This window comes from Pararhizobium sp. DWP3-4 (assembly GCF_049898205.1).
GTDB lineage: Bacteria > Pseudomonadota > Alphaproteobacteria > Rhizobiales > Rhizobiaceae > Pararhizobium.
In genome coordinates, this window is record NZ_JAFCXF010000001.1 from 956257 (window position 1) to 1011701 (window position 55445).

Annotated in this window: 58 protein-coding genes and 1 riboswitch (1 of these 59 running past the window's edge); of the genes, 20 read left to right on the forward strand and 38 right to left on the reverse strand. The window is 59.8% G+C overall.

Annotated features, from left to right (window positions below; genetic code table 11):
* Nucleotides 1-167: 167 nt before the first annotated feature.
* The 5 genes from grxD to ACP7E6_RS04520 all read right to left on the reverse strand — a co-directional run bounded on the left by grxD (nt 168) and on the right by ACP7E6_RS04520 (nt 4959).
* Entirely contained in the window at nt 168-503 is a 336-nt protein-coding gene (gene grxD, locus ACP7E6_RS04500) for a Grx4 family monothiol glutaredoxin (protein WP_426228269.1), read from the reverse strand.
* Between the two features lie 138 nt (nt 504-641).
* A complete protein-coding gene (locus tag ACP7E6_RS04505) occupies nt 642-863 on the reverse strand; it encodes a hypothetical protein (RefSeq protein ID WP_426228271.1) in 222 nt (73 codons plus the stop codon).
* 8 nt (nt 864-871) lie between these two features.
* Entirely contained in the window at nt 872-1105 is a 234-nt protein-coding gene (locus ACP7E6_RS04510; RefSeq protein WP_037095612.1) for a BolA/IbaG family iron-sulfur metabolism protein, read from the reverse strand.
* A 17-nt stretch (nt 1106-1122) separates the two neighbouring features.
* Nucleotides 1123-3357: a phosphoribosylformylglycinamidine synthase subunit PurL gene (gene purL / locus ACP7E6_RS04515; protein ID WP_426228273.1), complete on the reverse strand. Its 2235-nt coding sequence runs from the start codon at nt 3355-3357 to the stop codon at nt 1123-1125.
* A gap of 183 nt (nt 3358-3540) precedes the next feature.
* On the reverse strand, nt 3541-4959 hold the full coding sequence (locus ACP7E6_RS04520; protein WP_426228275.1) for a PLP-dependent aminotransferase family protein: 1419 nt from the start codon (nt 4957-4959) through the stop codon (nt 3541-3543).
* A 90-nt stretch (nt 4960-5049) separates the two neighbouring features.
* Between ACP7E6_RS04520 and ACP7E6_RS04525 the strand changes: the two genes are divergently transcribed.
* On the forward strand, nt 5050-5292 hold the full coding sequence (locus ACP7E6_RS04525) for a DUF1127 domain-containing protein (protein WP_426228277.1): 243 nt from the start codon (nt 5050-5052) through the stop codon (nt 5290-5292).
* 15 nt (nt 5293-5307) lie between these two features.
* Here the strand turns inward: ACP7E6_RS04525 and arsC are convergent, their stop codons facing one another.
* The 6 genes from arsC to purC all read right to left on the reverse strand — a co-directional run bounded on the left by arsC (nt 5308) and on the right by purC (nt 8471).
* A complete protein-coding gene (gene arsC / locus ACP7E6_RS04530; protein ID WP_426228279.1) occupies nt 5308-5655 on the reverse strand; it encodes an arsenate reductase (glutaredoxin) in 348 nt (115 codons plus the stop codon).
* 388 nt (nt 5656-6043) lie between these two features.
* Nucleotides 6044-6451: a hypothetical protein gene (locus ACP7E6_RS04535; RefSeq protein ID WP_426228281.1), complete on the reverse strand. Its 408-nt coding sequence runs from the start codon at nt 6449-6451 to the stop codon at nt 6044-6046.
* A gap of 50 nt (nt 6452-6501) precedes the next feature.
* The gene (gene purQ / locus ACP7E6_RS04540) at nt 6502-7173 is read right to left on the reverse strand and encodes a phosphoribosylformylglycinamidine synthase subunit PurQ (protein ID WP_426228283.1); all 672 of its coding nucleotides are present in this window, start codon (nt 7171-7173) and stop codon (nt 6502-6504) included.
* Nucleotides 7170-7427 carry a hypothetical protein gene (locus ACP7E6_RS04545; protein WP_426228285.1) on the reverse strand — a complete coding sequence of 86 codons (258 nt, stop codon included), beginning with the start codon at nt 7425-7427 and terminating at the stop codon, nt 7170-7172. The genes purQ and ACP7E6_RS04545 overlap by 4 nt, the downstream gene beginning before the upstream one ends.
* A gap of 20 nt (nt 7428-7447) precedes the next feature.
* On the reverse strand, nt 7448-7690 hold the full coding sequence (gene purS / locus ACP7E6_RS04550; protein WP_426228286.1) for a phosphoribosylformylglycinamidine synthase subunit PurS: 243 nt from the start codon (nt 7688-7690) through the stop codon (nt 7448-7450).
* Between the two features lie 16 nt (nt 7691-7706).
* Nucleotides 7707-8471 (reverse strand): phosphoribosylaminoimidazolesuccinocarboxamide synthase, encoded by a 765-nt coding sequence (purC, locus tag ACP7E6_RS04555; RefSeq protein WP_113315563.1) that lies wholly within the window; start codon nt 8469-8471, stop codon nt 7707-7709.
* Between the two features lie 244 nt (nt 8472-8715).
* Between purC and ACP7E6_RS04560 the strand changes: the two genes are divergently transcribed.
* Nucleotides 8716-9030 carry a DUF1476 domain-containing protein gene (locus ACP7E6_RS04560; RefSeq protein ID WP_426228288.1) on the forward strand — a complete coding sequence of 105 codons (315 nt, stop codon included), beginning with the start codon at nt 8716-8718 and terminating at the stop codon, nt 9028-9030.
* Between the two features lie 52 nt (nt 9031-9082).
* Here the strand turns inward: ACP7E6_RS04560 and ACP7E6_RS04565 are convergent, their stop codons facing one another.
* Nucleotides 9083-11671 carry a sensor domain-containing protein gene (locus ACP7E6_RS04565; RefSeq protein ID WP_426228290.1) on the reverse strand — a complete coding sequence of 863 codons (2589 nt, stop codon included), beginning with the start codon at nt 11669-11671 and terminating at the stop codon, nt 9083-9085.
* Nucleotides 11672-11770: 99 nt separating this feature from the next.
* On the reverse strand, nt 11771-12325 hold the full coding sequence (locus ACP7E6_RS04570; RefSeq protein WP_426228293.1) for an RBBP9/YdeN family alpha/beta hydrolase: 555 nt from the start codon (nt 12323-12325) through the stop codon (nt 11771-11773).
* A 226-nt stretch (nt 12326-12551) separates the two neighbouring features.
* Here ACP7E6_RS04570 and ACP7E6_RS04575 point away from each other — a divergent pair, with 226 nt between their 5' ends.
* Nucleotides 12552-13358, forward strand: coding sequence for a DUF2189 domain-containing protein (locus ACP7E6_RS04575; protein WP_426228295.1), 807 nt, complete (start codon nt 12552-12554; stop codon nt 13356-13358).
* A 71-nt stretch (nt 13359-13429) separates the two neighbouring features.
* Here the strand turns inward: ACP7E6_RS04575 and ACP7E6_RS04580 are convergent, their stop codons facing one another.
* From ACP7E6_RS04580 to ACP7E6_RS04610, 7 genes are all read right to left on the reverse strand, one after another.
* A complete protein-coding gene (locus tag ACP7E6_RS04580; RefSeq protein ID WP_426228297.1) occupies nt 13430-13735 on the reverse strand; it encodes a PilZ domain-containing protein in 306 nt (101 codons plus the stop codon).
* 148 nt (nt 13736-13883) lie between these two features.
* The gene (gene purB / locus ACP7E6_RS04585; RefSeq protein ID WP_426228298.1) at nt 13884-15185 is read right to left on the reverse strand and encodes an adenylosuccinate lyase; all 1302 of its coding nucleotides are present in this window, start codon (nt 15183-15185) and stop codon (nt 13884-13886) included.
* A gap of 61 nt (nt 15186-15246) precedes the next feature.
* A complete protein-coding gene (locus ACP7E6_RS04590; protein ID WP_426228300.1) occupies nt 15247-15801 on the reverse strand; it encodes a hypothetical protein in 555 nt (184 codons plus the stop codon).
* Nucleotides 15798-16535 (reverse strand): DUF2259 domain-containing protein, encoded by a 738-nt coding sequence (locus ACP7E6_RS04595; RefSeq protein ID WP_426228302.1) that lies wholly within the window; start codon nt 16533-16535, stop codon nt 15798-15800. The genes ACP7E6_RS04590 and ACP7E6_RS04595 overlap by 4 nt, the downstream gene beginning before the upstream one ends.
* Nucleotides 16532-17209, reverse strand: coding sequence for a ribulose-phosphate 3-epimerase (gene rpe, locus ACP7E6_RS04600; protein ID WP_426228304.1), 678 nt, complete (start codon nt 17207-17209; stop codon nt 16532-16534). Before rpe ends, ACP7E6_RS04595 begins: the two co-directional genes overlap by 4 nt.
* 87 nt (nt 17210-17296) lie before the next feature.
* Entirely contained in the window at nt 17297-18304 is a 1008-nt protein-coding gene (locus tag ACP7E6_RS04605) for a P1 family peptidase (RefSeq protein WP_426228306.1), read from the reverse strand.
* Nucleotides 18301-19389, reverse strand: a complete 1089-nt coding sequence (locus ACP7E6_RS04610; RefSeq protein ID WP_426228308.1) for a branched-chain amino acid ABC transporter substrate-binding protein — start codon at nt 19387-19389, stop codon at nt 18301-18303. Before ACP7E6_RS04610 ends, ACP7E6_RS04605 begins: the two co-directional genes overlap by 4 nt.
* 226 nt (nt 19390-19615) lie before the next feature.
* Here ACP7E6_RS04610 and ACP7E6_RS04615 point away from each other — a divergent pair, with 226 nt between their 5' ends.
* A complete protein-coding gene (locus ACP7E6_RS04615; protein WP_426228556.1) occupies nt 19616-20065 on the forward strand; it encodes a flavin reductase family protein in 450 nt (149 codons plus the stop codon).
* A gap of 105 nt (nt 20066-20170) precedes the next feature.
* Nucleotides 20171-20488, forward strand: a complete 318-nt coding sequence (locus ACP7E6_RS04620; protein WP_426228310.1) for a TfoX/Sxy family protein — start codon at nt 20171-20173, stop codon at nt 20486-20488.
* Here ACP7E6_RS04620 and ACP7E6_RS04625 read toward each other — a convergent pair.
* The 5 genes from ACP7E6_RS04625 to ACP7E6_RS04645 form a co-directional block, all read right to left on the reverse strand.
* Nucleotides 20478-20900 carry an NUDIX domain-containing protein gene (locus ACP7E6_RS04625; protein ID WP_426228312.1) on the reverse strand — a complete coding sequence of 141 codons (423 nt, stop codon included), beginning with the start codon at nt 20898-20900 and terminating at the stop codon, nt 20478-20480. The two genes, ACP7E6_RS04620 and ACP7E6_RS04625, sit on opposite strands and share 11 nt — an antisense overlap.
* A 16-nt stretch (nt 20901-20916) precedes the next feature.
* Nucleotides 20917-22452 (reverse strand): DEAD/DEAH box helicase, encoded by a 1536-nt coding sequence (locus ACP7E6_RS04630; protein WP_426228313.1) that lies wholly within the window; start codon nt 22450-22452, stop codon nt 20917-20919.
* A 210-nt stretch (nt 22453-22662) separates the two neighbouring features.
* Nucleotides 22663-23979 (reverse strand): M23 family metallopeptidase, encoded by a 1317-nt coding sequence (locus ACP7E6_RS04635; protein ID WP_426228315.1) that lies wholly within the window; start codon nt 23977-23979, stop codon nt 22663-22665.
* A 98-nt stretch (nt 23980-24077) separates the two neighbouring features.
* Nucleotides 24078-24905 carry a ferritin-like domain-containing protein gene (locus ACP7E6_RS04640; RefSeq protein ID WP_426228317.1) on the reverse strand — a complete coding sequence of 276 codons (828 nt, stop codon included), beginning with the start codon at nt 24903-24905 and terminating at the stop codon, nt 24078-24080.
* 2 nt (nt 24906-24907) lie between these two features.
* Nucleotides 24908-25390: a peroxiredoxin gene (locus ACP7E6_RS04645; protein WP_426228319.1), complete on the reverse strand. Its 483-nt coding sequence runs from the start codon at nt 25388-25390 to the stop codon at nt 24908-24910.
* Between the two features lie 352 nt (nt 25391-25742).
* On the opposite strand from ACP7E6_RS04645, the gene ACP7E6_RS04650 reads away from it, so the two are divergent.
* Entirely contained in the window at nt 25743-29141 is a 3399-nt protein-coding gene (locus tag ACP7E6_RS04650; protein WP_426228321.1) for a DUF3971 domain-containing protein, read from the forward strand.
* Nucleotides 29142-29193: 52 nt separating this feature from the next.
* Here the strand turns inward: ACP7E6_RS04650 and tyrS are convergent, their stop codons facing one another.
* On the reverse strand, nt 29194-30447 hold the full coding sequence (gene tyrS / locus ACP7E6_RS04655; protein WP_426228323.1) for a tyrosine--tRNA ligase: 1254 nt from the start codon (nt 30445-30447) through the stop codon (nt 29194-29196).
* A gap of 146 nt (nt 30448-30593) precedes the next feature.
* On the opposite strand from tyrS, the gene ACP7E6_RS04660 reads away from it, so the two are divergent.
* Nucleotides 30594-31727: an anhydro-N-acetylmuramic acid kinase gene (locus ACP7E6_RS04660; protein ID WP_426228325.1), complete on the forward strand. Its 1134-nt coding sequence runs from the start codon at nt 30594-30596 to the stop codon at nt 31725-31727.
* 110 nt (nt 31728-31837) lie between these two features.
* Nucleotides 31838-33034, forward strand: coding sequence for a diguanylate cyclase (locus tag ACP7E6_RS04665; protein ID WP_426228327.1), 1197 nt, complete (start codon nt 31838-31840; stop codon nt 33032-33034).
* A 316-nt stretch (nt 33035-33350) separates the two neighbouring features.
* Here the strand turns inward: ACP7E6_RS04665 and ACP7E6_RS04670 are convergent, their stop codons facing one another.
* Nucleotides 33351-34046: an alpha/beta hydrolase gene (locus tag ACP7E6_RS04670; protein WP_426228558.1), complete on the reverse strand. Its 696-nt coding sequence runs from the start codon at nt 34044-34046 to the stop codon at nt 33351-33353.
* A 206-nt stretch (nt 34047-34252) separates the two neighbouring features.
* Between ACP7E6_RS04670 and ACP7E6_RS04675 the strand changes: the two genes are divergently transcribed.
* The 9 genes from ACP7E6_RS04675 to ACP7E6_RS04715 all read left to right on the forward strand — a co-directional run bounded on the left by ACP7E6_RS04675 (nt 34253) and on the right by ACP7E6_RS04715 (nt 43522).
* Entirely contained in the window at nt 34253-35419 is a 1167-nt protein-coding gene (locus ACP7E6_RS04675) for a cysteine desulfurase family protein (RefSeq protein ID WP_426228329.1), read from the forward strand.
* Between the two features lie 145 nt (nt 35420-35564).
* Nucleotides 35565-37034: a Fe-S cluster assembly protein SufB gene (sufB, locus tag ACP7E6_RS04680; RefSeq protein ID WP_426228331.1), complete on the forward strand. Its 1470-nt coding sequence runs from the start codon at nt 35565-35567 to the stop codon at nt 37032-37034.
* 1 nt (nt 37035) lies between these two features.
* On the forward strand, nt 37036-37263 hold the full coding sequence (locus tag ACP7E6_RS04685; RefSeq protein WP_426228333.1) for a hypothetical protein: 228 nt from the start codon (nt 37036-37038) through the stop codon (nt 37261-37263).
* 86 nt (nt 37264-37349) lie between these two features.
* On the forward strand, nt 37350-38105 hold the full coding sequence (gene sufC, locus ACP7E6_RS04690; RefSeq protein WP_426228335.1) for a Fe-S cluster assembly ATPase SufC: 756 nt from the start codon (nt 37350-37352) through the stop codon (nt 38103-38105).
* Nucleotides 38106-38116: 11 nt separating this feature from the next.
* A complete protein-coding gene (sufD, locus tag ACP7E6_RS04695) occupies nt 38117-39391 on the forward strand; it encodes a Fe-S cluster assembly protein SufD (RefSeq protein ID WP_426228337.1) in 1275 nt (424 codons plus the stop codon).
* A gap of 13 nt (nt 39392-39404) precedes the next feature.
* A complete protein-coding gene (locus tag ACP7E6_RS04700; protein ID WP_426228339.1) occupies nt 39405-40646 on the forward strand; it encodes a cysteine desulfurase in 1242 nt (413 codons plus the stop codon).
* 12 nt (nt 40647-40658) lie between these two features.
* Complete coding sequence (locus tag ACP7E6_RS04705; RefSeq protein ID WP_113244768.1) at nt 40659-41039, forward strand: SUF system Fe-S cluster assembly protein; 381 nt, start codon at nt 40659-40661, stop codon at nt 41037-41039.
* Between the two features lie 90 nt (nt 41040-41129).
* Nucleotides 41130-41522 carry a Fe-S cluster assembly scaffold SufA gene (gene sufA, locus ACP7E6_RS04710; protein WP_426228341.1) on the forward strand — a complete coding sequence of 131 codons (393 nt, stop codon included), beginning with the start codon at nt 41130-41132 and terminating at the stop codon, nt 41520-41522.
* A gap of 119 nt (nt 41523-41641) precedes the next feature.
* Nucleotides 41642-43522, forward strand: coding sequence for a PAS domain S-box protein (locus ACP7E6_RS04715; protein WP_426228343.1), 1881 nt, complete (start codon nt 41642-41644; stop codon nt 43520-43522).
* Between the two features lie 79 nt (nt 43523-43601).
* On the opposite strand, the gene gcvP is transcribed toward ACP7E6_RS04715, so the two are convergent.
* Genes gcvP through gcvT form a run of 3 tightly spaced genes read right to left on the reverse strand, consistent with a single transcriptional unit; the run spans nt 43602 to nt 47983 of the window.
* Complete coding sequence (gcvP, locus tag ACP7E6_RS04720; RefSeq protein ID WP_426228345.1) at nt 43602-46466, reverse strand: aminomethyl-transferring glycine dehydrogenase; 2865 nt, start codon at nt 46464-46466, stop codon at nt 43602-43604.
* Nucleotides 46466-46828, reverse strand: coding sequence for a glycine cleavage system protein GcvH (gcvH, locus tag ACP7E6_RS04725; RefSeq protein WP_060640913.1), 363 nt, complete (start codon nt 46826-46828; stop codon nt 46466-46468). The genes gcvP and gcvH overlap by 1 nt, the downstream gene beginning before the upstream one ends.
* A 15-nt stretch (nt 46829-46843) precedes the next feature.
* The gene (gene gcvT / locus ACP7E6_RS04730) at nt 46844-47983 is read right to left on the reverse strand and encodes a glycine cleavage system aminomethyltransferase GcvT (RefSeq protein ID WP_426228347.1); all 1140 of its coding nucleotides are present in this window, start codon (nt 47981-47983) and stop codon (nt 46844-46846) included.
* A gap of 142 nt (nt 47984-48125) precedes the next feature.
* Nucleotides 48126-48213, reverse strand: a riboswitch (glycine riboswitch).
* A gap of 160 nt (nt 48214-48373) precedes the next feature.
* Here gcvT and ACP7E6_RS04735 point away from each other — a divergent pair.
* Both ACP7E6_RS04735 and ACP7E6_RS04740 read left to right on the forward strand, forming a co-directional pair.
* On the forward strand, nt 48374-48769 hold the full coding sequence (locus tag ACP7E6_RS04735; protein WP_426228349.1) for a hypothetical protein: 396 nt from the start codon (nt 48374-48376) through the stop codon (nt 48767-48769).
* 103 nt (nt 48770-48872) lie between these two features.
* Complete coding sequence (locus tag ACP7E6_RS04740) at nt 48873-49859, forward strand: DUF1775 domain-containing protein (RefSeq protein WP_426228351.1); 987 nt, start codon at nt 48873-48875, stop codon at nt 49857-49859.
* A gap of 78 nt (nt 49860-49937) precedes the next feature.
* Here ACP7E6_RS04740 and ACP7E6_RS04745 read toward each other — a convergent pair whose 3' ends face one another.
* The 5 genes from ACP7E6_RS04745 to ACP7E6_RS04765 all read right to left on the reverse strand — a co-directional run bounded on the left by ACP7E6_RS04745 (nt 49938) and on the right by ACP7E6_RS04765 (nt 52680).
* Complete coding sequence (locus ACP7E6_RS04745; protein ID WP_426228353.1) at nt 49938-50273, reverse strand: hypothetical protein; 336 nt, start codon at nt 50271-50273, stop codon at nt 49938-49940.
* A gap of 170 nt (nt 50274-50443) precedes the next feature.
* On the reverse strand, nt 50444-50683 hold the full coding sequence (locus ACP7E6_RS04750) for a hypothetical protein (protein WP_426228355.1): 240 nt from the start codon (nt 50681-50683) through the stop codon (nt 50444-50446).
* Between the two features lie 373 nt (nt 50684-51056).
* Nucleotides 51057-51983, reverse strand: a complete 927-nt coding sequence (dapA, locus tag ACP7E6_RS04755) for a 4-hydroxy-tetrahydrodipicolinate synthase (protein ID WP_426228356.1) — start codon at nt 51981-51983, stop codon at nt 51057-51059.
* Nucleotides 51976-52485 carry a hypothetical protein gene (locus tag ACP7E6_RS04760; RefSeq protein ID WP_426228358.1) on the reverse strand — a complete coding sequence of 170 codons (510 nt, stop codon included), beginning with the start codon at nt 52483-52485 and terminating at the stop codon, nt 51976-51978. The genes dapA and ACP7E6_RS04760 overlap by 8 nt, the downstream gene beginning before the upstream one ends.
* 6 nt (nt 52486-52491) lie before the next feature.
* The gene (locus ACP7E6_RS04765) at nt 52492-52680 is read right to left on the reverse strand and encodes a hypothetical protein (RefSeq protein ID WP_426228360.1); all 189 of its coding nucleotides are present in this window, start codon (nt 52678-52680) and stop codon (nt 52492-52494) included.
* A 197-nt stretch (nt 52681-52877) separates the two neighbouring features.
* Between ACP7E6_RS04765 and ACP7E6_RS04770 the strand changes: the two genes are divergently transcribed.
* Nucleotides 52878-53288 (forward strand): nuclear transport factor 2 family protein, encoded by a 411-nt coding sequence (locus ACP7E6_RS04770; RefSeq protein ID WP_426228362.1) that lies wholly within the window; start codon nt 52878-52880, stop codon nt 53286-53288.
* A 46-nt stretch (nt 53289-53334) separates the two neighbouring features.
* Here ACP7E6_RS04770 and ACP7E6_RS04775 read toward each other — a convergent pair whose 3' ends face one another.
* The 3 genes from ACP7E6_RS04775 to ACP7E6_RS04785 all read right to left on the reverse strand — a co-directional run.
* Nucleotides 53335-53925 (reverse strand): carboxymuconolactone decarboxylase family protein, encoded by a 591-nt coding sequence (locus tag ACP7E6_RS04775; protein ID WP_426228364.1) that lies wholly within the window; start codon nt 53923-53925, stop codon nt 53335-53337.
* Nucleotides 53926-54033: 108 nt separating this feature from the next.
* Complete coding sequence (locus ACP7E6_RS04780) at nt 54034-55014, reverse strand: HAD family hydrolase (RefSeq protein WP_426228366.1); 981 nt, start codon at nt 55012-55014, stop codon at nt 54034-54036.
* A 14-nt stretch (nt 55015-55028) separates the two neighbouring features.
* Nucleotides 55029-55445: the 3' end of a formylglycine-generating enzyme family protein gene (locus ACP7E6_RS04785; protein ID WP_426228368.1), read on the reverse strand. The gene runs 549 nt beyond the window's last position; only the last 417 of its 966 coding nucleotides appear in the window; its start codon lies beyond the right edge, outside the window; its stop codon occupies nt 55029-55031.

The following is a 55445-nucleotide window of genomic DNA, read 5'->3' on the forward strand; positions in this document are numbered from 1 at the left end:
GGCCCCGCGTGTGCATACTCCCAGTATCGCGACCGGCTTGTGACAGCGGATCACTTTGGTTTCAGCTAAAAAAGGGCGTGCAACATTAGCTTTTCGTCGCAATCATGCTGAATCAAAAAAGGCGGTGACCCGCCTTTTTCAGGTGTCACTGTGGCTTCAATCAGGTTTCAGGCTGCGCCCTTGACCGCGATGCCGTGTTCTTCGAAATGCGACTGGAGTTCGCCAGCCTGGAACATCTCACGCACGATGTCGCAGCCGCCGATGAATTCGCCCTTGATGTAGAGCTGCGGAATGGTCGGCCAGCTGGAATAGTCCTTGATGCCCTGGCGAAGGTCGGCGTCGGCAAGCACATTGATGCCCTTGTAATCGACGCCGATGTAATCGAGCATCTGCACGACCTGGCCGGAGAATCCACACTGCGGGAACTGGGGGGTGCCCTTCATGAAAAGAACGACATCGTTGCTCTTCACTTCATTGGCGATGAAATCGTTGATACCGCTCATGGCGTAGTCCTTCCTCATCCCGCTTCAAGGGCCGGGTGTGTCGATGTCTGTTAGATAACATGCACGCGGGTGATTTTCACCACCTGAATACAACAAAAATTGATGACTTGCACGACTGCAACAGTGAACTGGGCAGTCCTAGCGTATCCTGCTGCGGGATGCAGCTGTCTTGCGGCGGCTCACCTGCTTCTTTGCCGGTTTCGCCTTAGCCGCCGGCGCCTTCTTGAACCGGCCGGTGCTTGCCGAGCGGGTCTGCCGCTTTTGCCGTTTTGTTGTCGTGGTGCCGCCAGCTTTCTTCAGGATTTCCTTCAGAACGCTCTCGACCACGCCGCTGACCAGCTCTTTCATCAGGTTGGCCATCGGGCGTGCTACTCCGGCGCAGATGTCTGAAGGGCGAGTGCGTGCAACACGCCACCCATGTTGCCCTTCAGCGCATTGTAGACCATTTGGTGCTGCTGTACCCGGCTCTTGCCGCGGAAGGCTTCCGCGACAACTTCGGCTGCGTAATGATCGCCATCACCGGCGAGATCCCGGATTGTCACCTTTGCGCCGGGAATGCCCGACTTGATCATGTCTTCAATATCGCCAGGTGCCATCGGCATGGTCTGTACTCCCTGAATTATTCGGCGGCGATTTGTGTTTCGCCGTCCATGAAGTCAGGGAACCATGATTCATGTGCCGAGCGCAATTGCAGAATTGCAAGCGGCCTGGCCGAACCGAGCACAACTTCCGTGCCACCGGTGCTGCCGATGACGGGGGCCGCGACGCCGGCAGCCTTTGCCCGCTCCGCAACCAGGGCTGCGTGTTCCGGCTTGACGGTCACGACATAACGTCCCTGGTCTTCGCCGAAGAAGACTTCGATCGCATCGCGGTCTGTAACGGCCGAGATCTTGGCGCCGATCCCCGATGCCATTGCCATTTCGGCAACGGCGAGCGCCAGTCCGCCGGACGAGCAGTCATGCACCGCCGTGGTCAGACCGTCGGTGATCAGGTTACGGACGAAGTCGCCGGTCTTGCGCTCATGGGCGAGATCCACATGCGGGGCAGGGCCATCTGTGCGGCCATGAATGTCGCGCAGATAGACCGACTGTCCGAGATGCGTTCCAAGGCCTTCGGGTGCACCGACCAGCAGGATCGTTTCGTCTTCGGCGGCAAAGCGGATACGCGCCATCTGCGACCAGTCAGCCATGAGGCCGACGCCGCCAATGGTCGGGGTCGGCAGGATGCCCTGGCCGTTGGTCTCATTGTAGAGCGAGACGTTGCCGGAGACGATCGGGAAATCCAGCGCGCGGCAGGCTTCGCCGATGCCCTTGATGGCATGAACGAGCTGGCTCATGATTTCCGGGCGTTCCGGATTGCCGAAGTTGAGATTGTCGGTGGCGGCCAGCGGCAGGGCGCCGGTTGCCGTGATGTTGCGCCAGCATTCGGCCACGGCCTGCTTGCCGCCTTCGAATGCGTCGGCCTCGACATAACGCGGGGTGACGTCCGAGGAGAAGGCCAGCGCCTTGGTCGGGTGGCCTTCGACGCGGACCACACCGGCATCGCCGCCGGGAAGCTGCAGCGAATTGCCCTGGATCAGCGTGTCGTATTGCTCATACACCCAGCGGCGCGAGGAATTATTGGCGGAACCGACCAGCGATAGAACCGCATCGGCAATGTCTGCCTGCGGAATGTCGCCGGCTGCGAGCGGAGCGGCAATTTTTGCCGGGGTCCACGGACGGTCATATTCCGGGGCTTCGTCGCCCAGTTCCTTGATCGGCAGGTTGGCGACTTCCTCGCCCTGATGAATAACGCGGAAGCGCAGGTCATCGGTGGTCTTGCCGACGATGGCGAAATCGAGACCCCATTTGACGAAGATCGCCTTGGCGACCTCTTCCTTGGCGGGCTCCAGCACCATAAGCATGCGCTCCTGGCTTTCCGACAGCATCATTTCATAGGCCGTCATGCGCTCTTCGCGCACCGGCACCTTGTCCAGTTCCAGTTCGATGCCGAGGCCACCCTTGGCGCCCATTTCGACGGCCGAGCAGGTCAGGCCGGCAGCCCCCATGTCCTGGATGGCGATGACGGCACCGGTCTTCATCAGCTCGAGGCAGGCTTCGAGCAGGCACTTTTCGGTGAAGGGATCGCCGACCTGTACGGTCGGGCGCTTTTCCTCGATCGATTCGTCGAATTCGGCCGACGCCATGGTGGCACCGCCGACGCCGTCACGGCCGGTCTTGGCGCCGAGATAGACGACCGGCAGGCCGACGCCCTTGGCTTCCGAGAGGAAGATCGCATCGGACTTGGCAAGGCCGGCAGCAAAGGCGTTGACGAGGATATTGCCGTTATAGCGGGCATCGAACTCGACTTCTCCGCCAACCGTCGGCACGCCGAAGGAATTGCCGTAACCACCGACGCCGGCAACCACGCCGGAGACGAGGTGGCGGGTCTTCGGGTGATCCGGCGACCCGAAGCGCAATGCGTTCATTGCCGCAATCGGGCGGGCGCCCATGGTGAACACGTCGCGCAGGATGCCGCCAACGCCGGTCGCAGCGCCCTGATAGGGCTCGATATAGGACGGGTGGTTATGGCTCTCCATCTTGAAGACGACGACATCGCCATCATCGATATCGACGACACCGGCATTTTCGCCCGGACCCTGGATAACGCGCGGACCAGTGGTCGGCAGCGTGCGCAGCCATTTCTTCGAGGACTTGTAGGAGCAGTGCTCGTTCCACATCGCCGAAAAGATGCCGAGTTCCGTAAAGCTCGGCTCGCGGCCGATCAGGCCGAGGATACGCTGATACTCATCCGGCTTCAGGCCGTGCGAGGCAATCAACTCGGGGGTGATGGGGCGGGTATTGGAAATGGTCATCGGGGTCCATTCGGTCCGTTGGAGCATCCCGGACGGCCAAGGTTCCGTCAGCTTGCGGGGATACGTCAAAACAAAGAGATCACGTCGGGGTTTCTTTAACCGAAGCTACTCGGCGATGCGACAGGAAAATGCCGGAAAAGCACAGCAGATCACGTGCTTTTCGCTGATAATGCGATGGCTCGCTCAGGCGAAGCTGTCGTAACCGGTGCGGCCGCTGTCAAGCAGGCGGCGCAGCGTCAGGAAGCCGCGCCGCACTTCGCTGCGGTCGGCCGGTGACGAGAAGCCGATCCGGACCCGGTGGTAGACGCTTTCCGTCCGCCCGGCCTTGAACTCGTCCTCGTCATCGACCAGCACGCCTTCCTCGAAGGCCGCATGTTTGAACGTGCCCGAAAACCAGGGTTCGGACAGTTTCAGCCAGAGGAACGGCACGTGCGGATGCGAGTTGAAGTCGAGGCCGGCGAAGATTTCGCGCGCCATCTGCTCGCGTGCGCGGATCTCGTCGATACAGCGCGTCCGCAAGCTTGCAGCCTCACCACTGAGGACCAGGCGTGCACAAAGCTCGGCGAGCAGAAACGGCATGCCGCCGCTGACCATCTTGTGGGCGATGCGGATGCGCTGGCTGAAGTGGGGAGGGCAGGCGACCCAGCCGCCGCGCACACCGGCAGCGACCGATTTCGACAGGCCGCCGACCAGGAATGTCCGCTCCGGCGCCAGTTCTGCCAGAAGCGGCATCGTATCTCCGGTCATCGCGCCATAAAGATCGTCCTCCAGCAGCCAGACGCCATAGCGGCGGGCAATGTCGGCGATCGCCTGGCGCCGCTCCAGCGACAATGTCACCACTGTCGGGTTTTGTGCCGTCGGCATGAGGAAGGCGAGTTTCGGGTGCTGCTGGGCGCAGACACGCTCGAAGTCGTCAGGGTCGATGCCGTGGTCGTCGGTGCGCAAGAGGATTGTCCGGCGGCCGATCAGTCCGGCACTGCGGCTGATCTGGGAGTAGGTGATGTTCTCAAAGGCGATCTTGTCGCCCGGTGCCGTGACGGCGGCGATCACAGCGACAGCGCCTGCATGAGCACCGAGCGTCGGCACGATCCGATCAGGCTGCGGCCGGAAACTTCCCTTGGCCAGCCACTGGCTTCCTGCGGTAAACCAGTGTGCCGGAAAATCGCGGGCGTAGCTGGCTATATCGGCGTGATGATCGCGGCTGATATCGACCAGCGCCTTTTCAAGCGACGCGCCCTGGCCAATATCAGGTGCCGCTGTACTGTCGAACCGGAGTTTTCCAGGCGGCGCTTTCAGCGCTCTCGTGCCGGCCAGCGCAGCGCTCATTGGATCAGGCTGTTCGGCTGGGCGCAATTCGGCATTGTCGAGCACGTAGGTTCCGCGCCCCACTTCGCCGCTAACAAGCCCGCGTTCGCGTACCAGATGATACGCACGCCCGATTGTCCCGATTGTCACGCCTATATCGAAGGCAAGGTTGCGCTGTGGCGGCAATTTCGTACCGACCGCCAAGACGCCCCCCGTAATCGCCTGCTCGATCTGATCGGCGATACGGGCATAAAGCGGGCCTTGGCCTTGGGTTGGGTCTGGCATCCATGTTGTCATGGTGACAATTTCTACATTGCATCGCTTTTCCTGTCAATTATGACAATGCAATACCGAAATGAAACCGTTGCAATCGATTGGATGGTGACAATGAGTACAATTTGCACCGATGACAGTGATGTATGTGCCCCGCCAAGAGGTGCAATTCAGCCAAGAGGCCTCGTCTCGCGTTTGAAGGCGCTTGGCCGGCTGGTGATCGCCTGGATAATTGACCGTGAAGAAAAGCGGCTGAGCCGCATTGCTCTTTCCGAGTTGACGGATGGACAGCTTGCCGACATCGGCGTCACGCCTTCGGAGGCCCGCCGGGAAGCGGCCCGGCCGTTCTGGAACTGACTGCGTCGTTGGGGGCTACAGCAGCTCCAAGACCTTCGTTTTCGGACGGCAAAGTTTTGCGCCTCTTTCCGTCACCACGATCGGCCTCTCCATCAGCTCTGGATGGGCCAGCATGGCGTCGATAATCTGCCGGTCCGTCTTGCTCTGATCAGCGAGCTGGAGCGACAGATACGCGGGTTCCCTGGCGCGCAGCAACTGGCGTGGCGCCATGTCCAGGGCAAGCAGCAGAGCCAGCATTTCCTCGTGGCTTGGCGGTGCTGCCATATAATCGATAATGGCAGGTTCAATTCCCGCCTCACGAATGATCTTGAGAACCGAGCGAGACGTATCGCAACGACGATTGTGATAAATCATGACGGTCATCAGCGTGCCTTTGGTATCGGGAGGGCGGTCGAAAGAGCCTGTCATAAGCAGCCCAAGGAGATCGTCTGCGCCTACCATGAGAATGATTGCGGTATCGTGACGGGTGCAGCAAACCTATTCTCTGGATGGGCGCGAAAAAATGGTTTCTTGGGTCGTGTGAATCAACAGGAGAAGTCTTGAGCTGATTGTTTCGCAAAAGCGCAAAAATGAAAAGCTGCGAGAAATAACGATAGGCAATGGTTCCACCGCTATTTCGATTGGCCTGGGAGTGGAGGCCTTAACCGCAGCGTTACCGGGGTGAGCCGGCACCCCACGCAAAGACCAATCCGGTCAGTTTTTCCGCTGTACATAAGCTGCTGACCGCAGCATGGTTCCGTGGTGAGCGCGCCTAGCGGCAGCCTTCACCACCGGCACCCCAGCGCTTGATATCCGTCGTCATTCTTGCGCCTACGGCTTCACTGAACAGTGGGCCGAACGCCTGAAGCCGGGCAGGGTGCCCCTCTGCCTGGACCACTGCGAGTGGCCGCGATTCGGGTGAGTTGCGCTTGACGATCAGGATGCGTGGGCGCCCCGAGAATGAATTCAGCTCGGGAGCGAGGCGGTAGGGCTTGAAGGCCGGATCACCCGACTTGAACCAGCAGGCATTGGCGCCGAGGGCCACCCTCTCCATTGTCGCCAATGCCGCCGTGTTACGGGCTGGTGCAGGCGGAGGCTCCGTCTGGCAACCGGCGGCAAGCCCGAGCAAGGCAACGGAGCCGACTGTAGCCATGAAACGGATGAAAGCTGCGGCGCGCATGAAAGCCCCCTGTGATTCGGTCTCTAGGGTGCCTTCTAGCAGGTGGAATGTTAAGCAGCGATTACATCGAGCGCGGAAGCGAACAATCCACGTCCGTCCGAGCCGCCATGGGCGGCCTCGATCAGGTTTTCCGGATGCGGCATCATGCCGAGGACATTGCCTCCAGCATTGACGATCCCGGCAATGTCGTTGACCGAGCCGTTCGGATTGGTGCCTGCGGCATAGCGGAAAACCACCTGGCCATTGTCCTCGATGGTCTGGAGCGTTTCCGCGTCGGCAAAATAATTGCCGTCGTGATGGGCGACCGGGCAGCGGATGATCTGACCCTGTTCATAGGCGCGGCTGAAGTCGGTATTGGCGTTGACGACTTCGAGCTTGATTTCCTTGCAGACGAATTTCAGCGAGGCGTTGCGCATCAGCGCGCCCGGCAGGAGGCCTGCTTCGACGAGAATCTGGAAGCCGTTGCAGACGCCCAGCACCTTGACGCCGGCCTTAGCCTTCGCCTTGATCGCCTGCATCACCGGCATGCGCGCCGCGATCGCGCCACAGCGCAGGTAATCGCCGTAGGAGAAGCCGCCGGGGATGACGATTAGATCGACATCCGGGATGTCCGTTTCGGTTTGCCAGATGGTGACCGGCGCCTTGCCGGAAATCTTGGTCAGCGCTGCGATCATGTCGCGGTCACGATTGAGGCCTGGAAGCTGAACGACGGCGGATTTCATGGGTGCGGTTCAAACCTGGATTGGGCCTCGGCAAGCTCGCGCAATTCGAGGCGGTTTTCGATACGGTCGAGGCGGTCCTCAATGTGGGCGATGGAGCCGCGCATACTGTTGAAGTCACCTTGTAGCAGGTGGAACTGATTCCTCATGCTCAGCATGTCCTGCCGCAGATCTTTCTGGCCATCCTTCAGGCTGGAAACATCGTTCTGGATACGCTTCAGCAGTTCGTACATCAACTCGCTGGACACATCGGCCATCCGACCACCTCATTCAACCATCAGGCGAGTGAGATAGTGTAATTCTCAATCACCGTATTGGCGAGGAGTTTCTCGCACATGGCTTTCACTTCTGCTTCGGCCTTTGCCTTGTCGGCGGTGTCGATCTGCAGATCGAAGACCTTGCCCTGGCGGACATGGCCGACGCCGCCGAAGCCGAGAGCGCCAAGGGCGCCCTCGATTGCCTTGCCCTGGGGGTCGAGAACGCCGTTCTTCAGCGTCACTGTTACGCGTGCGTTGATCACTGTCGTCTTTTCCTGCTTATTTCACCAATACCGGGCCGGAGCCGCGGGGCGGTTCGTTCTCGTTCATGATGCCAAGGCGGCGGGCCACTTCCTGGTAGGCCTCGACAAGGCCTCCCATGTCGCGGCGGAACCGGTCCTTGTCCATCTTTTCCTTGGTCTCGACATCCCAGAGACGGCAGCTGTCCGGCGAAATTTCGTCGGCCAGGATGATGCGCATCATGTCGCCTTCGAACAGGCGGCCGCATTCGATCTTGAAATCGACCAGCTGAATGCCGACGCCGAGAAACAGGCCGGTAAGGAAGTCGTTGATGCGGATGGCGAGTGCCATGATGTCATCAAGTTCCTGCGGGCTTGCCCAGCCGAAAGCGGTGATATGCTCTTCCGAGACCATCGGATCGTCGAGCGCATCGGCCTTGTAGTAGAATTCGATGATCGAGCGCGGCAGGACCACGCCTTCCTCGATTCCGAGACGTTTGGAGAGCGAACCGGCAGCAACATTGCGCACGACGATCTCAAGCGGAATGATTTCCACTTCCTTGATCAGCTGCTCGCGCATGTTGAGGCGGCGAATGAAATGCGTGGGAATGCCGATACGGTTCAGATGCGTGAAGATATATTCCGAAATCCGGTTGTTGAGCACACCCTTGCCGTCGATGATCTCGTGCTTCTTGGCGTTGAAGGCTGTAGCATCATCTTTGAAGAACTGGATCAGAGTGCCCGGCTCAGGACCTTCGTAAAGGATCTTGGCCTTGCCCTCGTAGATACGGCGGCGACGGTTCATGAATGATGTCTCTATCTTTAAATGCGCTCTTGGGCTGCGCGCTTGGCATTTTCTAAGGCGGTCCATAACTGAAATGAAACCATTTCACAATCGGCGACTGATCCGATCCCCCGAATTAGGTCTGCCGAACGGGTTCTAGGGTAGCATGAAAGTCGTCACGCCGGAAAACTTCGCATTGCACTTTCGGCGGCCTTTTGGTTTATGGGCGAAAAGCTAAACGTAAAACGGTTTTTGGAGATCGGAGATGACCAATATGCAGGATCGCGAAAAGGCGTTCGAATCGAAGTTTGCTCTGGATGAAGAGTTGAAGTTCAAGGCCGAAGCGCGCCGCAACAAGCTTCTTGGTCTTTGGGCTGCCGAGCTTCTGGGCAAGAGCGACCCGGCTGCCTACGCAAAGGATGTCGTCGCCGCCGATTTCGAAGAGGTAGGGCACGAAGATGTCGTGCGCAAGATTCGCGCTGATTTCGATGCGGCGGGCATCGCCCTTACCGACGACCAGATCCGTTTGAAGATGCTCGAGCTTCTGTCCGAAGCCGTCACACAGATCCAGAACGGCTGATATCGTCGTCATATCGGCCAATTTGAACCGTCCGAGGTTTCGGGCGGTTTTTTTATGCCTTGCGGCCTCTCCGGACCATTCTGTGCACGGCCTCGATGGGTGCTTCCGGCGGTCGCCAGTTGCCGGAACGGATGAACGTCTCAAGGTCTGCTCTGGTCATCGGCCGGGCGAAGGCATAGCCTTGCAGCGTATCACAGCCGAGATCGCGCAGAATATGGGCGTGACGGATCGTCTCCACCCCCTCTGCGACGACTTCGATATTGAGCGAATGGCCGATATCGATGATCGATCCGACCAGCTTGCGCTGCTCGGCCGCCTCGATAATCGGCTTGACGAGAGCTCGATCGATTTTTAGGCGGCTCGGATTGAGCTTCATGAGCCCGACGATCGAGGCGTGGCCCGTTCCGAAATCATCGATTTCAATGTCGATGCCGAGCATGCTGAGATCGCTGAGTATCTGTGACGAATCCTCGTCGAGATCGTCGAGGAAGATCGATTCGAGCAGTTCGAACGACAGCTTCCCACGCGGTATGTTCAGTTGCCGCAGGCTGTCGATCAGGCCAGGCTCTCGCAACCGAGATGAAGAAACGTTGACGGAAATGCGCGGAATCCCGAAACCCTGCGTCTCCCAACTGCTGAAATCGCTCAAGGCCTGCTCGGCAATGCAGCGATCGATGGCCGTCAGCGCGTTGATATCCTCCGCGATCTTCAAAAAATAATCGGGCGCCAGCAACCCGTATTGCGGGTGTCTCCAGCGGGCGAGCGTCTCGACACCGGTGACATCGAGCGTGCGGGCATCAAACTGCGGTTGATAGAAGGGAACGAATTCGCCGTCTTCGAGCCCTTTGATGATTTCGTCGGCAGTGCGCTTGGCGTGATGGATCTGCGTTTGCAGTTGCTGTGTGAAGAATTCATAGCGGTTCCGGCCCAGACCCTTGGCCCGGTAAAGGGCTATATCGGCGTTCATCAGCGACTGCCTGGCGTCGGCTGTGCCATCAGCGGTCCAGGCGATGCCGACGCTGGCTCCGAACCGGCACAGGTGCCCTTCATAGGCCACAGGCTGGCGCAGGGCTTCGATGATCTGGTCGGTGAGCAGGATGACGTCATCCTGGGAGCGGCGTGGGTCGCACAGCACCAGGAATTCGTCGCCACCGATCCGCGCAACGAAATCGCGCTCGCCAATGATTGCGGAAAGGACGTTTGCGGTGTGCATCAGCATGGCATCGCCGGCCTGATGGCCGAGCGTGTCGTTGATCTGTTTGAACCGGTCGAGATCGATATGCAGAATGGCACTATAGTCGACCTTACCGGCAATCCATTCATCGAGGCGCTGATCGAGGAACCTCCGGTTGGGCAGGCCGGTCAGGTGATCGTGCAACGCATTGAATTCGATCCGTGTGCGCGCTGCCTCAAGTTCCAGATTGCGCGCCTCCGCCAGTTGCCGGGCTCTTTCCAGATCGTCGCGCAAGGTTACATCTTCTGTCACATCCCAGTTGGCACCAATCAGTTTGTGCGCACCTTCATTGTCCGTGTACGTAACGGAGCTGGAGCGGATATGGCGGATTTTCCCGTCGGGACGGATGATGCGAAAAGCGTTCATGAAGGGAATGGCAGAAGCGACGCCGGCGGCGACCCTTGCAAGGGCTGCATCCCGATCATCTGGGTGCAGTCTCTCTTCGAAGGCCGAGAGGCCCGGTTGTTGTGGATCCAGCCCATAGATGGACAGCAATTGCTTGTCGCGCATGATGGTGCCGGTATCGAGATTGGCTTCGAAGACCCCGACTTTCGATACATCGAGAGCAAGTCTCAGCCGCCGCGATATTTCTTCAAGCTGAGCCTCGGCCTTCTTACGTTCTGAAATATCGGTATCCGTGCCGATGATCCGGCTCGGTTTGCCCTCCGGTGTCCACTCGATGGAGGCGCCCCGGCTTTCGATCCAGATCCAGTGACCATCCGCATGGCGTTCGCGGTACTGGAATATGTTGAATTCAACCTCGCCTTCATCCTGACGCCGAATACACTCGAGCACATGCTCGCGGTCAGCCGGATGGACATTTTCAATCCAGACATCAAGGGAGCCGTCCACGGGAGCGTCCGCTGCCATGCCGCGCATGGTCTTCCAGGGGATGGAATAGAAAAGATCGTTGGCGTCGAAATCGTGATCCCAAACACCTTGATGGGCGCTTTCGAGTGCGTATTTCCAGCGGGTTTCACTCTTCTGCAGGGCGGTGATCGCCTGTTTCAGTTCATCGATCGACTGAATTTGCAGGATGATGGATGGCGAAGGACCGGTCATCTGCGACAGGGAGGCCATGACCGGTTTGGTAGAACCATCAGGCTGAACCAGGCGGAGTTCACATTGGTTGGCGAGAACGCCGCCTCCTTCCATGTCTGCCGTCTTAGCGCTCAGCAGACCGGCGTCGTCAGGGTGGACAAAGCGTACTATTGGTTCCCCGAGAATCGCATCCGCAGGCAGTGAGAGCGCATGTGAGAACGCTGCATTGACATGGCGGATGCGGCCATCCGGTTCCAGCAGGCAGAAGCCCAGGGGCGCGCAATCGAGAACGACTGCTGCGTCCGGCAATGTGCCGGCCACGGCCGGCTTTGGTGGCGAGCCTTTGTCTTCACTGGCGGTGGTCACTGTCGGCCATTCCCGAATTATTTCGGGCATCATGACCGACGACAATGAAAGCCCCCTTAATGTGAGGAAGCTAAAATAATATGGCGGGGAACAGCATTGTCAGGGCTGAAGCCGGTTGAGAAACTGGGCAAAGACCATCGTGCCTTCCGGCCAGGGACCGTGTCCGGATTCGCTGTTGATATGTCCCGATTCCCCTGCATCGACGAGCAGCGAGCCCCAGGCGTTGGCTATGTCGCCGGCATGCTCGTAGGTCCCAAACGGATCGTTGCGGCTTGCCACAACCAGACTTGGAAACGGCAGCGGATCGCGGGGGTAGGGGCCGAATGTCATCAGGTGCTTCGGGCGGATCTTCTGATTGGTCACCTCCGGCGGTGCAACGAGGAAGGCGCCGGCGATCTTCTTTTCGATATGCGGCAGCGCATGCAGCGCCGTTGCAACGCCAAGCGAGTGCGCAACGATGACAACGGGCTTGGTCGACGCATTGATGTCGTCGATCATCCGCTTCACCCAATCCTCGCGCACGGGCTTGGCCCACTCTGCCTGCTCCACGCGCCGCGCGGAGGCAAGTTTGTTCTGCCACCGGGTTTGCCAATGGTCCGGTCCGGAATTGGTATAACCGGGTACGATCAGGATATCTGCTTCGGATGCTTTCATGATAACGGCGATTTGAGGTCGAGGAGAGCGGAAGTCAAGTGTAAGACCGACGGTTTTGGTATATGTTGATCGGACGGCGCGATTGGTCACGACGCTCCGTGGCAGAAAAAGACGCCGATACCGGGAGCATCGCATTTCGGTCCATCCTCGGGGCTGACCTTCAAGCCGACACTACTGATTGTTTTCGAATGACGTGACACCGCGTGTTTCAGGAGGAGAATTGGTCATGACAGCATTTCATGTAATGGCAGGATCCAGCGCAGGGCTCGTCCATCCGGACATTCGCAGGATCGGCGTAGCTGATGTCTTCGACGCGCTGCGTCTGGGTTGGCAGGATTTCAACGCAAAACCGTCTCACTACGTCTTTCTCTGCCTGATCTATCCAATCGCCGGAGTTGTCCTCGCCACATGGAGTTCGGGCGTCAACATGTTGCCTCTGGTGTATCCGCTGGTTTCAGGCTTTGCCCTTCTGGGGCCGGTCGCCGCCATCGGTCTCTACGAGATCAGCAGACGGCGCGAACTGGGCATGGACACGTCATGGCGGCATGCCTTCGACGTGCGCCGGTCCCCAGCGCTGGCATCGATCCTTGGACTTGCCTTCATGCTGCTCGTGCTGTTTGTCGTCTGGCTGCTGGTGGCGCAATCGCTCTACACGCAACTGTTCGGCGACATGCCGGCGACATCGCTTCAGGCGCTCTACCATCAGGTCACCGGAACCGAACAGGGTTGGAACCTCATTCTGGTCGGCAATGCCGTTGGTTTTGTGTTCGCCGTGATCGTGCTTTCGACCGTGGTCGTGTCATTCCCATTGCTGCTGGAGCGCGATGTCGGAGCCGTCGCTGCCATCGAAACGTCAGTCCGGGCAACGCTTGCCAATCCGCTTCCGGTTGCCATGTGGGGATTGATCGTTGCAACCGGCCTGGTCATCGGCTCGATCCCGGTTTTCGTCGGTCTCGCTGTTATCATGCCGATCCTCGGACATGCGACATGGCATCTCTACCGCAAGATGGTCGTCGTCCCGGAAGGCAAGTAGCGCTGCGTAACCCGGTACCTGCGACAAGCGCCGCCGTCTTGGCGTCGCCTTATCGCTGAGAGATGAGGGCCTTAGCGGAAATATTTGTAATAGGACGAAATCTGCGCCGATGTATTGGAGGACACGTTAAGGCGGATACCGATCTTGTCGCCGCGATACCATTGAACGACACCGGTCAAATGGCCGAACTCGTCACTCTTGATCGAGACTTCCTGGCCGGTCGTGGCATTGATGTCGAAATAGAGTTGAAAACAAATGCCGGCCGCCGACAGATCTTTGACAATTCCCCGGCTTGATCCGCCCTTGCAGGTCACTTCGCCGGTGAATTTCGTTGTCGTTCGCGCAGTCTTGCGTTCGATGGTCTGCTGGTGCGGCATGTTCACCCACTCCTCTCCATTCATTTTTCCGCAATTTCTCATGGAAAACTGACAAAAAGCTTGAGAAATTCGTTCACAATCGAACAAACTGGGTCGAAATCAAACACAAGTTTGGTGCGGAGAGCGGTGACGCTCTCCGCAGGGTGGATCAACCGAAGACGCGGCGGAAGATCGTGTCGACATGCTTGGTGTGATAGCCAAGATCGAATTTCTCGCAGATTTCCGCTTCCGGCAGAGCCGCGCGCACTTCCGCGTCGGCCAGCAGTTCCTCAAGAAAATCGGCGCCCTTTTCCCAGACCTTCATGGCGTTGCGCTGCACCAGACGGTAGCTGTCCTCACGCGACACGCCCGCCTGGGTGAGGGCCAGAAGCACGCGTTGGCTCATCACCAGGCCGCGGAACTTGTTCATGTTCTTCAGCATGTTTTCCGGGTAGATCACCAGCTTCTCGATAACACCGGCCAGGCGGTTGAGGGCGAAGTCGAGGGTGATCGTCGTATCCGGGCCGATGGCGCGCTCGACGCTTGAATGGCTGATATCGCGCTCGTGCCAGAGTGCGACATTCTCCATGGCGGGAACCACAGACATGCGCACCAGGCGGGCAAGGCCGGTGAGGTTTTCGGTCAGGACCGGATTGCGCTTGTGCGGCATGGCCGACGAGCCCTTCTGGCCCGGCGAGAAGAATTCTTCTGCTTCCAGAACCTCGGTGCGCTGCATGTGGCGGATTTCGGTGGCGACGTTTTCGATCGAGGAGGCGATGACGCCGAGCGTGGCGAAGAACATCGCATGACGGTCGCGCGGGATCACCTGGGTGGAAATCGGCTCCGCCACGAGGCCGAGCTTTTCGCAGACATATTCCTCGACGCTTGGGTCGATATTGGCAAAGGTGCCGACGGCGCCGGAGATGGCACCGGTGGCGATCTCAGCGCGGGCAGCAACCAGGCGGGCGCGGTTGCGGCTCATCTCGGCATAGAAGCGGGCAAAGGTCAGGCCCATCGTGGTCGGCTCGGCGTGAATGCCGTGGCTGCGGCCGATGCGGACCGTATCCTTGTGTTCGAAGGCGCGGGTCTTCAGCGCATTGAGTACGCGGTCGAGATCGGCAAGCAGCAGGTCGGCGGCGCGCACCAGCTGGATGTTCAGCGTCGTGTCGAGCACGTCGGACGAGGTCATGCCCTGGTGGACGAACCGGCTGTCGGGACCGATGAATTCGGCCAGATGCGTCAGGAAGGCAATGACGTCATGCTTGGTGACGGCTTCGATTTCGTCGATACGCGCGACGTCGAAAGTGGCCGAACCACCCTTTTCCCAGATCGTCCTGGCGGCGTCCTTGGGGATGACGCCGAGTTCGGCCAGTGCGTCGCAGGCATAGGCCTCGATTTCGAACCAGATGCGGAATTTGGTTTCCGGCGACCAGATGGCCACCATTTCCGGCCGGGAGTAACGGGGGATCATGGGCTTCAGCTTTCGTGACGATGGGCGTTGGCTGAGCCTCTAGCAAAGATAGACGGCAATCTCAACGTTGCTGTTTTGGCATCCGGCAGGTCAGCCACAGGCTGGTCAGTGCGAGAGCGGCAAATCCGAGCGGCAGATACAGGCGGATGCCCATGACTATGAACTGATAAATGGCGCTGGCCGAGGTGAACGTGAATTGATAGGCCCAGGTGCCGGTGCCGAACGGGGCGTGCCAGCGGGCATAGAAAATCCGGTAATCGAGGGCAAACAGAACAGCCGTGACGGCGATTGTGCAGAGGGTCAGGCACAGAAAGAATGCCGCAAAACGGGTTTCCCGGCCTCTTCCCATCGCGCCGAAACGGCCGAGCAGCAGCGCAAATGGCCAGGACGCGACGCCACCACAGAAGAACAGGATGAGAATGCTCTTCAGATGGAAAGTCTCGGCGCCATTGCGCAGGTACAATGCAGCAAGTGCCGACCCAGCCATCATCAGGCCCCACAAAGGCGCACCCAGAACGAGCTCCCACAGGCCCGGCAAAGCCAGACGCAGGCGCTGCGCGATTTTTCGCGTCAAGCCGCGCTGCCCGTCCGTTGCCGCATGCTCGGGTGCACTCATTGTGCTGCGGGCGCCGGAACGGCGATCCAGCGGCCGTCGCTGCCTTCGAAACCGACACTCAAGACCTGAACGAGGACAACGTGAACCGGTTCGCCTTGCTGCGGATTATGCACCATGACGCCGCCGATACGGTAACCGGTCGGGCATTTGCGGCTGTCGGGAATGGCCGTGTCGGCGTGCAGCACGCGGTCCGATGACTTTCCGTCCTCTGTTTTAAAGGCGAGACGAAAGCCGGTCGACTGGGGCGTGACATCCTTGCAGAGTGCGGAGGGGGCGAGGGGGATGTCATCGAGCGAGAGCGTGAAGTCTCCACCAACCGGCGGCTCGACGGCATATTGCCGGTATGTCAGGCGATGAGGAGCGCTGTCCGTTTCCGTGATCGGATTGAAAGCGGCGAGCAGGCCGGGATTGGCGCCAAGATCGAATTTCTCGACAAGCGGGGCGGCCTTTGCGGCCGTCTGTGCTCTCACCTTGGCAAGGCTGGTGTTTTCTTCATCGAGGCGCAGCCGGATCGGCGTTCCGGGCAAAAAGGTGTCCTTGCGGGTATCGACGAAATAGATGTTCGAATAGGGAAAGCCCGAGCCGTCCTGAACGCCATATTCCTCGAAGGCAAAGACATTGCCATCCGCCGAAAAGCCGAGCGGTTGGAATGAGGCGAAATCGCCAGCACAGGCCGCGCCGGAAAAAAGCGCCGAGGCAAGCAATGCAGCCGCGATTCCGCCCGGCAATCTCATCCGCGGCCTCCTTCGGCGTTGCTGCGCAAGGTGTCGATGGTTTTGCGGTAGGCATCGACATGCCCACCGCCGAAGATGGCCGAGCCCGCGACGAACACGTTGGCACCGGCGGACGCCGGAAGCGCGATCGTGTCCAGCGCGATGCCGCCATCGACCTGGATGTCGATCGGCCGGTCGCCGATCATCGCCTTGATGCGGCGGATCTTCTCTTCCATCGCGGGAATGAATTTCTGGCCGCCGAAACCTGGATTGACCGTCATCACCAGAACGAGGTCGATCTTGTCGAGCAGGTAGTCGAGCACGCTTTCGGGCGTTGCCGGATTGATCGAAACACCGGCCTTCTTTCCCAGCGCCTTGATGGCCTGAACCGAACGGTCGAGATGCGGGCCTGCCTCGGCATGCACGGTGATGCTGTCGCAGCCGGCCTTGGCAAAGGCTTCGAGATAGGGATCGGCCGGGGCGATCATCAGGTGGCAATCGAAATAGGCCTGCGTGTGCGGCCGCAGCGACTTGATCACATCCGGGCCGAAGGAAATGTTCGGGACGAAATGGCCGTCCATGATGTCGAGATGGATCCAGTCGGCACCGGCGGCAACGACGTCGCGCACTTCCTGTCCGAGCTTGGCGTAATCGGCGGCGAGAATGGAGGGGGCGATGCGGATAGGCAGGGGCATGATATGGGGCTCCAACTGTTTTGCGGGCAATAGCATCGCTTTTCACGGCAAACAACAGATGTTGCCGCTTTCATCATCCCAACGGGTCTAGGTTTGCGCCGCCCAAACGGGCAGCAGATCGTTTTCCCGGGCCGTCGCGTCATGCACGCCACGGGCGATAGCGCGGGCCATGGTGGAGGCTGCCGCAGCCCCGAGATCGATGAAATCCTGCAGCGAAATGGTATTTCCGCTTGTTCCCGTCGCCAGCGCAAAGACCAGGTCGCCGTCAAGCGGCGTATGCGAAGGCCAAAGCGCTCGGGAAAAACCGTCATGGGCGGCGATGGCCAGACGTTTTGCCTCGGCCTTGGTCAGGACCGCATCTGTGGCGATGACGGCGATCGTGGTGTTTTTCGTTTCGCTCTGCTTGCGGCGAAACTTGATGCGCAGGTCTCGCGCGTCGCTCGGGAACGGATGCGGCATGCCGAGGCCGCCGAACTCTGCGCCTTCTTCGAACGGTGCCGACCAGAAATGTGCTGTGTCGCCTATAGTTGCCGATCCCAGCGCGTTGACCGCGACCAGCGCGCCGATGGTGATGCCGTTGTCGAAGATCGTCGAGGCCGTGCCGAGGCCACCCTTGAATGTGGCCGTCAGGGCGCCAGTTCCGGCGCCGGCGGTGCCTGTCGAAAACTCCAGTGCTGCGGCCTGTACAGCCGCATACCCAAGTTCGCGATAGGGCGGATAGAGACCCCAATCCTTGTCGCCGCCATTGATCAGGTCGAACAGGATGGCTGCCGGAACGATCGGGATATGCAGGTTACCGACCGGAAAGCCACGTCCCATCTGCCGCAGCGCCGCCTGCGCGCCGGAGGCCGCATCGAGCCCGAAGGCCGAGCCGCCCGACAGAACGATGGCATCGACGGTCTGCACGGTGTTGTGCGGCTCCAGCAGATCGGTCTCCCGCGTGCCGGGAGCGCCGCCCAGAACCTGCACGGCAGCGACAGCCGGTTGATCGCAGACGACGACGGAGACGCCGGATTTTAGCCGATGGTCCTCGGCATTGCCGACACTTAGGCCGCCGACATCGGTGATCGCATTGCGCGGGCCGGGGCGCATCATTGGCTTCCCGAAACGGCCGGTGCGGCGATGAACCGGTTGTTTTGCCATTCCAGCAGGCGGTAGGGGTTTTCAGCCAGTTCGTGACCGGCGTTGAAGCGGATCGGGCCAAGAACCGTCTGGTAGGGGCCTTTGGCCAACGCATCCATTACAGGGCCGCCATCCCTGCCGGCCTGATCCTTCGCCTGCTCCAACAGCGTGACGGCTGCGAATGCTGGCAACACATAGCCTTCCGGCAGCAATTTTGCCGCCGTCATGGCATCGACGGTGACCTTGGCGTCCGGCAGTGCGGCATAATCGGGCAGGGATACGGCCAGAACGCCGTTTGCCAGCGGAACCGGCAGGTTTGCCGCTTCCAGCGCCTCGCCGCCCATCAGCGTCAGCGGCACCTGTTCGGACGCCGCGTCGCGGGCAATGATTGCGGCATCGGCGCGGTCGCCGCCGGTGAACACATGCGTCGCGCCACTCTTGGCGAGCCTTCGAACAAGGCTCACCTGCTGTTCCTGGGCGGGACGGTAGGTGTCGGAGAAGGTCGGGGTGAGGCCGATTTCGGCCAGCGCGCCGCGCACGGTTTCCACCAGTTCGCGCCCATGGATCGTTCCGTCCTCGATCAGTCCCAGCGGTTCGTTCTTCCAGCGCGACAGAATGATCTCCGTCACTTTGGCCGCTTCCGCCTTGGCGCTCGGCACCAGCCGGAAGAGTGGCCATTTCTTTTTCGCCGCGTCTTCCATCAGGATGTCGGAACGGACGCTCAGCGTCAGGGCCGGAATGCCGGCCTCGGCCAGTGCCGGTAGCGTTGCCTCCAGGCTTTCCGTACACAGGAAACCGATCGCCGCCTCGGCGCCGCTGGCGAGCAGCGCCTTTGTCAGGCTTTCGGCATCCTTAGGCTCGCAGGTTTCCGGGATGGCGATGATTTCCGAGCCGCGATCGTCCGCCTGAAAGCGTGCGCCGTCCAGCATCTGCTGCCCCAGAAGCGCAAAAGGTCCGTCCGCCGGGGCGACGACAGCGATCTTCAGGCCTGCAGCCAAAGCCGGGGCGGCCTGGACCGATCCGGCAATCACAAGGCTGGCAAAAATCGTACGAAACATGCGCTTATCCAGTTGAGAATGCCCATGTTTTAAAGATGTGGCAGCAGGGGTCAAAGGAAAAGATCGAAACATGCGCCACGGGACGGCAACTGTCGTCGATGACGAAGAAAAAACAGACGATGGGTTTCATATTTCGTCGCAATGTCTATGTGTTAAGGCGTAACTCGATCTGGAGACTGCCGTGTTGGACAAGACCCAACTGGACCCGCTGGCCTACCGTGATGCCATGAGCCGGCTGGCCGGCCACGTGCATATCGTCACGGCGGCTAATAACGGCGTGCGGCGCGGCGTGACGATCACGGCTGCCTGCTCGGTGTCCGACGATCCGGCGACGCTTTTGGTCTGCCTCAACGGCGCCAATCCGCGCAACGACATCTTTGCCGACAGCGGCAGCTTCGCGCTCAATCTTCTCGGCGCCGACCAGATGGATCTCGCCCATGTCTTTTCCGGCAAGAACAATGTCGATCCGGCAGAGCGGTTTTCCCACGGCACCTGGGGCGAACTTAAGACCGGCGCGCCGATCCTTGCCGAGGCCGTGGCTGTGTTCGATTGCCGGCTGATCGATATCAAGACCGTGGCCACCCATATCGTCCTGTTCGGACAGGTCGTCGCGGTGGCGCTCGGCCCGCAGCAACCGGCGCTCGTCTATCTGGACCGGGACTACCGCACGCTATAGATTTTCCTTGCACCGGCTACGCGGTTCCCGCGGCTTGCTCGCCATGCTGCCGCATATTGATGGAACAGCCGACTTTACCATTCGCATGTTGAAAGGCTGACAGACATGGACAATGCGGCAATCGAGGAGATGTTTTCGGCTCTCGGGCCAGTGACGGTCAAACGCATGTTTGGCGGCAAGGGCATCTATTTCGAGGGCCGGATTCTGGCTCTGGAGGTCAGCGGCGACATTCTGTTGAAAGCTGACACCGAGAGCGCCGGAGAATTCGCGGCGGCCGGTAGTTCGCAGTGGAGCTATGACGACAAGGGCAAACTGGTGAAGATGCCCTACTGGTCCGTTCCAGAAGAAGCTTTTGATGATCCCGATGAAATGGCCCGCTGGGTGCGGCTTGCCTTTGAGGCGGCCTTGCGCGCTAAGAAATAGCCAGCGCCCGCAACGCCTTGACCGCATCCTGGGCAAACAGAGAGAGCGGCTGCGGCAGGTCGTCGAGCGGATACCAGCCTATTGCGGAAAGTTTGTCGGGTTCCGTCAATTGTGGTTCGCCGGAGAAATCGTCGGTCACGTAGATCAGCGAGATCCAGTGCTGCCGGTCGGCCGCAATCAGCTGTTCGCTGAGACAGAGAAAACGCGCCGAATGGATTGTCAGACCGCTCTCTTCCTCCGCCTCGCGGCGGGCGGCGTCGGCTGCCGGTTCCATATGATCGACCTTGCCGCCGACAATGCTCCAGTGGCCGGCTTCCGGCGCTTTCAAACGCTTGCAAAGCAAAAGCTTGCCGTCACTGAAGACGGCAAGCCCTGATCCCACACCGGGAAAATCTATGCCTGGATATGCCATCCGACTGCGTGAAGGCTCAGGCCTTGCCGGCAATCAGCATGAAAGCCGGGATATCGTCGCCGAAGCCGACCGGCGTCGGGCCGTCGTCCTGGTCGCGGCGATAGCGATTGCGGCGATCGCGGTTGTCGTCATTGGCAGGATTCGGCTGGGGAGCAGGACGGTTGCTGTTACGGCCGGCATTCTGCGGTTTCGTTTCTGCCTTGCGTTCTGATCTCACAGGTTCTGCCTTTGCTACTACCGGTTCGAGGGGGGCTGCTACGACTGCCGGACTATCGTCTGATTTGATGTCCGATTTGTGACTGGCCACGGGCCGGGGAGCGTGTTCACGATCCCGGTCATTGCGGCGTCCACCGCGCTTGCCGTCACGGCCGCCGCGCTCCGGCTTGCTGCTCTCGTGGCTTTCCATCGGAGCGGGCAGGGCGGAAAGGTCGCCGTTCAGCCACTCGATGTTCTTGTCGATCAGCTTTTCGATGGCATCGACGAATTTCGTGTCGCGCTTGGAAACCAGCGTGAACGCTGCACCCGAACGGCCGGCACGGCCGGTGCGGCCGATGCGGTGGACATAGTCTTCCGCATGGATCGGCACGTCAAAATTGAACACATGGCTGACATCCGGAATGTCGAGACCGCGAGCGGCGACGTCGGAGGCAACCAGCAGCGTGATCGCATTGTCCTTGAAGCCCGCAAGCATTTTCGTACGCGAGCTCTGGTCCATATCACCGTGCAGAGCGCCCACGGAGAAGCCATGACGCGAAAGCGAGCGGTACAGTTCGGCAACATCAAGCTTGCGATTGCAGAAGATGATGGCGTTCTTCAGCTCGTCCTGCTTCTGGATCAGATCGCGCAGCACAGCGCGCTTTTCGTAATCCTTGCTGTGGGTGGCGACCAATCGCTGCGTCACCGTCGTTGCCGTCGAAGACCGCGTCGACACTTCGACACGCTCGGGGTTCTGCAGGAAGCGGTCGGCGAGCTTCTGGATTTCCGGCGGCATGGTGGCCGAGAAGAACAGGGTCTGGCGCGTGAACGGGATCAGCTTGGCGATGCGCTCGATATCAGGGATGAAGCCCATGTCGAGCATGCGGTCGGCCTCGTCGATGACAAGGATTTCAACGCCGGTCATCAACAGCTTGCCGCGTTCGCAATGGTCAAGCAGGCGGCCTGGCGTGCAGATCAGCACATCGGCGCCACGCTCAAGCTTTCGGTCCTGCTCATCGAAGGACACGCCGCCGATCAGCAATGCGACATTGAGCCTGTGATTCTTGCCGTATTTTTCAAAGTTTTCCGCAACCTGGGCAGCCAGTTCGCGCGTCGGCTCGAGAATGAGCGTGCGCGGCATACGAGCGCGGGCGCGGCCCTTTTCCAGAAGCGTCAGCATCGGCAGCACGAAGGATGCCGTCTTGCCCGTGCCCGTCTGGGCGATGCCCAGAATATCACGCCGCTGCAGGGCTGGCGGAATGGCGCCTGCCTGGATCGGTGTAGGGATGGTGTAGCCCGCATCTGTCACTGCGGTAAGAACTTTTTGGCTCAGGCCAAGGTCTGAAAAAGTGGTCAAAGGGAAATCTGTTTCCGTTCCGGTTCGGTCGAACTCTGGTCAATCGGCGCAAGCGTTAACTGCCGTTGCTGGGGCTCTTAGTCCCATAGCCAAGCAAAGTCAAGAAAACCGGTGGTTTGATCGGCGAAAGAGTCAATAATGGACTGCCAACAACAGGATAGCGCAAAAACGCCTGCCGTTACGTCAAGAGCGGCCACAAAGCCGTCAAGTTCAATTGATGTAGTGGCTGAGCTTAATGCCTGCGGTCAAAAACCGCATGGGATCGACGGCCTCGCCATTGAGGCGGACTTCGTAGTGCAGGTGCGGGCCGGTCGAGCGGCCGGTGCTGCCGGAACGGGCAATGGCCTCGCCGGCGGTAATCTTGTCGCCGACATTGACCAGTATCGTCGAGAGGTGCGCGTAGCGGGTGGTGATGCCGTTGCCATGGTCGATTTCGACCATGTTGCCGTAACCGCCGGTCTTGCCTGCGGTGATCACCGTGCCGGGTGCGGTTGCAAGGATGCGGGTTCCGGTCGGGGCGCGAAAATCGATGCCGGCGTGCAGCGCCAACCGGCCAAGGAACGGGTCGAGGCGATTGCCGAAGCTTGAGGTAATGTCGCTGGCTGGGGACGGATTGTTGAATGGCAGCTTCCTCGCCTGGCTGCGAACGCTTTCGAGACGGCCAAGCGCTGTATCGAGCTCAACCAGCGAGCTGTCGAAGGCTTCCGTCGTTTCCGGCTCGACGAATGGACCGCCAATGGCAGTGTCGTCCGCCGTAACGGGCGCGGTGGCCGCCGCCGCATCTGCGGCCAGCTTGACGCCGGTGCGGGCGAGAATGGTCATGATGGCATCGGTGGCTTGCGACGCGCCCGCAGTCAGGCTGTCGATCCGGGTTTTCTGTTCCTGCTCGATATCCTTGAGCGACAGTGTCACCTTCGAAAACAACCGATCGGCCCGGTCCGACATGGCCTCCTGTCGGCTCGAAGCGGATTGCGGCGCGTAGGCCAGCGCCATCTTCTGTTGCGGCGCTTTGCCGCCCATGCCCATCAAGCGTTCGATGGCTTTCAGGCCGCCACTGGCGTCGGCGCGCTTTTCGTAGGCGAGGGGAGCTGTCTCTGCAGGCTGGACGTCCTTCTCGGCGAGACCGGATTCTTCGGCGCGGTCGAGCAGCGTTCCGAGGCGGCCGTGGCGCGATGACAGCGCCATCTGCTGCTGCAGCAGCTTTTCTACCTTGTCTTCGACGACTTGCTGATCAAGGAGCTGGCGGCTGGTGACGCGGTCAACCTGCGCGCGCAAGGCGGCGATCCGGTCCTCATACTCGTGCTGCATGCGCGCCTGGCGCGCCATCGTGCCGCCGATCAGGTCGTCGCGCAACACAAGATAGGAGGTCGCAGCAAGATAGCCGATCGAGAAAACAGAAATAAAACAAACCGAAAGTGCTGCCATCCATGGGCGGACGGTCATGTGGCGAACCTTGTCACCGCTGGCCAGAATGATGATGTGCTTTTGTGCGCGCTTGCCGAAAACCCGGCTTTCCGTAGACACCAACTCACCCCCACCGCGTGCGATTCTGCCCGTCCTGACGAGCTCGATTAGACACTGTTAAGGTTAATAAAGCCTTGCTGGGCGGCTTTTCTGGCGGCCAATCAGGTGTTCACGGAGGCCGTCATAGAGCGATAGAATGATGGTGTCAGGCCTGCTTCGGCACGGGCGATATCGTTGAACGGAGCCTTCAGCGGCCCGCGAAAATTAGCCCTGACCAAGGCTTGGAATGCCGCTGCGGGGTCTTTCTTTTGCCGGGCGCAGAGGAAACGGAACCATTTGGCACCAACGGCCACATGGCCTTTTTCATCCTCGTAGATGACATCGAGCACGGCAGCGCTTTCCACATCGCCGGCCTCGCGCATCTTCGCCTGCAGGGCTGGCGTCACGTCAAGGCCACGCGCCTCGAGAATCAGCGGCACGACCGCCAGCCGCGCCGTGAGGTCGTTGCGCGTATCATGGGCTGCCTGCCAGAGCCCGTCATGGGCCGGCAGGTCGCCATAGTCGGCACCAAGCTGGCGCAGACGATCGCGCACCATGCGGAAATGCTTGGCCTCCTCGAAGGCGACCTTCATCCAGCCGTCGAAGAACGAGTTCGGCACGGGCTCCGTTGCAAACCTGGCGACGATGTCGAGCGCCAGATCGACCGCATTGAGTTCGATATGGGCAATGGCGTGGAGCAGGGCGATCCTGCCCCTGTCGGTGGTCAGCGCACGTTTTGGCATTTGCCTTGGCGGTATCAGCTCCGGCTTTTCGGGTCTTCCGGGACGATCAGGCACGGGTGTATCGAGCGGCGAACGTAGCGACAGCGTCCGTTCGTTCCACCGGCGGGCTGTTTCCTGGGTCAAAAGCGTCTTGATATCGAGATCTGCCGCGCGGATTGCGCGGACGGCCCCGTCCCGAAGGCTGCGAATCGCCGGCAGGCTGGTCATCGTCAAACGGTTCCGGTGGCAAGGTTCTGGGCTGCGGCGAGCACCTCTTCGGCATGGCCGGCGACCTTCACCTTCGGCCAGATGCGCCGGACGACGCCATCGGGTCCGATCAGCAGGGTTGTCCGTTCGACCCCCATATATTTGCGGCCGTACATGCTCTTTTCGACACAAACACCATAGCTGTTCAGCACAGCCAGATCCTCGTCCGAGGCGAGAATGACGGACAGATCGTATTTCTTGGCGAACTTGTCGTGCTTCTTCACCGAATCGGGCGACATGCCGATGACCACAGCGCCAGCTGCAGAAAACTCGCCCAGGAGTCCGCTGAACGCGATCGATTCGGTGGTGCAACTGCTGGTGTCGTCCTTCGGGTAGAAGAAAAGCACGACGGACTGTCCCTTGAAATCCGACAGAGAGACGTTTCCGCCGCCATCACGGGGCAGGGTAAAGTCCGGTGCAATTGCGCCTTCGGTCAGGTTCGCCATGGTTAGTCCTTTATTCTGGGTCATATGCCGCAAGAGGCATAGCCAATCGGAACCCTGCCCGTCCAGCGCCGGAGGAACGGAAGGCTGTTTCGAGCACAGGCAAGATCGGTTCGATGGCAGACATCGTTTGCCCCGGGACCGTTCTTTAACTACTGTGCAGAGAATGCAGATTCAAAAATCCCCTGCGGTAGGTCGCTGGCATTTTCGGGCGAAAAATTGGGACGAATCAACCACATATGACATCGGTTCGGCACCGTGGCCATGGAGCTGTTTGATACTGGGAAATGGAATCGCAACAGATTTGGAAAATACCGCATGATTCTTTTTCACACTTCCGAGGTCACCGGCGCTGATGAATGAAATCCGCGGCGAAAAAGTATCGTTTCGCAAGGAAGACATTGTCGTTCTGCATTCCCTGCCGTCGGCGCAGGCCCATGATCCATGTATCGTCCACGCGCCGAACAAACGTGGCATTACCCATCGCGTCTTCACCGCGACGGCAGTCATCGCCTCGCTCGTCCTTTTGTTTGGCGCAGCGCTTTTGGCGGCCATCGAAGGCGGGTTGCTCGACGCACCATTGAATGCACGCGCGCAGGCGGCGCTGAACGCAGCGATCGGTGGCGTTTATCGTGCCGAGGTCGGCAGCACGGTATTGCGCGTGACGTCGAATGGCGCTTTGGCTTTGAAGGCGCAGGACGTGACGCTGGTGGAAAACGTCTCCAACAAGCGCCTGGTCACCACCGATTCCGTCTTTATCGAACTCAATCCGCTGGCGTTGATGACCGGCCGGATTGCCGTTTCGCGAATCGAGGCCGAGGGATCGACGCTTGATCCGTCGTTGCTGCCACAGGGCAAGCCGATCGATCTGACGGCCATTCGTATCGCCGATGTCGCCAGCGGGCTGGAGGTTGTTTTCAGCCAGATCGACAATATTTCGCAACTGATCAGCCGCAGCAATACCGAAACCGTCCGTATCGCAGACCTCCGTTTGTCGTTTGCCGGTCTTCGCCAGCGCATCGTCCCAATGGTGGTAGAGACCCTGGATTTCAAGCGCACCGCGGATGGCTCCATGCAGATCGACGGCGTCTTTTCGATCGATGGACAATCCTCGGAACTGCATTTGCGGGCCGACCGGCAGAGCGGGCGCATCGCGACACTCGACGGTTCCGCCATCGGCTTGCCGCTGTCTGCTTTCCTGCATCGCAATGAGACAGCGACGGAACTTGCATTTGGGGTCAAGAGCAGTGCCGATCTGACCATCAAGGCGACGCGTGCCGCGGAAAACATGACGCCGACCCTGCAGTTGAACGGCCGTTCCAATAATGGCGCATTCGATGCGGGTGGATTCACATCGGAGCTCAAACCCTCGGAACTGAATATCAGCTACGACTTTGCCCGCGACCGGATCGAGATTCTGCCGTCAATGGTGCGCGTTGGCCGTTCAACCTTCCCGTTTACGGGTGCGATTGCTGATATCGACCCCGCCGTGCTTGCCGGTAGAAACGGCTTTTCGATCGATCTCCTTCTGCAAGCGGCGAGTTCGTCGCCGATCGACGTATCCGAGGCGCCGCTGATCTTCGATGCCAAGGCCCAGGGGCACTACTTGCCGGAAAGCCACCAGCTGGTGTTTGACGAACTGACGGTCGCAAGCGGGCTCGGCACGGCGGCCGGCTCCCTCTCCATGACATTTGGGGATACATCACCGCAGATCAGCTTTGCGCTTCTGACGAGCAAGATTCAGTCGGCTGCGGTCAAGCAATTGTGGCCCTGGTGGGTTGGCAAGAATGCGCGGCGCTGGGTGATCAACAACATCTTCGGCGGCACGGTCACCGATGGCAAAATCGAAGTCTTCCTGCCGATGGGACGCATCACGCACACTGTCGGTCCCATCGATCTGAATGCCGAGGAGTTGAGCGTTCAATTCAACATCGCCGATGCGCGGGTCAATCTGGCCGGCGACATCCCGCCGTTGCGCGACGCTGCCGGCGCCTTCAAGCTGAAGGGCGAACATCTGGATGTGGCGATCGAACGCGGCACGGCCTATTTCCCGTCCGGGCGATCTGCCACCGTGAACGGCGGTAACTTTGTCATTCCAAATACATACGAAAAGCCGCTGATCGCTGAAATGAAGCTCGATGTCGCGGGGCATGCCGACGCAATCGCAGAGCTTGTCAGCTACCGGCCAATCCTTGCCCTGCAGCGGACACCTTTCAAGCCGGAGGATTTTTCAGGCGAGATGACGGCCGAGGTTGGCGCGCGTTTCGGTTTGATCACCGCCCAGAAACCGCCGCCTCCGTTATGGCAGGCGGAAATGATGCTGAATGGCGTCACCGTAAACAAACCGTTTGCCGGCCGTGATATCTCCGACATAAAGGGAACGTTGCGGATCGATCCGAACCAGGCCGTGCTTGAGGCCAAGGCCGATATCGATGGCGGAGAGATGGACATCTCCGTGGTCGAGCCTGTCGGATCGGCCAGCACGGCCAAACGCAAACGCGAGATTTCCGGAACACTGAATGACGGCGAGCTTGCAAAGCTGGCCCCAGGGTTGGCCGGCATCATCAGTGGGCCTGTCGCGCTCGATATCCTGATCAATGACAATGATCAGCACACGGTTTCAGCTGATCTCGGCGGTGCCTCCATTTCGCTGCCCTGGATCGGCTGGTCGAAAGGTGCTGGCATTGGCGCCAGGGCGACCTTTTCCGCATCCACCACCGACGGCGTCACCCAGATCGGTGATCTGAAGCTGAACGGTGATGGTTTTGGGGCCACGGGTGCCCTTGTGCTCGACAAATCAGGTTTGAATTCCGGAGAGTTTTCCTCGGTTCAACTCTCCAAAGGCGACAATTATGCCGTCGACATCAAGCGCCAGAAAGGTGGCTTTGCCATCAGCGTCAATGGCTCATCCGCTGATATGCGCCCGGTCATCGAAAGCCTGCGCAGCGGGTCGGGCGACGGAGACGACGGCGGCGACAGCAAGCGGATCGCCATCAGCGCCAACCTTCAACAAGTGACCGGCTTTCACTCCGAGACGCTGTCCAACGTCAACTTGAGCTATGCAGCGAGGGGCAAACAGATCGACGCCGTCGATCTGTCGGCGGTGACCGACAGTGGTCAGGCCGTTGTTGCCAAACTGACGAAAAACGGTGCCGACAACATTCTCGAGCTGACCAGCGGCGATGCCGGCTCTCTGGCGCGATTCGCCAATATCTACAGCAATATGCGTGGCGGCCTGCTTAATCTGAAATTGCGCGATCGCGGCGGCAGCTCATGGCTGGGCAATGTCGACATCCGGAAGTTTTCACTGGTTAACGAGGCGAGGCTGCAATCGATCGTCTCGACGCCGACAGGCGCCGATGGCAGAAGTCTGAACCAGGCGGTAAAGAAGAATATCGATGTCAGCTCGGCCCGCTTCGAGCGCGGTTCCGCCAATATAGCACTCGATAATGGCTCGATCGCGATCGACAGCGGGGTCGTGCGCGGGGTTGATGTCGGTGCGACGTTCCAGGGCACGGTGCGCGACGCGAACGGCAACATGGACATGACCGGCACGTTCATGCCGGCCTATGGGCTCAACCGTCTGTTCGGCGAATTGCCGATCATCGGTGTTCTTCTTGGCAACGGCCGCGACCGGGGCCTGCTCGGGATCACCTTCAAGCTGGTTGGCCCGTTCGCCAAGCCGAACCTGACGATCAATCCGCTATCGATCATCGCGCCCGGCGTGTTCCGCAGCATCTTCGAATTCCAATAAAAAACCGGCGGGAGCGCCGCCGGTTTGCATGTCGTTCATCATTGCGGGGCACTTAGGCCGGCCGGACGAGAATGTGCTTTTTCTTGCCGAGCGACAACTTGATGACGCCATCCGCCGTGACATCACCTGTGCCGATCACCTGACGATCATCGCTGACCGCCTTGTCGTTCACTCGAACGGCGCCATCCTTCAGAAACTGCCGCACCTTGCCGTTCGATTCGGCCAGCCCGGCGCGCACGAACAGCGCGAGAACACCGACACCGGCCTGAAGCTCCGCCGTGGGCACGTCGATGGACGGCAGGTTGGCGGCGAGCGCGCCTTCTTCGAAGGTCTGCTTTGCTGTTTCGGCCGACCGTTCCGCAGCCTCGCGACCGTGAACGATGGCCGTTGCTTCGGTTGCCAGGATCTTCTTGGCTTCGTTGATTTCCGATCCGCCGAGTGCCACCAGACGGGCAATTTCGTCCATCGGCAACCGCGTGAAGATCTTCAGGAAACGGCCGACATCGGCGTCTTCGGTGTTGCGCCAATATTGCCAGAAATCATAGGGGCTGTAGACATCCTCATTCAACCAAACAGCACCTGTTGCCGATTTCCCCATCTTGGCGCCCGATGATGTTGTGAGCAACGGGGTTGTCAACGCATACATTTGCGGTGTGCCCATGCGGTGGCCGAGATCGACCCCATTGATGATGTTGCCCCATTGATCCGAACCGCCCATCTGCAGCAGGCAGCCATGACGGCGGTTCAACTCGACGAAGTCGTAGCCCTGCATGATCATGTAGTTGAACTCAAGGAACGACAGCGATTGCTCCCGGTCCAGCCGAAGCTTGACACTATCGAAGCTCAGCATGCGGTTGACCGAAAAATGCCTGCCCACGTCGCGCAGGAATTCAACGTAGTTCAACTTCAAAAGCCACTCGGCATTGTTGACGATGAACGCGTCCGTTGGGCCGTCGCCAAAGCGCAGGATACGCGAGAAGATACGCTTGATACCTTCAATGTTCACATCGATTGCTTCGGGCGTGAGCAATTTTCGCTGCTCGTCGCGAAACGAGGGGTCTCCGACCATGGAGGTGCCGCCACCCATCAGGGCAATCGGTCGATGGCCTGTTTCTTGCAGCCAATAGAGCATTGTCGCAGAGATGAGGTTGCCGATGTGCAGGCTCGTGGCTGTTGCATCATAGCCGACATAGGCCGTCACGGTTTCCTTGTTGAACAGCGCATCCAGTCCGGCATTGTCGGACGTCTGGTGGATGAAGCCGCGTTCGTGGAGGGTGTGCAGGAAATCGGACTTGAATTCGGACATGACCTGTCTCTTTCAGTGGGCTGTTTGGAAAAGAATGAGTGCTTGCTGGATATTTGCGCGGCGTTTAGCACTGTTTGGTGAAAAGTGCACCTGTTTGCGCTGGGAATGTTTGCAACGGCAATGTTTGGCTGGGAGTTGAGTGCAGGATGGCGCAAATGAAGACGGCGATCGGGCTGATGAGCGGCACCAGCATGGACGGCATCGATATTGCGCTGGTTCGAACCGATGGCCGCGACCGGGTCGAGCGTGGCCCCTTCATGGGCGTTGCTTACGAACCGGCTTTCCGGAACCGGCTGAAACTGGCCCTGGACGAGGCGCGCACGCTGACAGACAGGATGGAGCGTCCGGGCGATCTGGGAGCCGTCGAGCGAAACCTGACGTTACGGCATGCCGTTGCGGTCAATGATTTTCTCGCTTTAAACGGCCTGTCTCCGGCCGATATCGACGTGATCGGATTTCACGGCCAGACCGTTCTTCATCGCCCGAACGAGGCGTTGACCGTGCAGTTGGGCGACGGCGCGCTGCTGGCGCGGTTGACGGGCATCGCCGTGGTTCACGACATGCGCGCCAATGATATGACATTTGGCGGGCAGGGGGCACCCCTCATTCCCGTCTATCATGCCGCTCTCGCCCGAAGCGCTAAGCAAATGGCCCCGCTGGTTTTCGTCAATATCGGCGGTATCTCCAATCTGACGTTCATCGGCACGGACGGTGATATCGTTGCTTACGACAGCGGCCCGGGAAATACGCTGATCGACCAATGGGTGGAGAGCCATACCGGTGGCGCCTTCGACGAGGATGGCGCGATCGCCAACGCCGGCCGGATCATTCCGGGGCTGGCAGACCGTTATCTCGACCATTCGTTTTTTTCGTCCAACCAGCGCCGCTCGCTTGATCGCAACGACTTTTCGCCGCCAGCCGATGCGGAAGCCGCCCTGGCGGACGGTGCGCGCACTCTTGCCTATGTGACAGCCGCGGCCATTCTCAAATCGTCGAGACACCTGCCGGAGCGGCCCCGGGCCTATGTCATCTGTGGTGGCGGGCGGCTCAATCCGGTCATCATGGACGATCTTCGCAAGCTTGCGGCGCAGGAAGATGCAACAGTCATTGTTGCCGAGGAGGCGGGGCTTGATGGCGATGCCATGGAGGCGGAGGCATGGGCCTATTTGGCCGTGCGTTCGCTTGAAGGATTGCCGCTGACACTTCCCGGCACGACGGGCGTAACCAAACCGGTCACCGGCGGCGTTTTCAATGCGGCTTTGACACCCGTGATAGACTGAGATTAACGTTTCTTTTGCCAGGCGCAGATACCATTCGCACGAATCTGCAAAGCCTTGCGGCGCAGCGGAGAGGAGCACACGGCCTGTGTGTTTCCGAAACGGACACATCGATGAACGGCGCGCTCTTTCTACTGACGGTGAATTTCCTCATAGCGCAGCTTTTTTGCGTGTTTTTCCTTGTCATATCGAGGCGCAGCCGCATTCCGTCGGCTGGACGCTGGTTTGCTGCTGCATTCGCGGTCGCCTCGCTATCGGCAGTCTTTGAGGTGATGATCCGCTATGGCGACTTCGACCGGATTGCCAGCTTCGGGGCATTCAGTTCCCTGCTCAGCGCGCTGTTGATGATCCGCGTCGGCATTGGCCGCTTGTATGCAGTCCCGGCGAACATCTGGACGATCACTGCGCTTCTCTGTGCAGCGCTTCCGCTCAACTTGATGATCTATGACTTGCCGCGCGGCACATTTACCCATTCGCTCGGCTACCAGATACCGTTCGCGATAGCGGAACTGATCTGCGCGATGGCGGTCTACCGGTCCGGGCGGCGAGAGACGTCCGACCGTATCCTGATGACGTTGCTGCTGATCACGGCCGGTAATTTCGCCAGCAAGGTCTATTTTGCGGTCAAGTTCAGTGGTGGTGACACGGCGCAAGCCTATCTTGGCAGCACCTATGCGCTGGTCTCCCAGAGCCTAAGCGCCGTTCTTGTCGTCTCGACAGGGCTGACATTGCTCGCCGTCATCGTCGTCGAAATCATGGATGACGCCAAGGCCAACTCTGAAATCGATCCCCTGTCCGGTCTGTTGAACCGGCGCGGTTTCGACGCAAGAGTGAACCAGATCCTTGCCCGGCCGATGTCCGCTTATCCGCATTGCGTGATTGTCTGCGATCTCGATCATTTCAAGGTGGTCAACGACACCTATGGTCACGCCGCCGGCGACCAGGTGATTCTGACGTTCGGCCGGCTGCTTGCCGGGCATGCGCCTCCAGAGGCAATCTGCGCCCGTTTCGGTGGTGAGGAGTTCGCCATCTTCCTGCCGTCAACCGGAGAAGCGACGGGTTATCTGTTTGCCCAAGGACTTCGCAACAGCTTTTCATCGCTTGCGATCATCGGATTGCCGGACACGGTTCGCCTGTCGGCAAGCTTCGGCGTTTGTGCGCTCGCGTCGCCGAGCCAGTCGATCGTCGATACGATCAAGGGTGCGGACGCAGCGCTTTATGATGCCAAGAAGAGCGGGCGCAACCGGGTGAACCGCGCAGGGCAAACGACACCGGCCAGCCCCAAAGATGGATGGCAGGCGCAGGCCTGACATCTGCGAACCGGCCGCCGGGACGCCTATAAAGTGCCCTTCTGGTTGGAAAATCAGGTTAACGTTTGAAACTGTGCCTTGCCTTGATGCAGGAAACACGCCTTTGAAAAGAGGCTCATGTCGACGCGATTGGGCAGGCGGATGTCACACAAGTCGGAAATGGTAACAAGGCGGAGGCGCATGATCGCCTTTGGCGCGGCCGTGCCGAATCGGCAGGTTCGTGGCCCCGAAAATAAAATGGCACCCTGCGACGCTTGAGGACGCAGAGTGCCATTCGAAACAAACGTGAGGCCAGGTGTGACCAGCCAATGCGGGGTTAGCGGATGCGTTTTGCCGCCGGTTCCGGCGTCAGTTCGCCGTTCAGCCGCCGGTCGAGATAGTCCTCGCATTCGGCCATCAGCGTATCGACCTGGCCGCTGAAGAAGTGGTTGGCACCGGGCACGGTCTTGTGGGTGATCAGGATACCCTTCTGGGCCTTCAGCTTGTCGACCAGCGTGTTGACATCCTTTTCAGGCGCCACCTTATCGAGGTCGCCGTTGATGATCAGGCCGGACGACGGGCAGGGAGCGAGGAACGAGAAGTCGTAGGTGTTCGGCTGTGGCGCAATCGACATGAAGCCTTCGATTTCGGGACGGCGCATCAGAAGCTGCATGCCGATCCAGGAGCCGAACGAATAACCGGCGACCCAGCAGCTCTTCGAATCCGGATGCATGCTCTGCACCCAGTCGAGCGCCGATGCGGCGTCCGACAGTTCGCCGGCGCCATGATCGAACTCGCCCTGGCTGCGGCCGATCGAGCGGAAATTGAACCGGAGCGTCGTAAAGCCGCGCTTCTGGAACATGTAGAACAGCTGGTAGACGATCTGGTTGTTCATCGTGCCGCCAAACTGCGGATGCGGATGCAGGACGATGGCGATCGGGGCATTCTTCTGCTTGGACGGCTGGTAACGGCCTTCGAGGCGACCGGCCGGTCCGTTGAAGATGATTTCGGGCATTGGCTCTCCGGGCTTGATTCTGGGACTAAAAACCAGTTCAGCACTGATGCAGTCTTGACGAAAGCAGTCAGCTTTTCTAAAACCAGTTTAGAACCATTCAAAACTTTGACACGGACTTTCCGTGGCGAGTGCTGTCTCTTACGGCAAGCGAAGCGAAAAATTCAAGGAAAATGCACCGGCCGCATGCCTTTACATGGCAGCCGGTTCATCTTTGGCAAGGGAATATGGGACAAGAGCGCATCTATATGGACTGGAATGCCACCGCGCCGCTGTTGCCGGCCGCGCGCGCGGCATGCCTTGATGCGCTCGATCTTCCCGGCAATCCATCCTCGGTGCATGGAGAAGGCCGCAAAATCCGGACATTGATTGAAAATGCCCGCCGTGATGTAGCCGCCCTTTGCGGTGCCTCTGCTACCAGCGTGACCTTTACCAGTGGCGCGACGGAAGCGGCAAACTGGGTTCTGACGCCCGATTTTCGCATGGGCAAGACGCCGCTGACGATCGGCCATCTCTATATTTCGGCGATCGAGCATCCGGCCGTTCGCGAAGGCGGGCGGTTCGGCAAGGCTGATGTCAGCGAAATCGCCGTGACGCCGGCGGGCACGATCGATCTGGCCGAACTCGAAGCGGCATTGGCTGCCCATGACCGACAGTCCGGCCTGCCGATGGTCGCGGTGATGCTGGCCAACAACGAGACGGGCATCGTCCAGCCGATCAATGAAGTGTCCCGCCTTGTTAAGGCGGTCGGCGGCATTCTGGTCGTCGATGCCGTCCAAGCTGCCGGACGCCTGGCGTTGTCGATAGAAGCGCTTGGTGCGGACTTCCTGATCGTCTCGTCCCACAAGATCGGCGGGCCGAAGGGTGCGGGTGCTTTGGTGGTGCGTGGCGAAATCCTGATGCCTGCCGCGCTCGTGCGTGGCGGCGGCCAGGAAAAGGGGCATCGCTCCGGTACGGAAAACCCCGCCGCGATTGCCGGATTTGGCGCTGCTGCCCGGTTTGCAGCTGACAATCTGAGCCAGCGGATGATCGTGGTTTCGGCACTGCGCGAAAAGCTGGAGACAGCGATGATCGCGGCAGCACCCGACGTCATCATCCATGGATTGGGCGGAGAGCGCATTGGCAACACGTGCTTCTTTACGCTGCCCGGCTTGAAATCCGAGACCGGACAGATTGCCTTCGATCTGGAGGGTGTCGCGCTTTCGGCCGGTTCCGCCTGCTCGTCCGGCAAGGTCGGCCAGAGCTATGTTCTGTCGGCAATGGGGCACGATCCGCGCCATGGTGCGCTGCGGATTTCGATCGGGCCGTCAACCACGCAAGCCGACATAGATCGGTGTGCCGAGGTCTTTGCCAAGGTGTCGGCGCGGCGCCGGATTTCCGGGGCTGCGGCGTGAGAGTGAATTAAATTGCGGAAATTGAATTTTCCGCTTGGCAAACGGGGTGAAAATGCCCCTTAAGCCCATTACATAGGCGATACAACGACATTGTATCGTGCTGACAAGCTGCCGGACCTTGTATCCGGCGAGATTGGAGAACGACATGGCTGCTGTGCAGGAAACAATCGATCAGGTCGCCCTGATCGATGTGGACCAGTACAAATACGGGTTTGAGACGACGATCGAAATGGACAAGGCGCCCAAGGGCCTGTCCGAAGACATCATTCGCTTCATTTCGGCAAAGAAGAGCGAACCGGACTGGATGCTCGAATGGCGTCTGGAAGCGTATCAGCGCTGGTTGACCATGGAAGAGCCGACCTGGGCGCGCGTCAACTATCCGAAGATCGATTTCAACGAGATCTATTTCTACGCGGCGCCGAAAAGCACGCCCGGCCCGACGTCGATCGACGACGTCGATCCTGAGCTTCTGCGCGTCTATGAAAAACTCGGCATTCCCTTGCGTGAACAGGAAATCCTGGCTGGCGTGAAGACGCCGCGCATCGCCGTCGATGCCGTGTTCGATTCCGTTTCTGTCGTCACGACGTTTAAGGAAGAGCTGAAGAAGGCCGGCGTGATCTTCATGTCGATCTCGGAAGCCATCCGCGAACATCCGGATCTGGTGAAAAAATATCTCGGCACTGTCGTTCCGACCACCGACAATTACTATGCGACGCTGAACTGCGCCGTCTTCACTGATGGATCGTTCGTCTATATCCCCAAGGGCGTTCGCTGCCCGATGGAGCTGTCGACGTATTTCCGTATCAACGAGAAGGGCACCGGCCAGTTCGAGCGCACGCTGATCATTGCGGAAGAGGGCGCCTACGTCTCCTACCTGGAAGGCTGCACGGCGCCGCAGCGCGACGAAAACCAGCTGCATGCGGCGGTTGTCGAGCTCGTTGCGCTTGATGATGCCCAGATCAAATATTCGACTGTGCAGAACTGGTATCCGGGCGACAAGGACGGCAAGGGTGGCATCTACAACTTCGTCACCAAGCGTGGCGATTGCCGTGGCAAGAACTCGAAGATTTCGTGGACGCAGGTCGAAACCGGCTCGGCGATCACTTGGAAATACCCGTCCTGCATCCTGCGCGGCGATGGTTCGCGCGGCGAGTTCTACTCGATCGCCGTTTCCAACGGCCATCAGCAGATCGATAGCGGCACCAAGATGATCCATCTGGGCAAGAACACCTCGAGCCGTATCGTCTCCAAGGGGATTGCTGCCGGCTTCAGCCAGAACACCTATCGCGGCCAGGTCTCGACCCACCGCAAGGCCGAAAACGCCCGTAACTTTACCCAGTGCGACTCGCTCCTGATCGGCGACAAGTGCGGCGCCCACACAGTGCCCTATATCGAGGCACGTAATTCCTCGGCTCAGTTCGAGCATGAGGCGACCACCTCGAAGATCTCCGAAGACCAGCTGTTCTACTGCCTGCAGCGCGGCATTCAGACGGAAGCGGCGATCGCACTGATCGTCAACGGTTTCGTCAAGGAAGTCATCCAGGAACTGCCGATGGAATTTGCGGTCGAAGCACAGAAGCTGATCGGGATTTCGCTGGAAGGCTCGGTGGGCTGATATGGATAAGGCGGCCGGGGATAAAATACTGGATCGCCTGAACCAACAACGCAGGGATTTTCTTGAGGTCATCGAGAACTCCCGCGATGCCAAGGAATTCGAAAAGGCGGATCCACCGGCTCGGCCTTACCGTTATACGCAGGATCGGCTGAGCCCGTATACACAAGTGATGGGTTGGATGCAGGATGTCGTCGAGCTTGTTCGGTTTGCCTTTCGCCTCCTGGTGTAACGCATGTGAATTGAATTTGCCCGCCGAGGCGGTCCTCAAATGAAACCACCCCGGTACAACGGGGCACGAGATCGAGACGAAGAACAATGCTTGAAATCAGAAACCTCCATGCCCGCATCGCCGAAGACGGCACCGAGATCATCCGTGGTCTGAACCTGACCGTGAAAGCCGGCGAAGTGGCTGCCATCATGGGGCCGAACGGCTCCGGCAAGTCGACGCTGTCCTATATCCTGTCGGGCCGCAGCGATTACGAAGTGACCGAAGGCGACATCCTTTACAATGGCGAGAGCATTCTTGAACTCGACCCGTCCGAGCGCGCTTCCAAGGGCATCTTTCTTGCCTTCCAGTATCCGGTCGAAATCCCGGGGGTTGCGACCATGCAGTTCCTGAAGGTGGCTCTCAACGAGCAGCGCAAGTATCGCGGTGAAGACGAGCTTTCGACGCCGGATTTCATCCGTCGCGTCAAGGAAGCCGCTGCCAAGCTGCAGATCAACCCGGACATGCTGAAGCGTCCGCTCAACGTCGGTTTCTCCGGCGGCGAGAAGAAGCGTGCGGAAATCCTGCAGATGGCGCTTCTGGAGCCAAAGCTGTGCGTGCTGGATGAAACTGACAGCGGCCTCGACATCGACGCGCTGAAGATCGTTTCGGACGGTGTCAACGCGCTGCGCTCGCCTGACCGTGCGGTGATCGTCATCACCCACTATCAGCGTCTGCTGGAGTACATCGTGCCCGATAGCGTCCATGTTCTTTACAAGGGCCAGATCATCAAGTCCGGCGACAAGTCGCTGGCGCTTGATCTTGAAGCCAATGGTTATGCCGACATCATCGATGCGGCGGCTTGAGGAGTACAGGGATGAACATGCAAACGGCAATCACGATGACAGCCGCCGAGACGTCCCTCGTCGATGCCTATACTGCCCAGATCGGTGAACTGCCCGGCGAAGGCGCCGTGCTGTCGGCCCGCGATAGCCTGTTGGCAAATCTCAGGCGGCAGGGCCTGCCGACCCGCCGCGTCGAAGCCTGGCACTATACGGACCTGCGTGCGCTGTTGCGTGCCGTTCCAGCCTACGATCCGACGGCGTTTGCGCAAAAGGTCGATCCACTGGTTCCAGGCTCCTCGGTTCTTTCAGTCCTGAACGGCAAGGCCGACACCAAGAACCTGCCGGCCGGCATCAATGTCCGCTCCTATGCCGAAAGCCTGATCGACGGCGTTGCCGCCGCCGATCTGGTCGAGCGCGATCAGGACGATGCCATCGGACGGATCAATGGCAGCTTCGTGCGCGATGGTTTCGAGATCGAGGTGCCGGAAGGCACCGTGCTCGAGCAGCCGCTGGAATTCCAGCTGGTACAGAGTGCCGGCCAGAGCCATTCGCGCTTTCCGGTAACGTTCGGCGCCAATTCCAAGGCAACGATCATCGAGCGCCATCTCTCGGTCAACGATGCGGCCAGCCTTGTTACGGTTGTCAGCGATCTGATCCTCGATGAAGGTGCCGAGATCACCTGGATCATCCTGCAGCAGCAGGGCGCTAGCGACAGCCATCTTGCCCAGGTCAATTTCGACCTCGGCACCAATGCCAAGCTCCGGCTGTTCATCATCAATGCCGGCGGCAAGCTGGTGCGCCAGGAAGTACACGGCGTCACAACGGGTGAAGGCGCGGATTTCAAAATGCGCGGTATCAACCTGCTGGGCAACGAAACGCATACCGACGTGACCTTCACGCTTGGCCATGACGTGCCGAACACCACATCCACAGAAATCTTGCGCAACGTGCTGTTCGACCGCGCCAAAGGCGTGTTCCAGGGGCAGATCCGGGTTGCGCCCGATGCGCAGAAGACTGATGCAAAGATGGCGTGCAACACGCTGCTTCTCTCCGACGACGCCGATTTCTCGGCCAAGCCGGAGCTGGAAATCTTTGCCGACGACGTTCAGTGCGGCCATGGCGCCACCGTCATCGATATCAACCCGACGCATCTCTACTACCTGCGGGCCCGCGGCATTCCGGAAAACAAGGCGCGCGCCATGCTGGTCAACGCCTTCGTGGATGAGATCGTCGAAGAACTCGAACATGAAGGCCTGATCGAAACGCTGGAAACGATCATCGCCGCCTGGCTCGAAAAGCACGCCTGATTGGATCTTTGACATGGAACTCACGGTGCCGGTTCCGGCCTATGACGTCGAAGCGATCCGCAGGGATTTTCCGATCCTGTCGCGGACCGTCTACGGCAAGCCGCTGGTCTATCTCGACAACGGCGCCTCGGCGCAGAAGCCGCAGGTGGTCATCGATGCCGTTGCCCATGCCTATTCCAACGAATATGCCAATGTCCATCGCGGCCTGCATTTCCTGTCGAATGCCGCCACCGACGCCTATGAAGGTGCCCGCGAAAAGGTACGCCGGTTTCTGAACGCGCCCTCGGTCGACAACATCATCTTCACCAAATCCTCGACCGAGGCGATCAACACGGTCGCCTATGGTTATGGCATGCCGAAGATCGGCGATGGCGACGAGATCGTGCTGTCGATCATGGAGCATCATTCCAACATCGTGCCGTGGCATTTCATCCGCGAACGCCAGGGTGCCAAGCTGGTCTGGGCGCCGGTAGACGATCAGGGTGCATTCCATATCGACGATTTCGTCAAGTGCCTGACCGGCAAGACCAAGCTGATTGCCATCACCCATATGTCGAATGCGCTCGGCACGGTCGTTCCGATCAAGGAAATCTGCCGGATCGCCCATGAACGCGGCATTCCGGTGCTGGTCGATGGCAGCCAGGCCGCCGTCCACATGCCGGTCGATGTGCAGGATCTCGACTGCGACTGGTACGTGATGACCGGCCACAAGCTCTACGGTCCCTCGGGTATCGGCGTGCTCTACGGCAAGATGGACCGGCTGACGGAAATGCGTCCGTTCATGGGCGGCGGCGAAATGATCGTCGAGGTGACCGAAGACGCAGTCACCTACAACGAGCCACCGCACCGCTTCGAAGCGGGAACCCCGCCGATCGTCCAGGCGATCGGTCTCGGTTATGCGCTGGATTACATGGATACTATCGGCCGGGCCGCAATCGCTGCCCATGAAGCCGATCTGGCCGCCTATGCGCATCAGCGCCTGTCATCGGTCAACTCGCTGCGGGTGATCGGGACGGCACCGGGCAAAGGTGGTATCTTCTCGTTCGAACTCGAGGGTATCCATGCCCATGATGTGTCGATGGTGATCGACCGGGCAGGGGTCGCCGTAAGGGCAGGAACGCATTGCGCCCAGCCGCTCTTGAAACGCTTCGGCGTGACCTCCACATGCCGGGCATCCTTTGGCCTTTACAACACGCGGGCCGAAGTGGACGTGCTGGTGGATGCGCTTGAGCAAGCCCGCAAATTCTTTGCGTAAGGACATATGCCGATGAGCCTTGATACGACTGAAAACAAGATCGACGTTCGCGAAGGGATTGTTCATTCCGCCATTCCGGCGGACGAACTGGCACGTCTGAGCGACGATGTCATTTCTGCGCTGAAGACCGTCTACGACCCGGAAATTCCATCCGACATCTTCGAGCTCGGGCTGATATACAAGATCGATATCGAAGACGACCGCATGGTCAAGATCGCCATGACGCTGACGGCCCCCGGCTGCCCCGTGGCCGGCGAAATGCCGGGCTGGGTGGAAAATGCCGTCGGCGCTGTCGAGGGCGTGTCCGGGGTTGAAGTGTCGATGACGTTTGATCCGCCGTGGACGCCTGATCGTATGTCGGAAGAGGCGCAGGTTGCGGTCGGCTGGTACTGATCACGTATTGATCCCTTAACCGCCGCGCATTACATTTAAGACTCGGAAAGCATCAGGCCTTGAACCTGATTGCTACAAGGAGAACGGCCCATGGGCTTTGCAGTCATGAGTTTGAGCGATGCGGCGGCTGGCCGCGTCAAGGCGATCGTCGATAATGCCGGTGGTGATGCCCAGGGCATTCGTGTCGGCATCAAGAAGGGCGGCTGCGCCGGCATGGAATATGCCATCGACATGGTGACCGTCGCGAACCCGAAGGACGATCTGGTCGAACATCAGGGCGCCAAGGTCTGGGTTGCCCCTGAAGCCGTGCTCTATCTGCTCGGAACCCGGATGGACTTCGAAGTGACGACATTGCGCTCGGGCTTCACCTTCAACAACCCGAACCAGACATCGGCATGCGGCTGCGGCGAATCCGTCGAACTGAAGCCCGCCGATCTGGCTGCGCTGGCAGCAAAGGGCGACGCGGTGGTTCGCGCCAGCTAAGCATCTTCTCGCCGTGGTCCGGCGCTCTATCGGGAATTCGCAAAGAGACTGGTTTGCGCCAGTCTCTTTTTCTGTTTTTATGCCCTTGTGTGTAGGGGGCGGAGCGTGACCGAGTAACCATGACCGCGGCGCAGAAAGATTTCGTTCAAGCGATCTATGAGGTTTTTCCTTCTCCCGTCATCTTTGTCGATGCCGACCGCGTTGTTCTGTCTGTCAATGCTGCCACGGTCGAGCAATTCGGCTATGCTGCTGATGACATGATCGGTGGGTCTATGCAGATGCTCTATGCCAGCGACCAGGACTTTGAAGCCGCTGTTTTCCAGAACGCGGCGAAACCGGGAAACACACAATTTTCCGAGGGTATCCACCGCTACCGCCGCCGCGATGGCTCGGTGTTTACGGCACGGATCCGGGTAACGCCGGTAGCCGATGCGGACGGTACGGAGTTAGGTTTCGCCGGTGTCGTTCATGATATCTCCGACTATCTCGAGCTTGACCGCGAGCGCCGGAAAGCCGGCGAAATTCTCGACACTGCACTGCAGGCCATTCCGGAGGGGTTTGCGATCTTCGATGCAGATGAACGGATCATCGTCTACAACGACGCTTATAAACGAATCTGCGGCGCGGCCGGACCGCGCTTGAAAATCGGCATGACCGCCGAAGAGATCATGCTTGCCGTCTACGAGGTGGGATATTACCCCAACGCCCCCGTCGGATCGCCGCAGGCGAAGGCCTGGCTTGAGGGGCGCATGCGGGCGTTCCGCAATCCCGGCGGCGACAACCAGATCTTTGAATATGGCGACGGACGCTGGTTGCGTATCGAGGATCTGAAGACACAGGATGGCAATACCGTTGCGCTGCGCATCGATGTCACCGATTTGAAGCGGGCCGAGATCGCGCTCGATCGGCAACGGCTGGAATATTATACGCTCGTGCAGAATATTCCCGACTTCATCTGCCGTATCTCCGGCGATCTCCGCTACACATTCGTCAATGACCGGTATGCGCGGTTGGTTGGCATGCCGGCCACGGATCTGATCGGACAATTGCTTCGAGATTACGTTCCGGTAACGGACCGCAAAAGCCTGGTCACCACGCTGAAAAGCCTTTCGGTCCAGACGCCGCTCGCCACGCGAGAACAATATCGCAAACTGTCCGATGGCAGCGATCTCTGGCTATTCTGGTCGAATATCGCCGTCTTCGATGGCGGCGAACTGGCGGAATATGTCACGGTCGGACGCGATATAACCGAATTGAAACAGCAGCAGCAGCGCATCGCCCAACAGACTGCCGAGTTGCAGCGCAAGAATGAGGCGCTCAATCAGTTTACCGGCACGGTGTCGCATGACTTGAAAGCGCCGCTGCGGCACATGTCGATGTTTTCGGACATGATCGTCGAGGATGTGGCCGGCGGCAATCACGATGAACTGCCCGTTTATGCCGGCCATCTGCGCCAGAGTGCGCGGCGGATGGACCAGCTGATCGACAGCCTGCTCGACTACGCCCAGATTGCCGACGAAATCGGTAGCTGGCAAATCGTCTCGATGAGCGATGTGATTTCCGACACGATCCTCAATCTCGACAGCTTCATTCAGGAGGCCGGAGCGAGCATCAAAGTTTCGGCTCTGCCGCAGATCAAAGGCGACCCCGAACTGTTGAAGCGGCTTTGCCAGAACCTGATCGGCAATGCCATCAAGTACCGCCGGGAGGACGTGCAACCGGTCATCCGGATCTATGCCGAAACGGATGAAGGTGCGGTCCGGGTGATTTTCGAAGACAATGGCATCGGCGTCGATCCGCGGTTTTCCAGGAAGATTTTCGACGTGTTCCAGCGCCTGCACCGGGATGAATCTGTTTATCCCGGCACGGGTATCGGACTGGCGCTGGCAAAACGGATCGCCGAGAGCCACGGCGGCTCCATTTCGCTTGATACGGCGTTCACACAAGGCGCACGGTTCGTGGTGACGCTCCCTGAGCCGAGGCAATCTGGCGGAAAGTAAAGACGCGGGTGGACGTTCGCTCGCATCGCGCAGTAATAAAAAAAAGGGGCGCATCGAGCGCCCCTTTCGAGTTTGGAAATTACTCTGCCGCCTCGGCATAATCTTCCAGCGGCGGGCAGGTGCAGACGAGGTTGCGGTCGCCAAAGACATTGTCGACGCGGTTGACCGGTGACCAGTATTTGTCGACACGGAACGCTCCTGGCGGGTAGCAGGCCTGTTCGCGCGAATAGGGGCGATCCCACTCGCCGACCAGGTCCTCGACCGTGTGCGGGGCATTCTTCAGCGGATTGTTCACCCGGTCCATCTTACCGTCTTCGATCGCCTGCGCTTCGGCGCGGATGGCGAGCATGGCATCGCAGAAACGGTCGATTTCGGCCTTGGTTTCCGATTCCGTCGGCTCGATCATCAGCGTGCCGGCGACCGGCCAGCTCATGGTCGGAGCATGGAAGCCGCAGTCGATCAGCCGCTTGGCGACGTCGTCGACGGTGACGCCGGCGCTGTCGACCAGCGGACGGGTATCGATGATGCACTCATGCGCCACGCGTCCCTTGGCCGACTTGTAGAGCACGTCATAGGCGCCCTTCAGCCGGGCGGCGATGTAGTTGGCGTTGAGGATCGCCACCTTGGTCGCCTGCGTCAGGCCTTCGCCGCCCATCATCAGGCAGTAGCTCCAGGAGATCGGCAGGATCGAGGCCGAGCCGAACGGAGCAGCCGACACGGCACCTTCGCCGCCATCGGTTTCCGGATGGCCGGGCAGGAAAGGGGCGAGATGCGCCTTGACGCCGATCGGCCCCATGCCCGGACCACCGCCGCCGTGCGGAATGCAGAAGGTCTTGTGCAGGTTGAGATGGCTGACATCGGAGCCGATGTCGCCGGGACGCGCAAGCCCGACCATGGCGTTCATGTTGGCGCCGTCGAGATAGACCTGGCCGCCATGCTTGTGAACGATCTCACAGACTTCGCGGACATTCTCCTCGAACACACCGTGTGTCGACGGATAGGTGATCATGCAGCACGAGAGGTTTTCCGCATACTGCTCTGCTTTTGCACGGAAATCGTCCATGTCGATATCGCCGTTGTCGCTGACCTTGATGACGACGACCTTCATGCCGACCATCTGGGCGGAGGCCGGATTGGTGCCATGCGCGGAGGTCGGGATCAGGCAGACATCGCGATGGCCGTTGCCATTGGCGCGGTGATAGGCGCGAATGGTCAGAAGTCCGGCATACTCGCCCTGCGCGCCCGAATTGGGCTGCATGGAAACCGCATCATAACCGGTAATCTGGCAGAGCTTCTGCGACAGATCGGTGATCATGTGACGATAACCTTCAGCCTGGTCGGCCGGCACGAAGGGATGGATTTCAGAAAATTCCGGCCAGGTGATCGGCAGCATTTCGGCTGTCGCGTTCAGCTTCATCGTGCAGGAACCGAGCGGGATCATCGAGCGGTCGAGTGCCAGATCCCGGTCCGACAGCCGGCGGATATAGCGGGTCATCTCGCTTTCCGCACGGTTCATGTGGAAGATCGGATGCGTCAGATATTCGCTGGTCCGCAACAGGGTTTCGGGCAGGCGATAACCTGCTTCGAAATCCTCGACCTGGAAATCGCCACCAAACGCCCGCCAGACGGCTTCCAGCGTCACCGGCCGCGAGCGCTCGTCGAGGCTGATGCCGATCTTGGTGGTGCCGATGCGGCGAAGGTTGACTTCTTCTGCCACGGCCGTCTTCAGGATGATGCCCTGCAGCTTGCCGACATCGACGGTGACCGTGTCGAAGAACACGTCCGGCTCGACCGTGTAGCCAAGCTTTTCGAGGCCAAGCGCCAAAAGGACGGCCTTTTGGTGGACGCTCTGGGCGATGGCCTTGATGCCTTTTGGGCCGTGGAAGACGGCATACATCGAGGCCATGACGGCTAGTAAGACCTGCGCGGTGCAGATGTTCGACGTCGCCTTTTCGCGGCGGATATGCTGCTCGCGGGTCTGCAGCGACAGGCGGTAGGCGCGATTGCCGCGGCTATCCTGCGAGACGCCGACCAGACGGCCGGGCATCGAGCGCTTGTAGGCGTCCTTGACGGCCATGTAGGCCGCATGCGGGCCACCGTAACCGACGGGAACGCCAAAACGCTGGGTGCAGCCGATGGCGATGTCGGCGCCCATTTCGCCGGGCGATTTCAACAGCGCCAGCGCCAGCGGATCGGCAGCGACGGTAGCGATCGCACCCGTCTGGTGCAGGCGGGCAATCAGGCCGGTGAAGTCGTGAACGTGGCCATAGGTGCCCGGATACTGGAAGATCGCCCCAAAAACGTCGACCGGGTCGAGATCGGTAAACGGGTTGCCGATGACGATTGACCAGCCGAGCGGTTCGGCGCGGGTCTTCAGAAGTGCGATGGTCTGCGGGTGGCAACCTTCATCGACGAAAAAAGCCTTGGCCTTAGACTTTGCCACGCGCTCGGCCATGGCCATGGCTTCGGCGGCAGCGGTTGCCTCGTCGAGCAGCGAGGCATTGGCAACGTCAAGACCAGTGAGGTCGCAGACCATCGTCTGATAGTTGAGCAGAGCCTCGAGACGGCCCTGGCTGATTTCCGGCTGATAGGGCGTATAGGCGGTGTACCAGGCGGGATTTTCCAGGATGTTGCGCTGAATGACCGGAGGCGTGATCGTGCCATAGTAGCCCTGCCCGATCAGCGACACGAGCTTCTTGTTGAGGTTTGCCGTTTCGCGCATCTTGTCGAGCGCCTCGCGCTCGGTCATCGCAGCGCCCCAGGCAAGCGGGGCCTTCTGGCGGATCGACGGCGGAACGGTGTCGTCGATCATGGCATCGAGGCTGGGATAGCCGATGACCTTGAGCATCGCCGTCATTTCATCGGGCGAGGGGCCGATATGACGCCGGTTGGCGAAGTCGTACGGCTTGTAGTCAGTAAAGGTGAAATCCTTCGGCATGCTCATCAGGCGATCAGCTCCTTGTAGGCGGCCTCGTCCAGAAGGGCGTTGACGGCCGACGGATCGGACAGTTTCAGCTTGAAGAACCAGCCGGCGCCCTGCGGGTCGCTGTTGACCAGGGCCGGGTCATCGACGATGGCCTGGTTGCTCTCGACGATCTCGCCGTCAAGTGGACAATAGACGTCGGAGGCTGCCTTGACGGATTCGACGGTGGCGGCGGTGGCGCCCTTGTCAAGTGCAGTACCGGCTTCCGGCAGTTCCACGAAGACGAGGTCGCCGAGCTGTTCGGCCGCATGGGCGGTAATGCCGACCGTTGCGATATCACCCTCGATTTTCAGCCATTCGTGTTCATCGGTAAATTTCAGCATGGGTTCAGCTCCTGATCAGCGTTTGTAGGTCGGGGTGACGAAGGGAAGGGCGGAGACGGCGATCGGCAGGTATTTACCGCGCACCTCCGCGAAAAGCTTTGTGCCACTGGCGGTGTGGGCCGTATCGACATAGCCCATGGCGACGGGGTGGTCGGCGCTTGGGCCAAAGCCGCCGGAGGTAACAGTGCCGACCGGTACCTTGCCTTCGGAATCGGCAAACAGCGGCGCTCCACCGCGCACCGGGGCCTTGCCTTCCGGCTTCAGGCCGACGCGGCGGCGGCTCGCACCTTCGGCGAACTGGCGCAAAATGACCTCGGCACCTGGAAAACCGCCTGCGCGGGAACCGCCGGCGCGGCGTGCCTTCTGCATCGCCCATTCCAGGCCTGCTTCGACCGGGGTGGTGGTGGTGTCGATATCATTGCCATAGAGACACAGGCCAGCCTCGAGACGCAGCGAATCGCGTGCGCCAAGGCCGATCGGCATGACGTCGGGATGTTCGAGGATCCTGCGCGTCACATCCTCAGCCGAGGCAGCCGGGATGGAGATTTCAAAGCCGTCTTCGCCGGTATAGCCCGAGCGAGAAATGATGCAGGGCACGTCGTGCAATGCCGCCTCCGCCACGTCCATGAAGCGCATGGTGGCGATGTCGGCCCAGAGTTCGGCAAGCACGCATTCGGCGCGCGGTCCCTGCAGCGCGATCAGCGCGCGGTCGTCGAGCAGGGTCAGTTCGCATATGTCGCCGAGATGCTGTTCGAGATGGGCGAAATCGGCATCCTTGCAGGACGCATTGACGACGAGGAAGAGGTGATCACCGCGATTGGCGATCATCAGGTCGTCGAGGATATTGCCGTTGTCGTCGGTAAATAGTCCGTAGCGCTGGCGTCCGTCGGCGAGGCCGAGCAGATCGACGGGCACCAGTTTTTCCAGCGCCAGTGCTGCATCTTCAATCCGGCCGGATTTCGGACGCAGGATTACCTGTCCCATATGCGAGACATCGAAAAGGCCGGCGGAGGAGCGGGTGTGCAAATGCTCCTTCATGACGCCGGCAGGATATTGCACGGGCATGTCGTAGCCGGCAAACGGCACCATGCGGGCGCCAAGAGACACGTGCAGCGCATGCAGCGGTGTCTGTTTCAGTGGGGAATGTTCGTTCAAGTCCGGCCTCCAGGTCTGGCGTCACGCGCCGGCTCATCTCCACGGCGCATGTTCTGCGACGTTTCCTCGAGCCCCCTCTGTCCCTTTGCCTGAGATTGTTATCCCTTCGGCGAGCGGAAATGCTTCTCTCCAGAGTCCTACCGGCACCTTGCTGGTCCTTTGGCCTGAGAGTTTCCGGGGCGGTTGCTCCTTCGGCACCGGTATCAACCGGATTCTCCCAACAAGATCGATTTCAGATAACGGCGATGCCGGCGGCTTGGCAAGCGCAAAATGTCGCGCCCAAACAGATTTTTGTCGTGCCTGTTTCGGAGTAGCGGACAGAACAGAAAATCGTCCTTTGCTTTTTCACCGGCAAGGCGATAACGCAATCCCACGAGACGAGGATGATCGATGGCGGTAGCCGGGCGACAGTGGCAGATGACGATGCGGGTGCTTTCAGCGCTGGCGCTGCTGTTTTTGTCGTTTGCCCATCAGCCGGCCTTCGCCCGCCAGATCACCCCGGCCATGGCGGCAGACTATATGCTGCCGGACGGTACCATCGGCGATATCTGCTTCGGGCTTGACGGCACCGAGGGAAAAAGCCACGGCTCTTCGCACGAAGCCTTATCGCCGGTTTGCGATTATTGCCGGTTGTCGGCTACCATTGCCCTGCCATCGCCCCCAGGCGACGGCTATCTGATTATCCGCGTTGCCGCACTTTCAGACAGCAAGCCGGATTTCCCCAACGTTTTCGTTGCGCATCCGCGCCTCCTGCCGCAATCGCGCGCACCTCCGCTCCCGCTCTGACAGCTTCGCCTCGGCGATTTTCCATAATATTCAAAGTATTGAGCCGCCCTAAGCGGCATTGACCGTCCTGCCGTGCGTGCAGGCTCCGGCCGGAGACAGATCGATGACACAGACCAGGACCACACTGCTTGCACTCGCACTTTCGCTAGGGGCTGCCGTATCGGCGCATGCCCATGCTTCTTTCGAGACCGATGAAGTCGCCTCCGAAAGCAGTTTCAAAGCCGTGCTGCAGATCCCGCATGGCTGCGATGGCAAGGCCACCACCGAGGTGCAGGTCAAACTGCCGGAAGGCTTCGTCTTCGCCAAGCCGCAGCCCAAGGCCGGCTGGGAGCTGGAGATCGTCAAGGGCGATTACCAGAAGAGCTATGATAATCACGGAAAGACGGTCACGTCCGGCCCGCTGGAAATTCGCTGGAAGAACGGCAACCTGTCCGACGATTTTTATGACACCTTCGTGATCAGCGGCAAAATCTCGGGATTCGACAAGGACACGCAGATCGCCTTTCCGGTGACGCAGATCTGCGGCACATCCGGCAAGGTTGTCTGGGACGAGATTGCCGCTGAGGGCCAGAGCGCCCATTCGCTGGAGCACCCGGCGCCGACAGTGATGGTGACGCCTGCCCAAGCCGGCGGCCACGATCATCATGACATGGCGGCGATGGCTGGCATGGGCGCAACCGATGGCGCGCCGGTCAAGGCCGGATCGCTGGAAATTTCCGGCGGTGCGGTCAAGGCGATGTTGCCGGGCGCAAAAGTTGGCGGCGGCGGCTTCATCATCAAGAACGACGGTGGCGAAGACGATGTGTTGCTTTCGGTCGAGAGCCCGGCTGCGGGCCGTGTCGAGTTGCATGAGATGACGATGCAGAACGACGTGATGAAGATGCGCAAGCTGGAGAGCGGCATTGCTCTTCCAGCTGGCGAAACCGTCACGCTTCAAAGCGGTGGCTTGCACCTGATGTTCTTTGGTGTGAAAAAGCCGTTCGCCGAGGGTGACAGCATTCCGGTGACGCTGACCTTCGAAAAGGCTGGCAAGGTCGATTACGTGCTTTCCGTCGGCAACGCCGCCGGTGGAGCGCAAAAGCACAAGTAAAGCCTGCCGATTTTTGCGGGACGCATGACGGCGCAGGAAACTGCGCCGTTACGTTTGGCCAGCATCTGTTTGGCTCGGTTAGTTGTCTGCCGCTTCGTCGTCCGGGCGTAATGCCTCGTCGCTCTCATCGGATTCCACCTCATCCGGGCCGAATTCCATGTAGCGGCGGACCGCTTCGCCGCGCGTACCCTGCGGCAGGCGGCTATTGGACGTCATCAGCATCAGCGACAGCGCGGTCGGGCTGCGAAGGGCAGCAACCGAGGCGTGGGTGTTTGCCGCGTCATCCTTTGGCCGCGCCGAAAGCAGGGTGATCGCCTCGTCGGTCGGACCATCGCCGCTGACGCGGGCGGACGGCTTGATGGCTTGCGCCGCGTAAGCCGCCGTGTTGGCTGACATGGTTACGACCAGGGTCATGGACGATCTGCCCGTGCCGGGCACTCCTTCGGATGTGCAATCGATCCTTTTTAACCCGGCCTCCGTTTCCTCCCGGTGAAATCGCGCGCTGGCATTTAAGGCAAATCTTATCGATCATCCGATGGAAAAAGGGGGCGCAGACCGCCGGGGAAAGCGCGCGCCCCAAAGGTTTAGGCGTAGCGCCGCGCAGGGGTATTCCGCGTTGCTGCGGATGTTGTTGCCGATATATCGTCAAACTCGACACATTTGCCGGCCGGTGCGCGGCACACCGCGCGCGCATCGTGATTGCTTTCTTCATCGGCAAAGTGCAGGGCCGCTGCTTCGCTGGCAAACAATCCGCCAACCCGGCCCAGCCGGTCGTGCACGACCCACCAGCCGTGATGATCGCAGCCGACGGTGAAACGCGGCATTGCGGAATGTGTGTTCGTGAGGGGGTATCGACTGCCCATGATCCTTGTAGACCTTCGTGTTGTTAATGGTGGCTTGCTACTGGTGTGGTGCTGATTGCGCGCCTCAGCGCAGAAACCAGCCTGCCAGAATCTGAATAGTGCCGGCGCAGGCAAAGACTGCAGCCAGGCGGATGACGGCGCCGGACAGGCTGCTGCGATCCGATGTCATTGGCGCCGCTGCCTGCCTGTCTGATGAATTTTGCCGGGCGTAGGGTTGCATGACCTGCTCTTTCGGTTGAGATACTTGCAATCCGTAACGCACTGATTGCCATAAGAAAATATGCACTCTGTCATTGCCGTTCCATGCGTGGTCGGCGGGTTTGTTGTTAAAATCTCATAGGAATTGCCGGCGCGCTGGCGCCGGTTTGCACAGCACCGGTGCCAGTGCCATGCGGATCGCCGCAGTGGTTTCCGCGACGATCGGCGTCAGCGGCAGCCGGACATCGTCGCTGATGCCTCTGAGCAGACTGAGACCGTATTTGATCGCAGCGGGGCTCGGTTCGCGCTCCAGTGCCTGAAACAGCGGGTTGAGCCTTTCCTGAAGGCTCTGCGCCGATTGCTGGTTTCCGGTGGCGAGCGCCTGATGCAGCGCAACGGTCAGTCGCGGCACCAGATTGGCGGCGGCCGAGATAACGCCACGGCCGCCCATGAGGGTGAAGGGCATGGCCGTCAGATCGTGACCGGAATAGAGTGCGAACCTTTGACGCAGGGCCGCGGGAATTGCAGCAAGCCGGGCGATGTCTCCCGTTTCATCGGCAATTCCAACGACGGACCGCAGCGTTGCCAGCCGTTCCAGCGTACGGGGAGAAATATCGATCGCCGTTCGCTGCGGTGAGACGCCGACGATGAGCGGCAGGTCGACCCGATTGGCGATCGCCTGATAGTGGCGGAACAGGCCTTCCTGAGCGGGCTTGCTGTAGTAAGGCGTCACCACATAGGCCGCTGTGGCCCCCATGTTCTTCGCCTCTGCCGTCCGCGCAACCGTTGTTTCGGTGCAGTTCGTGCCGGTACCTGCGAAAACCGGGACGCGGTTGCCGGCAACTGCGACGGCAAGCCTGATCAATCGTGTCCGTTCGTCATCGGTCAGCGCCCAGGGTTCACCGGCAGGTCCGGCAACGAGCAGGCCCGAGATGCCGCTGTTGATCTGCCATTCGGCGAGGTCAGCGAAGGCGCATTCGTCCAGTTGATCGCCCTGAAAGGGGGTGACGAGGTCGCAGATTGCGCCTTGTGGCGTGGTGTCGATCCGGTGGCGTTCAGTCATTTCCAAATTCCTTTTGCACGGCTGCGTTTTTCCGTCTTCGGTGCACAAACGGTCTGGCTTTGCGGATGGTGCTGCTCAGAACAGCGATCAGGACGGCAGCCGGCGGATCACGATGTTCGGCGCGCATCAGTTTGCGCCGCTGCGGCTGGGAAAGGGCGCTGCGGACAGTCAGGGTGGCAACCCAATGATCTCCCTGCGGGTCAAGATCGCGGATGTCACGGGCCGGCTGGCAGGATTGCGCCAGAAGGCGAAGAGCGGCGGTAAACGCCTCCTTTTCCATCAGCCGGCGAAACTCCGGCAGCTGTTTGATGTCATCCGGCAGGCCGGCGATCTCCGGCAGGATGCGCACGGCTTCCCAGATATGGTGCTCGCGCAGAACCCGCGCGGCGCAAACCCTGGCAATCAGGCTGGCGAGTGCTGTTCCAGCTGCCGTATGATCTGCAGGAGGGGCGACCGCGGTTGGCGTTATCCGGGAATGCGACAAAGGTGTCGTGCTCATCATGATGCCTCAGGCGACGACCAGGATCAGGGCAATACCGGCAAGGGAGAGAACGATCGCCGCAGCGTTCAGCGCCGCCGTGACGCGGGCGCGACGCTGCCTGCAGGAGCGCTTGTGCCCGGATGGCTGGTGGGCGGAGCACCGGGCGTCAATGCTGCGTGCGGAAAGGATGGAGGCGTGAACGTGTAACATGGGCATCGGGGCATTGACCTGTTTCGATGCCCGGATGCTAGAGCTGCCGCCCATTTGAAATCCATTCCGGGAAAACCGGAAAGAGATAAAGGTTTTATAGGAGAACAATTTTAGGCGGGCAGCCCTTCTGCCTTTGAAACTCTAGTACTTGCGGCCCTTCTTAAATATGGCACACTTCTCTCAACCAAAGGGGAGGGATGCAGATGACGGACAGGGAAACGCTCGAAGGCATTATCAACAAGCTCTACGAGGCACGTGCGGTCAACAACATCGATGCTTTGATGTCCCATACCGGACCCGGCTTCAGTTTCTGCCTCGTCGGCAGCGGCAAGCTGGCACCGATGGCACAGCGGGTCTGCGAACCGGCGGCGGTCGATACCGCCATGCGTGGGTTGGTTGCTGACTGGGACATGTCCCAAATCAAGACCACCCGCCTTTATGTCGATGGCGATACTGTTTTTGCGCATCGGGCAGGGTTGATCCGCTACAGGGGCGGCCGGGAAATTCACACGGAATATCTCGATCGTTTCACCTTCAAAGACGGCAAGATCATCGACCTGACCGAATTCGTCGATACATTGATGGTCGCCGAGACTGTCGGTTTGGTTCAATAGACAAGACGATCCTGAATGACCGGGTTGTCAGTGGAGGTGACCAAACTCAGGCCGTCCCATCGATCGGGTGACCGACAACCAGCGCAGTCTTCAGGTCCGGGTCCAGCTTTTCATAAGCGCTGTCGGCCAGCACGCCGAGCGCATCGAGCGTCTTGGAAAAGAAGCAGCGCACAGTAGCAGCGGTGACGATATCGAAAATCTCCGCGTCGGAAAGCCCATGCAGCCTTAACTCATCGACATCAGCGATTGTTATCGACGACGCATCGCGCACGACCTTGGCGGCAAAGCGCATGATGGTGCGCTCCGCTTCGTCGATTGTCGCCGCGTCGGGATCATCAACCACCTGCCGGAGTGCTTCCGCAGTAAAGATATCGCGCAAAAGAACGGAGCCGTGGGCGAGCAGGCAATAGGAGCTCTTCATCTCTTTCGCTGCCGCCATCGTCACCAGTTCGTAGCGGCGCAGGTCCATTCCGGCCTTGATGCTTGAAAGTAGAGCGCTCCAGTTTTCCATCACATCCGGCCGGTGGCCGAACGCTTTCACCATATTCGGCACATAACCGTAGCTGGCTTCCGCATCAGCGTACAATTTCGCAGTTTGCTCACTTACGGATGCGTCGGGCGTGTCGATGAACGGCATTGTGAAGCTCCCTGCGCAAGAAACTGCATGATGGTGGTGCCGGCAATCCGCAGCAATCCGGGTGCTGCGGTTCACCTGTCTTGTCTTTTTTGCGTCTTTGAGCGCCAATCACGGTGTTTCGAACGCGTAGATTTTCTTCCAGTCGTTCTTCATGTCGACGAGCAGCCACTTGCGTTGTGTTGCCTCATCCATGGCCTTGTCGAGTTTTCCGAAGTGTGATTCGCGGTCGTAGGCATATTCGCGCACGGCATCGGTGTGGTGCACGATCAATCCAAAGCTGTTTGGTTTTCCACCGGTCACCCAACGCAGCATCTCGTAATCGCCATCGGAATTTCCAGCCACGAAGATCGGGCGGCGACCGATGAACTTGTTGATGCCGACGGGTTTGCCCGGACCATCATCGACGAAATCGATCTTCGGCAGGCGATTGAGAACAGGCTCGCCGTCTACAAGCGCATATTCGGTGGCTATGCTACTGCCGATGACCTGCTCGGGGGGGATGCCATACGCCTGCTCGGTAATCGGCCGCATGAATTCGATGCCACCACCAGAGACGATATAGGTCTTGAAGCCGTTGGCCCTGAGATAATCGAGCAATTCGCGCATCGGCAGGAACGTCATCTCGTTATAGGGCTTGCCGGTTTTGGGGTGTTTGGAGGCGGCAAACCAGTCGGTGACGATCTTGGCGAATGCGTCGGTGGTCATGCCTGCGTGGGTGGCCATTCCGAGCTCGACGACACCCTTTTCGCCGCTCGCTGCCATGCCTTTCAGGTCGCCGGCCAGGATGGATTTGAACGGCTCTTTTTCCTTCCATTCCGGATGATCGGGCGCGAGCGCCTTCACCCGGTCGAGCATGAAGCCGAGCTGGAAATAGAATGGCTGCTCCGACCAGAGCGTGCCGTCATTGTCGAAGACGGCGATGCGATCTTCCGGCTTGACGAAATCGGCATTCTTCTCGTCGGTGACCTTGGAGACGAAATCGACGATCGCCTGTTTCGACGTGCCGTCGTTCCACGATGGCAGATCATCAGCAAGTGCTGCGAAGGGCAACAGAAGCACGACTAGGAATACCCGAACAAAATTCAGCATGGATCTCTCCCGGATCAGTTTGCAGGTCTTTTCACGCAGCGAAAACCGACATGGCTGGTGGACGTATCCTCCGGCTCCGCATGGCGGGCGGCAGGGCGGTAACGGCGGCAATAGTTCGGCGCGCAGAGATGCGATCCGCCCTTCAGGACCCGCCGTGGAATGCGGATATCAGGCACATTCGGATCGTAGCTCGCATCGACGGTGCCGCCGCGCGGGTTCTGCGGAATGCAGCAGGATTTGGCGGCCGGTTCCGGATGGCGTGTTGACCAGTAGTCGGTCGTCCACTCCCAGACATTGCCGATCATGTCATAGGCGCCGTAACCGTTTGCGGCGAAGGATTTGACCGGCGTCGTCCGGTCCTTGCCGGCGGGTTTGGTGCTGTGGGTCGGGAAGGTTCCGGCCCAGGTGTTTGCCATGGCGACGCCTCCCGG

Excerpts from the sequence above, each read along its gene's own strand:
- grxD (WP_426228269.1), bottom strand. The coding sequence starts at position 503 with ATGAGCGGTATCAACGATTTCATCGCCAATGAAGTGAAGAGCAACGAT.
- ACP7E6_RS04505 (WP_426228271.1), bottom strand. The coding sequence starts at position 863 with ATGGCCAACCTGATGAAAGAGCTGGTCAGCGGCGTGGTCGAGAGCGTT.
- ACP7E6_RS04510 (WP_037095612.1), bottom strand. The coding sequence starts at position 1,105 with ATGCCGATGGCACCTGGCGATATTGAAGACATGATCAAGTCGGGCATT.
- purL (WP_426228273.1), bottom strand. The coding sequence starts at position 3,357 with ATGACCATTTCCAATACCCGCCCCATCACCCCCGAGTTGATTGCCTCG.
- ACP7E6_RS04520 (WP_426228275.1), bottom strand. The coding sequence starts at position 4,959 with ATGACAACATGGATGCCAGACCCAACCCAAGGCCAAGGCCCGCTTTAT.
- ACP7E6_RS04525 (WP_426228277.1), top strand. The coding sequence starts at position 5,050 with ATGAGTACAATTTGCACCGATGACAGTGATGTATGTGCCCCGCCAAGA.
- arsC (WP_426228279.1), bottom strand. The coding sequence starts at position 5,655 with ATGACCGTCATGATTTATCACAATCGTCGTTGCGATACGTCTCGCTCG.
- ACP7E6_RS04535 (WP_426228281.1), bottom strand. The coding sequence starts at position 6,451 with ATGCGCGCCGCAGCTTTCATCCGTTTCATGGCTACAGTCGGCTCCGTT.
- purQ (WP_426228283.1), bottom strand. The coding sequence starts at position 7,173 with ATGAAATCCGCCGTCGTTCAGCTTCCAGGCCTCAATCGTGACCGCGAC.
- ACP7E6_RS04545 (WP_426228285.1), bottom strand. The coding sequence starts at position 7,427 with ATGGCCGATGTGTCCAGCGAGTTGATGTACGAACTGCTGAAGCGTATC.
- purC (WP_113315563.1), bottom strand. The coding sequence starts at position 8,471 with ATGAACCGTCGCCGCCGTATCTACGAGGGCAAGGCCAAGATCCTTTAC.
- ACP7E6_RS04560 (WP_426228288.1), top strand. The coding sequence starts at position 8,716 with ATGACCAATATGCAGGATCGCGAAAAGGCGTTCGAATCGAAGTTTGCT.
- ACP7E6_RS04570 (WP_426228293.1), bottom strand. The coding sequence starts at position 12,325 with ATGAAAGCATCCGAAGCAGATATCCTGATCGTACCCGGTTATACCAAT.
- ACP7E6_RS04575 (WP_426228295.1), top strand. The coding sequence starts at position 12,552 with ATGACAGCATTTCATGTAATGGCAGGATCCAGCGCAGGGCTCGTCCAT.
- ACP7E6_RS04580 (WP_426228297.1), bottom strand. The coding sequence starts at position 13,735 with ATGCCGCACCAGCAGACCATCGAACGCAAGACTGCGCGAACGACAACG.
- purB (WP_426228298.1), bottom strand. The coding sequence starts at position 15,185 with ATGATCCCCCGTTACTCCCGGCCGGAAATGGTGGCCATCTGGTCGCCG.
- ACP7E6_RS04590 (WP_426228300.1), bottom strand. The coding sequence starts at position 15,801 with ATGAGTGCACCCGAGCATGCGGCAACGGACGGGCAGCGCGGCTTGACG.
- ACP7E6_RS04595 (WP_426228302.1), bottom strand. The coding sequence starts at position 16,535 with ATGAGATTGCCGGGCGGAATCGCGGCTGCATTGCTTGCCTCGGCGCTT.
- rpe (WP_426228304.1), bottom strand. The coding sequence starts at position 17,209 with ATGCCCCTGCCTATCCGCATCGCCCCCTCCATTCTCGCCGCCGATTAC.
- ACP7E6_RS04605 (WP_426228306.1), bottom strand. The coding sequence starts at position 18,304 with ATGATGCGCCCCGGCCCGCGCAATGCGATCACCGATGTCGGCGGCCTA.
- ACP7E6_RS04610 (WP_426228308.1), bottom strand. The coding sequence starts at position 19,389 with ATGTTTCGTACGATTTTTGCCAGCCTTGTGATTGCCGGATCGGTCCAG.
- ACP7E6_RS04615 (WP_426228556.1), top strand. The coding sequence starts at position 19,616 with ATGAGCCGGCTGGCCGGCCACGTGCATATCGTCACGGCGGCTAATAAC.
- ACP7E6_RS04620 (WP_426228310.1), top strand. The coding sequence starts at position 20,171 with ATGGACAATGCGGCAATCGAGGAGATGTTTTCGGCTCTCGGGCCAGTG.
- ACP7E6_RS04625 (WP_426228312.1), bottom strand. The coding sequence starts at position 20,900 with ATGGCATATCCAGGCATAGATTTTCCCGGTGTGGGATCAGGGCTTGCC.
- ACP7E6_RS04640 (WP_426228317.1), bottom strand. The coding sequence starts at position 24,905 with ATGACCAGCCTGCCGGCGATTCGCAGCCTTCGGGACGGGGCCGTCCGC.
- ACP7E6_RS04645 (WP_426228319.1), bottom strand. The coding sequence starts at position 25,390 with ATGGCGAACCTGACCGAAGGCGCAATTGCACCGGACTTTACCCTGCCC.
- ACP7E6_RS04650 (WP_426228321.1), top strand. The coding sequence starts at position 25,743 with ATGAATGAAATCCGCGGCGAAAAAGTATCGTTTCGCAAGGAAGACATT.
- tyrS (WP_426228323.1), bottom strand. The coding sequence starts at position 30,447 with ATGTCCGAATTCAAGTCCGATTTCCTGCACACCCTCCACGAACGCGGC.
- ACP7E6_RS04660 (WP_426228325.1), top strand. The coding sequence starts at position 30,594 with ATGGCGCAAATGAAGACGGCGATCGGGCTGATGAGCGGCACCAGCATG.
- ACP7E6_RS04665 (WP_426228327.1), top strand. The coding sequence starts at position 31,838 with ATGAACGGCGCGCTCTTTCTACTGACGGTGAATTTCCTCATAGCGCAG.
- ACP7E6_RS04675 (WP_426228329.1), top strand. The coding sequence starts at position 34,253 with ATGGGACAAGAGCGCATCTATATGGACTGGAATGCCACCGCGCCGCTG.
- sufB (WP_426228331.1), top strand. The coding sequence starts at position 35,565 with ATGGCTGCTGTGCAGGAAACAATCGATCAGGTCGCCCTGATCGATGTG.
- ACP7E6_RS04685 (WP_426228333.1), top strand. The coding sequence starts at position 37,036 with ATGGATAAGGCGGCCGGGGATAAAATACTGGATCGCCTGAACCAACAA.
- sufC (WP_426228335.1), top strand. The coding sequence starts at position 37,350 with ATGCTTGAAATCAGAAACCTCCATGCCCGCATCGCCGAAGACGGCACC.
- sufD (WP_426228337.1), top strand. The coding sequence starts at position 38,117 with ATGAACATGCAAACGGCAATCACGATGACAGCCGCCGAGACGTCCCTC.
- ACP7E6_RS04700 (WP_426228339.1), top strand. The coding sequence starts at position 39,405 with ATGGAACTCACGGTGCCGGTTCCGGCCTATGACGTCGAAGCGATCCGC.
- ACP7E6_RS04705 (WP_113244768.1), top strand. The coding sequence starts at position 40,659 with ATGAGCCTTGATACGACTGAAAACAAGATCGACGTTCGCGAAGGGATT.
- sufA (WP_426228341.1), top strand. The coding sequence starts at position 41,130 with ATGGGCTTTGCAGTCATGAGTTTGAGCGATGCGGCGGCTGGCCGCGTC.
- ACP7E6_RS04715 (WP_426228343.1), top strand. The coding sequence starts at position 41,642 with ATGACCGCGGCGCAGAAAGATTTCGTTCAAGCGATCTATGAGGTTTTT.
- gcvP (WP_426228345.1), bottom strand. The coding sequence starts at position 46,466 with ATGAGCATGCCGAAGGATTTCACCTTTACTGACTACAAGCCGTACGAC.
- gcvH (WP_060640913.1), bottom strand. The coding sequence starts at position 46,828 with ATGCTGAAATTTACCGATGAACACGAATGGCTGAAAATCGAGGGTGAT.
- ACP7E6_RS04735 (WP_426228349.1), top strand. The coding sequence starts at position 48,374 with ATGGCGGTAGCCGGGCGACAGTGGCAGATGACGATGCGGGTGCTTTCA.
- ACP7E6_RS04740 (WP_426228351.1), top strand. The coding sequence starts at position 48,873 with ATGACACAGACCAGGACCACACTGCTTGCACTCGCACTTTCGCTAGGG.
- ACP7E6_RS04745 (WP_426228353.1), bottom strand. The coding sequence starts at position 50,273 with ATGACCCTGGTCGTAACCATGTCAGCCAACACGGCGGCTTACGCGGCG.
- ACP7E6_RS04750 (WP_426228355.1), bottom strand. The coding sequence starts at position 50,683 with ATGCCGCGTTTCACCGTCGGCTGCGATCATCACGGCTGGTGGGTCGTG.
- dapA (WP_426228356.1), bottom strand. The coding sequence starts at position 51,983 with ATGACTGAACGCCACCGGATCGACACCACGCCACAAGGCGCAATCTGC.
- ACP7E6_RS04760 (WP_426228358.1), bottom strand. The coding sequence starts at position 52,485 with ATGATGAGCACGACACCTTTGTCGCATTCCCGGATAACGCCAACCGCG.
- ACP7E6_RS04765 (WP_426228360.1), bottom strand. The coding sequence starts at position 52,680 with ATGCCCATGTTACACGTTCACGCCTCCATCCTTTCCGCACGCAGCATT.
- ACP7E6_RS04770 (WP_426228362.1), top strand. The coding sequence starts at position 52,878 with ATGACGGACAGGGAAACGCTCGAAGGCATTATCAACAAGCTCTACGAG.
- ACP7E6_RS04775 (WP_426228364.1), bottom strand. The coding sequence starts at position 53,925 with ATGCCGTTCATCGACACGCCCGACGCATCCGTAAGTGAGCAAACTGCG.
- ACP7E6_RS04780 (WP_426228366.1), bottom strand. The coding sequence starts at position 55,014 with ATGCTGAATTTTGTTCGGGTATTCCTAGTCGTGCTTCTGTTGCCCTTC.